General features: G+C 36.5%; 59 protein-coding genes, 1 other RNA gene and 1 riboswitch (2 of these 61 cut by a window edge). Of the genes, 8 read left to right on the top strand and 52 right to left on the bottom strand.

Going from position 1 to position 57,671, the window contains the following annotated elements; genetic code table 11:
- From DVJ99_RS04770 to DVJ99_RS04745, 6 genes are all read right to left on the bottom strand, one after another.
- A protein-coding gene (locus DVJ99_RS04770) for a DegV family protein (RefSeq protein WP_114603356.1) crosses the window boundary here: on the bottom strand, positions 1-549 show its 5' portion. 291 nt of this gene lie to the left of the window's left edge; only the first 549 of its 840 coding nucleotides appear in the window; it begins with the start codon at positions 547-549; its stop codon lies off the left edge, out of view.
- Between the two features lie 12 nt (positions 550-561).
- Positions 562-1,044, bottom strand: coding sequence for a dihydrofolate reductase (locus DVJ99_RS04765; RefSeq protein WP_114603355.1), 483 nt, complete (start codon positions 1,042-1,044; stop codon positions 562-564).
- Positions 1,045-1,077: 33 nt separating this feature from the next.
- Positions 1,078-2,031, bottom strand: coding sequence for a thymidylate synthase (locus DVJ99_RS04760; RefSeq protein ID WP_114603354.1), 954 nt, complete (start codon positions 2,029-2,031; stop codon positions 1,078-1,080).
- 125 nt (positions 2,032-2,156) lie between these two features.
- Positions 2,157-2,591 (bottom strand): bacilliredoxin BrxA, encoded by a 435-nt coding sequence (brxA, locus tag DVJ99_RS04755; protein WP_105992786.1) that lies wholly within the window; start codon positions 2,589-2,591, stop codon positions 2,157-2,159.
- Positions 2,592-2,667: 76 nt separating this feature from the next.
- A complete protein-coding gene (locus DVJ99_RS04750; RefSeq protein WP_114603353.1) occupies positions 2,668-3,783 on the bottom strand; it encodes a conserved virulence factor C family protein in 1,116 nt (371 codons plus the stop codon).
- A gap of 15 nt (positions 3,784-3,798) precedes the next feature.
- A complete protein-coding gene (locus DVJ99_RS04745) occupies positions 3,799-3,993 on the bottom strand; it encodes a zinc-finger domain-containing protein (protein ID WP_105992784.1) in 195 nt (64 codons plus the stop codon).
- 204 nt (positions 3,994-4,197) lie between these two features.
- On the opposite strand from DVJ99_RS04745, the gene DVJ99_RS04740 reads away from it, so the two are divergent.
- Both DVJ99_RS04740 and DVJ99_RS04735 read left to right on the top strand, forming a co-directional pair.
- The gene (locus DVJ99_RS04740; RefSeq protein WP_114603352.1) at positions 4,198-4,905 is read left to right on the top strand and encodes a queuosine precursor transporter; all 708 of its coding nucleotides are present in this window, start codon (positions 4,198-4,200) and stop codon (positions 4,903-4,905) included.
- Positions 4,906-4,950: 45 nt separating this feature from the next.
- Positions 4,951-5,343, top strand: a complete 393-nt coding sequence (locus DVJ99_RS04735; protein ID WP_114603351.1) for a ribonuclease HI family protein — start codon at positions 4,951-4,953, stop codon at positions 5,341-5,343.
- 66 nt (positions 5,344-5,409) lie between these two features.
- Here the strand turns inward: DVJ99_RS04735 and DVJ99_RS04730 are convergent, their stop codons facing one another.
- From DVJ99_RS04730 to DVJ99_RS04695, 8 genes are all read right to left on the bottom strand, one after another.
- The gene (locus DVJ99_RS04730) at positions 5,410-6,297 is read right to left on the bottom strand and encodes a 5'-3' exonuclease (protein ID WP_114603350.1); all 888 of its coding nucleotides are present in this window, start codon (positions 6,295-6,297) and stop codon (positions 5,410-5,412) included.
- Positions 6,298-6,316: 19 nt separating this feature from the next.
- Positions 6,317-9,757, bottom strand: a complete 3,441-nt coding sequence (locus tag DVJ99_RS04725; RefSeq protein ID WP_114603349.1) for a dynamin family protein — start codon at positions 9,755-9,757, stop codon at positions 6,317-6,319.
- A 136-nt stretch (positions 9,758-9,893) separates the two neighbouring features.
- The gene (gene rarD, locus DVJ99_RS04720) at positions 9,894-10,790 is read right to left on the bottom strand and encodes an EamA family transporter RarD (protein WP_114603348.1); all 897 of its coding nucleotides are present in this window, start codon (positions 10,788-10,790) and stop codon (positions 9,894-9,896) included.
- Between the two features lie 23 nt (positions 10,791-10,813).
- Complete coding sequence (locus tag DVJ99_RS04715; RefSeq protein WP_114603347.1) at positions 10,814-11,941, bottom strand: THUMP domain-containing class I SAM-dependent RNA methyltransferase; 1,128 nt, start codon at positions 11,939-11,941, stop codon at positions 10,814-10,816.
- Positions 11,942-12,075: 134 nt separating this feature from the next.
- Positions 12,076-12,457, bottom strand: an RNA gene (gene rnpB / locus DVJ99_RS04710) — RNase P RNA component class B.
- 95 nt (positions 12,458-12,552) lie between these two features.
- Positions 12,553-12,882: a cell division regulator GpsB gene (gene gpsB, locus DVJ99_RS04705; RefSeq protein ID WP_105992777.1), complete on the bottom strand. Its 330-nt coding sequence runs from the start codon at positions 12,880-12,882 to the stop codon at positions 12,553-12,555.
- A gap of 12 nt (positions 12,883-12,894) precedes the next feature.
- Positions 12,895-13,461, bottom strand: coding sequence for an SLOG family protein (locus DVJ99_RS04700; RefSeq protein WP_105992776.1), 567 nt, complete (start codon positions 13,459-13,461; stop codon positions 12,895-12,897).
- The gene (locus tag DVJ99_RS04695; protein WP_114603346.1) at positions 13,454-13,792 is read right to left on the bottom strand and encodes a DUF1798 family protein; all 339 of its coding nucleotides are present in this window, start codon (positions 13,790-13,792) and stop codon (positions 13,454-13,456) included. The genes DVJ99_RS04700 and DVJ99_RS04695 overlap by 8 nt, the downstream gene beginning before the upstream one ends.
- A 285-nt stretch (positions 13,793-14,077) precedes the next feature.
- Here DVJ99_RS04695 and recU point away from each other — a divergent pair, with 285 nt between their 5' ends.
- Positions 14,078-14,704: a Holliday junction resolvase RecU gene (gene recU, locus DVJ99_RS04690; RefSeq protein ID WP_114603345.1), complete on the top strand. Its 627-nt coding sequence runs from the start codon at positions 14,078-14,080 to the stop codon at positions 14,702-14,704.
- Positions 14,701-16,962: a transglycosylase domain-containing protein gene (locus DVJ99_RS04685; protein WP_114603344.1), complete on the top strand. Its 2,262-nt coding sequence runs from the start codon at positions 14,701-14,703 to the stop codon at positions 16,960-16,962. Before recU ends, DVJ99_RS04685 begins: the two co-directional genes overlap by 4 nt.
- Before the next feature lie 115 nt (positions 16,963-17,077).
- On the opposite strand, the gene DVJ99_RS04680 is transcribed toward DVJ99_RS04685, so the two are convergent.
- The 25 genes from DVJ99_RS04680 to cmk form a co-directional block, all read right to left on the bottom strand.
- Positions 17,078-17,410: a YpoC family protein gene (locus DVJ99_RS04680; protein WP_114603343.1), complete on the bottom strand. Its 333-nt coding sequence runs from the start codon at positions 17,408-17,410 to the stop codon at positions 17,078-17,080.
- A gap of 11 nt (positions 17,411-17,421) precedes the next feature.
- Entirely contained in the window at positions 17,422-18,090 is a 669-nt protein-coding gene (gene nth / locus DVJ99_RS04675) for an endonuclease III (protein WP_105992771.1), read from the bottom strand.
- Positions 18,090-18,767 (bottom strand): DnaD domain-containing protein, encoded by a 678-nt coding sequence (locus tag DVJ99_RS04670; protein WP_114603342.1) that lies wholly within the window; start codon positions 18,765-18,767, stop codon positions 18,090-18,092. The genes nth and DVJ99_RS04670 overlap by 1 nt, the downstream gene beginning before the upstream one ends.
- Before the next feature lie 101 nt (positions 18,768-18,868).
- Complete coding sequence (gene asnS / locus DVJ99_RS04665; RefSeq protein ID WP_105992769.1) at positions 18,869-20,161, bottom strand: asparagine--tRNA ligase; 1,293 nt, start codon at positions 20,159-20,161, stop codon at positions 18,869-18,871.
- 132 nt (positions 20,162-20,293) lie between these two features.
- Entirely contained in the window at positions 20,294-22,984 is a 2,691-nt protein-coding gene (locus tag DVJ99_RS04660) for a helicase C-terminal domain-containing protein (RefSeq protein WP_114603341.1), read from the bottom strand.
- Positions 22,985-22,999: 15 nt separating this feature from the next.
- Positions 23,000-23,971 carry a biotin--[acetyl-CoA-carboxylase] ligase gene (locus DVJ99_RS04655; protein WP_114603340.1) on the bottom strand — a complete coding sequence of 324 codons (972 nt, stop codon included), beginning with the start codon at positions 23,969-23,971 and terminating at the stop codon, positions 23,000-23,002.
- A complete protein-coding gene (locus tag DVJ99_RS04650) occupies positions 23,964-25,163 on the bottom strand; it encodes a CCA tRNA nucleotidyltransferase (RefSeq protein WP_114603339.1) in 1,200 nt (399 codons plus the stop codon). Before DVJ99_RS04650 ends, DVJ99_RS04655 begins: the two co-directional genes overlap by 8 nt.
- Positions 25,156-26,286 carry an N-acetyl-alpha-D-glucosaminyl L-malate synthase BshA gene (bshA, locus tag DVJ99_RS04645; protein ID WP_114603338.1) on the bottom strand — a complete coding sequence of 377 codons (1,131 nt, stop codon included), beginning with the start codon at positions 26,284-26,286 and terminating at the stop codon, positions 25,156-25,158. Before bshA ends, DVJ99_RS04650 begins: the two co-directional genes overlap by 8 nt.
- A 36-nt stretch (positions 26,287-26,322) precedes the next feature.
- A complete protein-coding gene (locus DVJ99_RS04640) occupies positions 26,323-26,640 on the bottom strand; it encodes a nucleotide pyrophosphohydrolase (RefSeq protein WP_114603337.1) in 318 nt (105 codons plus the stop codon).
- 129 nt (positions 26,641-26,769) lie between these two features.
- Positions 26,770-27,450: a zinc metallopeptidase gene (locus DVJ99_RS04635; protein ID WP_114603494.1), complete on the bottom strand. Its 681-nt coding sequence runs from the start codon at positions 27,448-27,450 to the stop codon at positions 26,770-26,772.
- A 41-nt stretch (positions 27,451-27,491) separates the two neighbouring features.
- Positions 27,492-28,106 (bottom strand): DUF1405 domain-containing protein, encoded by a 615-nt coding sequence (locus DVJ99_RS04630; RefSeq protein WP_114603336.1) that lies wholly within the window; start codon positions 28,104-28,106, stop codon positions 27,492-27,494.
- A 5-nt stretch (positions 28,107-28,111) separates the two neighbouring features.
- Positions 28,112-28,669 (bottom strand): YpiB family protein, encoded by a 558-nt coding sequence (locus tag DVJ99_RS04625; RefSeq protein ID WP_114603335.1) that lies wholly within the window; start codon positions 28,667-28,669, stop codon positions 28,112-28,114.
- Between the two features lie 18 nt (positions 28,670-28,687).
- A complete protein-coding gene (locus tag DVJ99_RS04620) occupies positions 28,688-29,935 on the bottom strand; it encodes a tetratricopeptide repeat protein (protein WP_114603334.1) in 1,248 nt (415 codons plus the stop codon).
- 4 nt (positions 29,936-29,939) lie between these two features.
- The gene (aroA, locus tag DVJ99_RS04615) at positions 29,940-31,238 is read right to left on the bottom strand and encodes a 3-phosphoshikimate 1-carboxyvinyltransferase (RefSeq protein WP_114603333.1); all 1,299 of its coding nucleotides are present in this window, start codon (positions 31,236-31,238) and stop codon (positions 29,940-29,942) included.
- Positions 31,239-31,248: 10 nt separating this feature from the next.
- Positions 31,249-32,325 (bottom strand): 3-dehydroquinate synthase, encoded by a 1,077-nt coding sequence (gene aroB / locus DVJ99_RS04610; RefSeq protein WP_114603332.1) that lies wholly within the window; start codon positions 32,323-32,325, stop codon positions 31,249-31,251.
- Positions 32,326-32,342: 17 nt separating this feature from the next.
- Positions 32,343-33,509, bottom strand: a complete 1,167-nt coding sequence (aroC, locus tag DVJ99_RS04605; RefSeq protein WP_114603331.1) for a chorismate synthase — start codon at positions 33,507-33,509, stop codon at positions 32,343-32,345.
- Between the two features lie 208 nt (positions 33,510-33,717).
- The gene (gene ndk, locus DVJ99_RS04600; protein WP_105992757.1) at positions 33,718-34,167 is read right to left on the bottom strand and encodes a nucleoside-diphosphate kinase; all 450 of its coding nucleotides are present in this window, start codon (positions 34,165-34,167) and stop codon (positions 33,718-33,720) included.
- Positions 34,168-34,271: 104 nt separating this feature from the next.
- On the bottom strand, positions 34,272-35,228 hold the full coding sequence (locus DVJ99_RS04595; RefSeq protein WP_114603330.1) for a polyprenyl synthetase family protein: 957 nt from the start codon (positions 35,226-35,228) through the stop codon (positions 34,272-34,274).
- A 1-nt stretch (position 35,229) separates the two neighbouring features.
- Positions 35,230-35,955, bottom strand: coding sequence for a demethylmenaquinone methyltransferase (locus DVJ99_RS04590; protein WP_114603329.1), 726 nt, complete (start codon positions 35,953-35,955; stop codon positions 35,230-35,232).
- A gap of 1 nt (position 35,956) precedes the next feature.
- Positions 35,957-36,529 carry a heptaprenyl pyrophosphate synthase subunit A gene (locus tag DVJ99_RS04585; protein ID WP_114603328.1) on the bottom strand — a complete coding sequence of 191 codons (573 nt, stop codon included), beginning with the start codon at positions 36,527-36,529 and terminating at the stop codon, positions 35,957-35,959.
- A 182-nt stretch (positions 36,530-36,711) separates the two neighbouring features.
- A complete protein-coding gene (locus DVJ99_RS04580) occupies positions 36,712-36,984 on the bottom strand; it encodes an HU family DNA-binding protein (protein ID WP_047131051.1) in 273 nt (90 codons plus the stop codon).
- Between the two features lie 169 nt (positions 36,985-37,153).
- Positions 37,154-38,152 (bottom strand): NAD(P)H-dependent glycerol-3-phosphate dehydrogenase, encoded by a 999-nt coding sequence (locus DVJ99_RS04575; RefSeq protein ID WP_105992753.1) that lies wholly within the window; start codon positions 38,150-38,152, stop codon positions 37,154-37,156.
- Between the two features lie 19 nt (positions 38,153-38,171).
- Positions 38,172-39,482 (bottom strand): ribosome biogenesis GTPase Der, encoded by a 1,311-nt coding sequence (gene der / locus DVJ99_RS04570; protein ID WP_105992752.1) that lies wholly within the window; start codon positions 39,480-39,482, stop codon positions 38,172-38,174.
- A 148-nt stretch (positions 39,483-39,630) separates the two neighbouring features.
- On the bottom strand, positions 39,631-40,830 hold the full coding sequence (rpsA, locus tag DVJ99_RS04565; protein WP_114603327.1) for a 30S ribosomal protein S1: 1,200 nt from the start codon (positions 40,828-40,830) through the stop codon (positions 39,631-39,633).
- Positions 40,831-41,135: 305 nt separating this feature from the next.
- Complete coding sequence (gene cmk / locus DVJ99_RS04560; protein WP_114603326.1) at positions 41,136-41,801, bottom strand: (d)CMP kinase; 666 nt, start codon at positions 41,799-41,801, stop codon at positions 41,136-41,138.
- A gap of 78 nt (positions 41,802-41,879) precedes the next feature.
- On the opposite strand from cmk, the gene DVJ99_RS04555 reads away from it, so the two are divergent.
- Positions 41,880-42,854 carry an asparaginase gene (locus DVJ99_RS04555; RefSeq protein ID WP_114603325.1) on the top strand — a complete coding sequence of 325 codons (975 nt, stop codon included), beginning with the start codon at positions 41,880-41,882 and terminating at the stop codon, positions 42,852-42,854.
- Between the two features lie 78 nt (positions 42,855-42,932).
- On the opposite strand, the gene ypdA is transcribed toward DVJ99_RS04555, so the two are convergent.
- From ypdA to DVJ99_RS04535, 4 genes are all read right to left on the bottom strand, one after another.
- Positions 42,933-43,919, bottom strand: a complete 987-nt coding sequence (ypdA, locus tag DVJ99_RS04550; protein WP_114603324.1) for a bacillithiol disulfide reductase YpdA — start codon at positions 43,917-43,919, stop codon at positions 42,933-42,935.
- A 160-nt stretch (positions 43,920-44,079) separates the two neighbouring features.
- Positions 44,080-45,588 carry a LysM peptidoglycan-binding domain-containing protein gene (locus DVJ99_RS04545; protein WP_481900531.1) on the bottom strand — a complete coding sequence of 503 codons (1,509 nt, stop codon included), beginning with the start codon at positions 45,586-45,588 and terminating at the stop codon, positions 44,080-44,082.
- 276 nt (positions 45,589-45,864) lie between these two features.
- Positions 45,865-47,241 (bottom strand): RecQ family ATP-dependent DNA helicase, encoded by a 1,377-nt coding sequence (locus DVJ99_RS04540; RefSeq protein WP_114603322.1) that lies wholly within the window; start codon positions 47,239-47,241, stop codon positions 45,865-45,867.
- Entirely contained in the window at positions 47,235-48,200 is a 966-nt protein-coding gene (locus tag DVJ99_RS04535) for a helix-turn-helix domain-containing protein (RefSeq protein WP_240430809.1), read from the bottom strand. The genes DVJ99_RS04540 and DVJ99_RS04535 overlap by 7 nt, the downstream gene beginning before the upstream one ends.
- A gap of 95 nt (positions 48,201-48,295) precedes the next feature.
- Here DVJ99_RS04535 and DVJ99_RS04530 point away from each other — a divergent pair, with 95 nt between their 5' ends.
- Positions 48,296-48,544, top strand: coding sequence for a ferredoxin (locus DVJ99_RS04530; protein ID WP_105992744.1), 249 nt, complete (start codon positions 48,296-48,298; stop codon positions 48,542-48,544).
- Positions 48,545-48,672: 128 nt separating this feature from the next.
- Here DVJ99_RS04530 and DVJ99_RS04525 read toward each other — a convergent pair whose 3' ends face one another.
- The 6 genes from DVJ99_RS04525 to DVJ99_RS04500 form a co-directional block, all read right to left on the bottom strand.
- Complete coding sequence (locus DVJ99_RS04525) at positions 48,673-49,221, bottom strand: ECF transporter S component (RefSeq protein WP_114603320.1); 549 nt, start codon at positions 49,219-49,221, stop codon at positions 48,673-48,675.
- Between the two features lie 59 nt (positions 49,222-49,280).
- A riboswitch (FMN riboswitch) is annotated at positions 49,281-49,417 on the bottom strand.
- 120 nt (positions 49,418-49,537) lie between these two features.
- Complete coding sequence (locus DVJ99_RS04520) at positions 49,538-51,292, bottom strand: ATP-binding protein (protein WP_114603319.1); 1,755 nt, start codon at positions 51,290-51,292, stop codon at positions 49,538-49,540.
- A complete protein-coding gene (locus DVJ99_RS04515) occupies positions 51,276-51,998 on the bottom strand; it encodes a response regulator (RefSeq protein WP_114603318.1) in 723 nt (240 codons plus the stop codon). Before DVJ99_RS04515 ends, DVJ99_RS04520 begins: the two co-directional genes overlap by 17 nt.
- A gap of 339 nt (positions 51,999-52,337) precedes the next feature.
- A complete protein-coding gene (locus tag DVJ99_RS04510) occupies positions 52,338-53,072 on the bottom strand; it encodes a pseudouridine synthase (RefSeq protein ID WP_114603317.1) in 735 nt (244 codons plus the stop codon).
- Complete coding sequence (scpB, locus tag DVJ99_RS04505; protein WP_105992739.1) at positions 53,065-53,613, bottom strand: SMC-Scp complex subunit ScpB; 549 nt, start codon at positions 53,611-53,613, stop codon at positions 53,065-53,067. The genes DVJ99_RS04510 and scpB overlap by 8 nt, the downstream gene beginning before the upstream one ends.
- Entirely contained in the window at positions 53,603-54,334 is a 732-nt protein-coding gene (locus tag DVJ99_RS04500; protein ID WP_114603316.1) for a segregation and condensation protein A, read from the bottom strand. The genes scpB and DVJ99_RS04500 overlap by 11 nt, the downstream gene beginning before the upstream one ends.
- Positions 54,335-54,436: 102 nt before the next feature.
- On the opposite strand from DVJ99_RS04500, the gene DVJ99_RS04495 reads away from it, so the two are divergent.
- Positions 54,437-54,949 (top strand): DUF309 domain-containing protein, encoded by a 513-nt coding sequence (locus DVJ99_RS04495; protein ID WP_114603315.1) that lies wholly within the window; start codon positions 54,437-54,439, stop codon positions 54,947-54,949.
- A 25-nt stretch (positions 54,950-54,974) separates the two neighbouring features.
- Here the strand turns inward: DVJ99_RS04495 and xerD are convergent, their stop codons facing one another.
- The 3 genes from xerD to DVJ99_RS04480 all read right to left on the bottom strand — a co-directional run bounded on the left by xerD (position 54,975) and on the right by DVJ99_RS04480 (position 56,998).
- On the bottom strand, positions 54,975-55,874 hold the full coding sequence (gene xerD / locus DVJ99_RS04490; protein ID WP_114603314.1) for a site-specific tyrosine recombinase XerD: 900 nt from the start codon (positions 55,872-55,874) through the stop codon (positions 54,975-54,977).
- 23 nt (positions 55,875-55,897) lie between these two features.
- Positions 55,898-56,350 (bottom strand): ferric iron uptake transcriptional regulator, encoded by a 453-nt coding sequence (fur, locus tag DVJ99_RS04485; protein WP_105992735.1) that lies wholly within the window; start codon positions 56,348-56,350, stop codon positions 55,898-55,900.
- A 105-nt stretch (positions 56,351-56,455) separates the two neighbouring features.
- Positions 56,456-56,998, bottom strand: coding sequence for an NUDIX hydrolase (locus DVJ99_RS04480; RefSeq protein ID WP_114603313.1), 543 nt, complete (start codon positions 56,996-56,998; stop codon positions 56,456-56,458).
- An 85-nt stretch (positions 56,999-57,083) separates the two neighbouring features.
- On the opposite strand from DVJ99_RS04480, the gene DVJ99_RS04475 reads away from it, so the two are divergent.
- Positions 57,084-57,671 carry the 5' portion of an aldo/keto reductase gene (locus DVJ99_RS04475; protein WP_114603312.1) on the top strand. Its footprint extends 321 nt past the window's final position, so only the first 588 of its 909 coding nucleotides appear in the window; its start codon is at positions 57,084-57,086; its stop codon lies beyond the right edge, outside the window.

Raw genomic sequence — 57,671 nt, 5'->3', positions numbered from 1 at the left:
TAAACGCATCATATTCCCAATCATACCTTTTGCTTTACCGATACGCCCGCCTTTGATTAATTGATTTAATTGTCCAATCACGACAAAGAGTTTAATGTTGCTTTGCAAATGGTGAAGTTTATCTAATATTTCTTCTGTTGATAACCCTTCATTATTCCATTCGACAATATGCTCCAGCTGAAAGCCTAAACCGAAAGAAATAGATTTAGAGTCGATAACAGTTACTTTAGAATCTGTCATTTGGCTGGCTTGATAAGCAGTTTGGAATGTTCCGCTGAGGCCTGAAGTCATATGGATACTAATAATTTCAGAGCCGTCTTTGCCCAGTTCATCGTACATCTCGATGAACTTGCCGATTGGAGGCTGGCTTGTTTTGATATCAGCATCTTCTTCAATCAGTTCGATGACTCTTTCAGAAGAAATGTCTTGCTGATCTACATATGAGACACCATCGATAGTCAGGTTTAAAGGAATTACATGTATATCGTTTGCTTCTAAATAAGATTGAGGCAAATCTGATGTTGAGTCTGTTACAATTTTTTTACGCATGCCGATAACCTCCTATTGCTTTTTGCGAACTAAATGCAGAAATGTATGCGGAATCGTATTTTTCTCATCTAGTTCTCCTTTAACTGCAGATTCTACTTCCCAATCTTCGAATGTATAAGGCGGGAAGAATGTATCTCCTTGGTATTTGTCCTCGATTACCGTGATATACATATCGTCTACTTTATCGATAAACTCTTCAAATAAAGTTTGACCGCCGAATACAAAGACATGTCCCGGCAAATCGAAAATATCATCAAAATGATGAATCACATCTACACCTTCAGGATTAAAAGATTTGTTGCTTGTCAGCACTACGTTGCGTCTGTTTGGAAGCGGTTTGCCGATAGATTCATATGTTTTGCGTCCCATTACTAACGTATTGCCTGTACTTAATTTTTTTACGTGCTTTAAATCATTAGGCAAATGCCAAGGTAATTGGTTGTCTTTGCCGATAACTCTATTTTGATCATGTGCAACAAGAATAGATAATGTCATGTAATTATCCCCTTTCAAATCGTCTTTTTATATTTAAACTGCAATCGGCGCTTTAATGCCAGGGTGAGATTGGTAATCGATAATTTCCAAGTCCTCATATTCAATATCGAATAGAGAACGGTCTGAATTAATCTTAAGTTTAGGCGGTGCATAACTATCTCGGCTCAATTGTTTTTGAATTGCATCAATGTGATTTGAATAAATATGTGCATCACCAAATGTATGCACAAACTCTCCCACTTCAAGTCCGCATTCTTTAGCTATCAAATGTGTTAGTAAACTGTAGCTTGCGATATTAAAAGGTACACCTAAGAATATGTCTGCGCTGCGTTGGTACAATTGACAGCTTAGTTTGCCGTCTTGTACATAGAATTGGAACATTGTATGACAAGGCGGTAAAGCCATTGTATCGATTTCAGATGGATTCCAAGCAGATACAATGTGGCGTCTTGATGTAGGATTGTTTTTAATCTGTTCTATTACTGTCGCTAATTGGTCATAATGCTTGCCGTCAGCACCTACCCAATCTCGCCATTGTTTACCATATACATTCCCTAAATCACCGTGTTTTTTCGCAAATGCATCATCATTTAAAATACGTGATTTGAATTTTTCCATTTCTTCTTGGTACAACGCATTGAATTCTGGATCTTGCAAGGCGCGATGACCGAAGTTCGTCATATCTGGACCTTGATAGTCTTCTGATGCAACATATTTTTCAAATGCCCATTCATTCCAAATATTATTATTATATTCTAGTAAGTATTTGATATTTGTATCGCCTTTAATAAACCAAATCAGCTCCGTTGCGACTAACTTAAAAGATACTTTTTTAGTCGTAAGCAGCGGAAAGCCTTTACTTAAATCAAAACGCAATTGATGACCGAATTTAGAAATAGTTCCTGTGTGCGTACGATCATCGCGTTCGTTACCGATGGCTAAAATTTCTTCGCATAAATCATGATAAGCTTTATCGAATGGATTCATATACGCGACCTCCTTTTTAATATGTATCACTTTATAAAAAATGGGACAATTGATGAGCATGCATATCCTACCCATCAAAAATTGTCCCGTACCTTCTATTTAATCAATCAAATAGAAATTAATAATTAACAATTCTCATCGAACATGTCTTTAATATCCATACAAATATCTTGGATGTCGCGACCTTCGATATATTCACGCGGCATAAAGTGTTTTAATTCTGTGCCTTTAAATAAAGCATAAGACGGACTTGAAGGTACTTGTTGTATAAATTCTCTCATTTCTTGTGTTGCTTCTTTATCTTGACCAGCAAAAACAGTTACTTTATGGTCTGGTTTCTTATCATTTTGTTCTGCTACTGCTACAGCTGCAGGACGCGCTAAACCAGCTGCGCAACCGCAAGTAGAATTAATCACTACAAATGTAGTTTCATCTGCACCGACATTATTCATATAATTATCTACTGCTTCTGCAGTTTCTAAACTTTCAAAATCATTTTGTGTTAACTCATTACGCATACCTTGTGCGAGTTCTTTCATATATGCTTCATATGGATTCATAATATACACTCCTATATCAATTATAGTTTATTTTACATGAAAAATTCCGAAATGTAATCTATTTCAACTGAATCGATTATTTATTGCGGTTTGCGATTTGTTTCCAAACAGAGCCTAATGCTTCATCGCCTTTTTCAATTCTGGAAATCGCCATTTGAATTTGAAGTTTTACCTCATAAGCATCGTCATCCTCGTGTGCTTTCAATGCAGGAAGCTGTGCTTCTCCGCCTTCATCAAACATAAACATTGCTGCGCGCCAGCGTACAATTTTTTGAGGATCATCTAAAGCTTTTTCCATTTCCGGCAATGCAGCTTTAAAGCCTAAATCGCTTAAACCATCGCCTGCAGTTCGGCGTACACCTGGATTTTTATCTTGTAAACCTTGATACATATAAGGTAACACAGATTCATCTTCCACCATACTTGCAAGTACGATTGCTTCTCTGCGAATAGGTACTTTTGAATGTGCTAATGCTGTTTCTAGTAATGGATAGTCTTCTTTTGTCGGTGTTGGGAAGGATTTCAGCATTCTCAGTTGTGCTTTCCAATCTTCCGCTTGATTAAATTCATCCACAGTAACGTGCTGATATTTAGTTTCAGGCACTACAATATCTGTTTCCAGTGCTTCTTGTTTCATAGCGTCCAATTTATCTTGAGGATACATTGCGATGATTTCTTCTTCGACAGCTTCCATTACATCAGCTACATCGCCGTAACGTGTGCCTAAGTCTTCCCATTTGCGCATAAAGACCACATTGTCATCGTCTTTTTGTGCAGCAAGCATGGTATCCACAAAGTTTGCCGGCAATTGTTTGCGTTGTTCGTCGTCAGTTGTTGTCAGTTTGATTTGATAAGGAATACCTTTGAATTTTAAGACCTCAGCTTTAACTTCACCGAAATGTTCGTCTGGTTTTGGTTCATCTGCCGATGCAGTATCCTCATCGCCTAGTGCAGCGGTAATATTCGGCAATACCGTTTCCCAATCTGCTTTAGGCTGTTTGTCGATGGCCAGGAAATCAATCACGTAAAAAATGGATTTGACACCTTCTACCTCTAATAAACGATTGATAAAATCAGGTTGCCCTTCTTTTACTTTTGTATATGTGGAGGATTGATTGTCCTCTCTTTGTTTACTAAGTACTACCTTCATGGTATTCGGACTTGGTGTGGGTTCGACACGAACGATTTCCATCAAAATAACCTCCAATTATTGTAATTCGTTACCAAACTGCTTGATTTGTTTCCCTACTGAACATTCACCGATACAAAAATGATGGGCATATGTTTTGCCCTTAGTTTTACGATTATATTGTTTGAGCTCGCAATTTTTGCAGTAAGTGTTCAGCAAATCATCAATTGAATCAAGCGCTCGTTTTTCTGATTTTGAAAAAATAATCGTCACTCCCTTTTCAAATTAATACCACCCTAAATGGTTTTAAGGACGATTAATTTAGCATCATTATATCATGCGAGCGGTATGAGTTCATCTCTCCGATTTCGATTGTAATTCAATCGCCATTGCATTTAAGAGATAAATTATATAGAATATATTAGTTGAGTTGCGGTTTCTAAACACCCGCTTTAACAAAATTTAGGAGGTTTAATCATGTTTTACAACGAAATATTAGGTGTTATTGCCTTTTTAGTAACATTCACTTTAATGGTTGCGATGTACCGTCTGTTCGGCAAACAAGGTTTGATTGCTTGGGTCGCTATCGGGACAGTTATCGCAAATATTCAAGTAATCAAAACGGTAGATATCTTCACGATTTCTGCGACATTAGGTAATGTGATGTTCGCATCGATTTATCTTGCTACGGATATTTTGAATGATATCTACGGACGCAAAGTAGCTAAGCGTGCAGTATGGATGGGCTTTTCATCTTCGCTGGTTATGATTATCTTGATGCAGTTGTCGCTGCACTTTGTTCCGGCACCTGAAGATATGGCGCAAAAAGCCTTGAGTACGATTTTTAATATTGTGCCGAGAATCGCTTTAGGTTCGATTATCGCATATATTATAGGTCAGCACTTTGATGTCTTTATCTTCAATGCGATTAAAAAAGTATTTCATTCAGATCGCACATTTGCACTGAGAGCTTACGGCAGTACAATTTTAAGCTCAATTATCGATACAGCATTATTTGTAAGTATCGCATTTATCGGTCTTTTACCTGGCGGTGCAGTATTTGAAATCTTTATTACGACTTATTTCTTGAAACTGCTTGCGACATTATTTAATGTACCATTTGGCTATTGGGCCAAATCCATGTATCGTAAAGGTAAGATACAATCAAAAGATGAAGGCTACTAAGTATTTATATACATTTAAATTATTGAGATAAGGATGGAAATGCGTATGGCTAAAATTTATTTTGATGCGGCAGTGAAAGGCAATCCTGGACCAGCATCTATTGCAGTTGTCATTATCGAAGAAAATGAACGTCAAATCTTTACGCATGATATCGCACCTACTGATAATCATTCAGCAGAATGGCAAGCGTTTAATTATGCATTAGACTGTGCTTTGAAAATGAATGTCTCGACGGCATTGATTTCAACAGACTCTAAATTAATTACAGATAGTTTAGATAAGGGCTTTGCGAAAAATGCGAAGTTTAAAGGTTATTTGGTAGAAGCAGCTCAAAAGATGAAGGATTTTGATTTATGTCTGATCGACTGGATTCCTAGAGCTCAAAATAAAGAAGCTAATCATCATGCGCAGCAAGCTTTATATCAACAATTAAAATAGCAGATATAATAAGAAAGACGGGAATGAACTTTGACTATAATAGTCGCGGTGCATTCCCGTCTTTTTTTAAAATGGCATAAACTCTCGTTCGATAAATTTTTTAGATACTCTTAAGTCGTGCTCATCCAATACATTAAAGACATCGATAAAATCTAAGTCATAATGCATTTGTTTAAAGAGTGACGGAACATCCAGCGGTACACTGGTATGAATTTGTGCAAGTTGTTTAGAAAGTTTTAAATCATCTAATTGACTCACGATTTTCTTTTGCTGTGCTGGAGTCAGTTCATTAATATGCTCAATGACATTTTCTACAGATTGATATTTCAAAATCAATTTATGCGCAGTCTTTTCTCCAATACCTTTGACCCCAGGATAGCCGTCTGCGCTGTCACCCATAAATGCTTTGATGTCGATGAGTTGAAGCGGATCTAATTGATATTCTTCTTGATAGCGTTTCAAATCATATCGATTATAAATGTTAAAGCCTTTTTTCGTTAACCATACTTCAACATTAGCATTAATACATTGCAGGATATCTTTATCACCTGTCACGATATAAATTTCATTGTCGTGTGACAATTCATGACTTAAAGTGCCGATGACATCATCAGCTTCATAATTTTTTGCTCCAATGTTTAAGAATCCCAACGCATTTGAAACATCTTTAACAAGATCAAATTGCGGTATCAATTCATCTGGCGGTGCTGGACGATGTTTTTTATATTCAGTAAACATTTCATTTCTGAAAGTATGCTGCCCCATATCCCAGCAAACTGCAATGTGCGAAGGATTAATTGTGTCGATTGCCGAGAAGATGTGGCGCACGAATCCTTGGACACCATTTGTAGGCACACCGTTAGAATCTCTCATAAATTGATGATGAATGCTTGTAGCGTAGAAATGGCGGAATAATAACGCCATTCCATCTACGAGCAATACTTTGTTTGTCATACTACTTCCTCTTTCTGCATTAAATAATTTGTTTTAACTGTTCATTTGCTTGATTGATTTGAGAAATCAAGCTGCTGTCGATTTTAACTTCAAGCAATGTTTGTGCTTGTTGATGAATTTCGTTTGAAATCTCATCCAATTGCTTATCGGCAGTTTTGCCCATTTCAGACACTTGCTGTTCTAACTCTTGGCGCAATCTGCTGATATTGCTTTGTAATAAATCCACAGTCTCGTAAGTAATTTGTTCTTGCAATTCTTTTTGTGATTTTAATTGCAAAAGGCGTTTTTTCGTTAACTTCTTAGGCAGATTATCATACATTTCCGTGAAATCAATATGCATTGTAGTAATCGCATCTTTATCCATTTCGATACTGAAATGCGGATGCAATAAAATATGCAATTGATTTAACTGTTTGACGATTGGCGCAAACTGATCTTCCAACTGCTTATTGAAGAACTTTTTAATCCGTTCAGCGATCAATGTTTGTTCCATATATAATCTGCCATGTACTTGTTCTAAATAAGTTTGTACAGCATCGCGTTTTTCTTGATCGAAGTCTTTGTTTTTAGTCATTTGTGCATTAAACACTGTACGTACTTCATCGAAGAGTTGAATTTTCAAACGCTCATTCAAGTGGTAGACTTGGTCTTCTACTTCGTTATAAACATGTTGTTTCGTTGTTTTAAGCGTTGTACTTGGAATTGCCCCTTTTTGTTCGATTTTGCGAATTTCTTGCTGGCGCGCTTCCATTTCTGCTCTGTTGTTTTGATAGTCTTCAGACATTTGCGTAAAGGATGCACTGATTTGTTCTAATTGTGCTTTCATTTGCTGCTGCAGTACTACTTTTGATTCGACTTCCGCAAAATAATCTAAGCTTTCTTTAAGTTGATTTAACCCTTCATCGCCTTCTTTTAAAGCACGGCGGCTAGAAACAGAATAAAGCTTAGCAGGCATGTTGACTTGATTTAATGCATCCGCAACATAGTCTTCTACAGCTTCTAAGTCTTCTGTTGATTCAGCTAAATCAACCGCATTGATAATCATCTTGAATGTTTGATTTTCATTTAATTGGTTCATTTCCTTCATGTATTCGATAAAGGCTTTATCATTATCTGTAAATGAATGGTTAAAGTAGCTTACATATAAAATCAAATCAGATGATGTTAAAATCTTTTCAGTCTCATTAGAGTGGCGCTGGTTGTTGGAATATAACCCTAAAGAGTCTACGATGATTTTGTTTTTCAGCCAATCTATAGGCAAGTTCAGATGTACCGTTTCTACAAAGGCCGCATATTCATCTTGTGCACTCCATTTTTTCACTTCATCTTGATCAATCGCATGTTTATATCCGTCTTTAATCATATCTTGATATAAATCAAGCTGACCTTTTACTGCGTTCACAAATGCAAGTTGTTCTTTCTTCAATGCATTTTTCAATGCAGTGGTATCTGTTGCTTTGAAATCATCCAGACTGTCAAAATGGAACTTTTGCGATTCTACAAGCTGATTCAATTCAGCTAAAAGCTGAGGTGCTTGTTTTAAAGTAATGGCACTGGAATCTCCATAAGAGAGTTCAGTCGTTGCGGCAGTTGTCGGATTAGGCGAACTTACTAAATAATTGTCGCCGAGCAGCGCATTAATCAAGCTGCTTTTACCAGCACTGAAAGTACCAAAGACACCGATTTTAACAATCTGCTGATCCATACGATCAATGGCTGATTTTAAGTCTTCTTTCGTTTGATTGAACAACGGTACAGGTTCAATAATGTCTATACCTTGTTTAATCGTCGCAACATCGATATCAGAAGTCAGTTCTGAAGTTTGATGCACTTTTTGCGTTTGTTTTTCAGGCTGTTCTAATTCAGCTTTGCTGTAAGTCACTTCAGTGCGGTCAATCAGTTTATCTAAAGAGTCGTCTAAGTGAATGTAATAGTGCTGATAGTTTCTAGTCACGAGCGACTCTCGTAATTTACGCAGTTCGATATATTTTTCATAATCATTTTGATCAGTTTCTTCTTCATCATCGATGTGCTGCGTTTCTGCGTTTTCGATTGCACGTTTTAACAAAGGTTCTGATTCTTTTTTGATGAATCGGTGAATTGCTTTTACAACGTCATCGCAGAAGTTTAATACATAAGCATTGGAGATGCTCATTTGCTCTTGGTATAAATCAGTCACTAAAGCAGCAGGTATTTGATAATGCTGATTCAAAATAGCTTGGTTGACGTCTGTTTGATTGATAAAACGAGTCAAGAAAGACATGTCTTCGCGCATCGGCTGGCGTATCTGCTGGTTGACAATATCTTGCAGCGCATCCATCACATTTTGAAGGCGCTCTTCCCTTGCCTCTTCAGTTTTCTTTTTCTTATTAAATAATCCGCCCACTTTAAATGTTTTAACTTGGCTTTCTAAGTAGAGGCGTATTTTTTCACGCATTTCATGCGGCATTAAATAAGCATTTTCTAAAATGGTTTTACGCTGATAATCTAAATAATTATAAAGTTTATCAGGGTCATTTAAAAGTTGTGCCTCTTCACTTACAGATTGGTTTTGCTGGAAGTTTAAATATGCTTGATCAAATTGTTCTGCATCTATATCAAGGTTTGCTAGAATATCTTGCATTTCTGATTGGATATAAGACTTTTGGTCTTCCGTAATATATTGCGTAATCCGCTCAATATAATCCTCCATAGATTCACGATTGTTATCTTGCTCGATTAAGAAATCAGAAAGTGCATCAATTTGATTTTCTGGATGTTCATATTTAGATACATAGAAAGTTTTCAGTAATTCTAAATCCCATTCTGAAACGGCATTTTCAATGTTTTGTTTAAATGTTTCAAATGATAACTCTTCATCGTTATGTTTATCAATTTGGTTAATCACAAATACAACTGGAATACCTGCATGGTTCAAGCGTTTCATGAATTGGAAATTCATTGCTGATTGAACGTGGTTGTAGTCTACTGTATAAAAGACAATGTTGCTGGTAAACATAAATTGTTCAGTAGATGCTTGGTGCAATGCAACATTGGAATCCACACCAGGTGTATCTTGCAGAGTAAATCCTTTTTTAAACTTATCGGACTCAAAACGAATTTCAACAGACTCTACATCCCCATTTTGTCTGTTTAACTTTTTTACTTCTTCATAATTATCTAATCGTGTATATTTTTGACCTTCTAGATTAGCTATAATCTCATTTTTGTCCGCAACACTTACGATTGCGGTATTACTTGTTGTCGGCACTGGTGAACTCGGCAAAATTTCTTGTTCTAATAATAAATTGATCAGTGTCGATTTGCCTGCTGAGAAGTGACCGACGAAAGTTAATGTATATTGATCTAAGTAGACTTTTTTAATCACTTGATTAATGACATGAACCAAATCTTGGTGATTAGATTTTTCTACTTCTTTTTTTAATTTATATAAAATATCTAATTGGTTGCTGCTCGTCATAGACTATGTACCCCTTTATAAATAACGTTGACTTAATTGTATACTAAATAGCGGTTACTCTAAAGGATTAAAATTGATGGGAGGATATAAAAAATGCATCAAACTCATACTTAAACAAGTTTGATGCATAATTGATTTATAGTCCTGGATTGTTTGCACGTTTGATTTGTATGTAGCGAGAAATGCTATATACAATAATACCTGCCCAAATAAAGATAAATGTAACGAACTGATTAGTATCAAATGGTTCGTTATACACAAAGACACCTAAAATAAAGATTAATGTCGGACCTACATATTGAATGAATCCCATGAGTGATAAAGGAATTCTGCGTGCCCCTGCTGAGAATGAAATTAACGGAATGGCTGTAATAGCCCCTGAGAATAACAGCCAAAATGTCGGCATGTTGATGCCGATTGTTGTTTGGTGTGTCAACCATAAGTATCCGATGTATATGAATGCTGCCGGTGTTGTGACGATACATTCAAATGTAATACTGCTTAAAGCATCGATAGGTACGATTTTCTTTAATAGTCCGTAAAAACCGAATGACAATGCAAGAATGATAGAAACGATTGGGAATTCTCCAATCTTAACCGTCATATAAATCACACCAATCAGCGCAAGCAAGATTGCGACCCATTCCATTTTGTTGAACTTCTCTTTTAAGAAAATCATTGCGAGCACAATACTCACAAGCGGATTGATATAATAACCTAGACTAGTTTGCAGCACATGGTGGTTATTTACGGCCCAGATAAAGGTACCCCAGTTCAGTGTAATAATATAACCTGCCGCAATGAGTGCCCATAATTGTTTTGTTGTTAATGATTTGATGCTGCTGATAAACTGATCTTTCTTACCAATCGCAACGATTAAGACAACCATGAATATCATGGAAAGCACGATTCGATAAGCCAGTACCTCAAAAGGACTGATATCACCAAGCATCGACCAATAAATAGGTAATGTTCCCCAAAGTATATACGCTATAAGGGAATACAATATCCCGCGTTTGAATTCATTGTTCAATGATATTCACCCCTATTCAATTTTTATTTCTTTTTCTTAGCCCAATATTGATAATACGTACATTCTATATAACCATTAAAAAGCTTTCTGCGTTTCGTAGCTTTTTGTTGTGTTAAGTATTCGAATTCTTTGTTGCTTGTTAAAATGTATTCCGATAAATTCGGATGCTGACGCATCAATTTACCAAGATAACGATACATTTCCTCTACTTCTTCTCTATCACCGATACGTTCACCGTATGGCGGGTTGCCGATTAAAGCAATCGGGTCTTCAGTATGGATATCTAATGTATTAACATCTTTGACACCAAATTGAATGACTTCGCTTAAACCTACCTCTTCTGCATTGCGTTTTGCGATATCAACCATATCTGAATCGATATCATAAGCATATACTTCAACAGCTTTGTCATAGTCTGCTTGCTGATCAGCTTCATCACGCAATTGGTCATATAAGTTATCCGGCATAATGTCCCATTGTTCTGATACAAATGAACGGTTAAAGCCTGGCGCAATATTTTGAGCGATTAAGCATGCTTCTATCGCAATTGTTCCTGAACCGCAGAAAGGATCAATCAATGGAGTGCTGCCGTTCCAGTTCGCTAAACGAATTAACGCCGCTGCTAAAGTTTCTTTAATCGGTGCTTCACCTTGTGCCATTCTGTATCCGCGCTTATTCAAACCTGATCCTGAAGTGTCGATAGTTAAAAGCACTTCATCTTTATGGATGGCTACTTCAAGCGGATATTTGCTGCCGGTTTCTTCTAACCAGCCTTTATGCGCATATGCGTCTTTCAAGCGTTCTACAATAGCTTTTTTAACAATGGCCTGCACATCAGGCACACTGTGCAATGTGGATTTGACACTGCGGCCTTGTACAGGGAAATTCCCATCTTCTGTAATGATTGTTTCCCAAGGGAGTGCCTTTGTTTGTTCGAATAGTTCTTCGAAGGTTGTCGCTTTAAAACGTCCCATTACTAAACGGACTCTGTCAGAGGTACGGAGCCACAAATTGCTTTTAGCGATGGCAGTTTCATCGCCTTCAAAGAAAATTCTTCCGTTTTCTACTTGTGTCTCATATCCGAGTTCGTTGACTTCTTTGGCAACGACAGCTTCGAGGCCCATTGGACAAACGGCTAATAATTGATACATATGTGTTGACCTTCCTTCTATTGGTTTTGTGTACTACATTATTGTAGCAAATTTTGAAGCGGTTATATATGTGAGAAAATACAATACAAATTAAAAAAGCTCTCCAACCTGGAGAGCTAGCCTAGTGATGATATTTCTATAAGCCATGTTCTGTACCTTGGTACTCATAACGTGCACTAGTAGGCACTGGTACGCAGGTGGTAACCATCTGTCTGAAATAAAGCTTTTCGTTAGTTTATTTCCTCATTTATACGTTGAATTCCGCTAAATAAGTGCTCCTACCAAATTTGGATTGCTCACTCGAGGGGTTTACCGCGTTCCACCTTTTACATTTCTGTAAAAGCTCCGTCACTGTGGCACTTTCAAGCTACTCTAGTCATATCTTAGCGACTTAGACTATTTCACTGCCGTCTTATAGCCTTGACTTATTGTTTCATCAAGCACGAACACTACAATCATCTCAGATTGTGCGAGCATGGACTTTCCTCTATATTGCTATAGCGATTACCCGAAATATCACTTCTTAAAATTATAGCATGGTTCTTTATCAATGGTAAAGCTAATCTGTAAAATAGAAATTATTCAGATTTCAGAAGCTTTGATCCAATAAGTTACTTGCCGAATACAGCTTTTTCTAAATTAGAAATACGTTTTAAAATATCTACATTGCTTGTATTCGCATTTGAAGAAAAGTTTTTGTTTTCTTGCGGTCTAGAAGTTGCGACACGTAAACGCAATTCTTCAAGTTCTTTTTTCAACTTATGGTTTTCTTCATTTAATTTAATGACTTCATTGTTCATGTCGGCCATTTTTTGATAGTCTGCGATGATGTCATCTAAAAATGCATCTACTTCTTCCCTTCTATATCCACGTGCAAGGGTTTTTTCGAAATCTTTTTCATAAATATCTTTTGCTGATAGTTTTAAAGATACATCTGCCATTTTTTCTCCACCTCATTCGAAACTTTCTTCTTCAGACCACTGTATATCACTGATGAATGTATTGATTTCATCAAACGTTACAACATCATAAGTATAGTTTGTTTGTTCTGCAAAATCAACTAGCATACGTTTAAAGAACTTCGGGCTTGCTTCTTGCTCTTCATCGTAGATGAGAATTGTGATATCTGTGTGGTCAAGCATAAAACGATCAGTTTGTTTAAATTGAAACGGACCTTCATAAGGTGCATGATGTACAGTCTCATGAAAATCACTATTTTCAATGATTTGTTGATACTTTAATTGGTTTTGTTCATTCCATCGCTCAGTATGATTTTGAAACGGTGCAATGACGCCTAACTTTAAATCTGGGTATTCGGATTTTAATTCAATGACAACTTCGGCTGTCCAAAATTCAATACCCAATTGCCCTTGTATTAATACCCATTCCAAACCTTCTTCAATCAGAGATTCCAATTTATTTCTTAAGAATAATTTGAGATATTTTACCTCTGGTGCATCATCTTTGAAAATGTTCAGTTCATAGGATTTGTATCCCGTCACATAAGCAGTTTTAACCATAGTACTTTTCACAATCCTTAATATAGTTCAAGTCATAATTTACACTTTTCAACTTCTCCATAAACATCTTTCTGCTTGTTTTAGAATAATGACATTCTACTGAAAGCTTTTCAATGTTTTCCTTCAACATTTCATATTTCAGTTTATTCATATAAGGAAGCGCCACAATGTGTTCAGCTTGGCCGTCCAATTGAAAGAGTATTTCATCTATATGTGATACAAATGGAACAACATCTTCTTTAAATGCATAACACTTGCCGTTTTTGGCTGTTTGATATCTTTGCTCCATTTCTTGGGTGAGCTTTATCAATTTTTCAATATTTATATCCATTCCAAACCACCCTTTCAATTATAAAATAGCACAGATTATGATGTTCGTCATTTTGAAAATACCTGAAATATCCGCACTGCAAGGGAGTTTCGGATTGTTTATTGCCGCAAATAACGTTAAAATAAGTGACATATACACAAAGGGTAATATCTATCATTCTGTTAAGTATATTCTTAAGACAATTAAATGTCATAAAGAATATAAATAAGCGCGCAGAGTTTGCATATACCTGTAATTTGTGTATAATAGTTACGGTTTTATAAACCAGTTGGTGTGGTGAAATAAATGAATTATCCAAATGGTAAACCATTTAATAGAAATAAGACTAAAGTTGGACGCACAAACATGCCGCAGTCAAGTAAAATCAAGTATGGCGGACGTGGAATGACTTTAGAAAAGGAAATTGAATTATCAAACGATTACTACCTTTCTACAGGTAAAGCAGTAATACACAAAAAACCGACACCCGTTCAAATCGTCAATGTTTCTTACCCTAGACGCAGCAAAGCTGTGATAAAAGAAGCATATTTCCGCACCCCATCTACAACTGATTATAACGGTATTTATAATGGCCGTTATATTGATTTTGAAGCGAAAGAAACACAAAGTACCACATCTTTTCCATTAAAGAATATACATGAGCATCAAGTAGATCATATGAAGGCAGTATATGAGCAAAAAGGTATTGTTTTTCTCATTATACGTTTTAAAAAGCTTGATGAAGTCTATATATTGCCTTATAGTGCTTTTAAAGTATTTTGGAAAAGACATGTGAACAACATCAGAAAATCGATTACAGTTGAAGAAATAAGAAAAAATGGTTACCATATTCCTTATCAGTATCAACCACGTTTGAATTATCTCAAAGCCGTTGATAAGTTGATATTAGATGAAAGTGAGGACCGCGTATGACGGAAAGAAAAAGGACTTCTCATTCTAATAATGGAAAGTCCGGTAAAAAACAGAATAAAAGTATTAAAAGGACAATTATTAAGATTATCGGCTTCGCAGTAATTGCATTTATTGTCTTAGCATTAGTTGGTGTTTTATTATTTGCCTATTATGCTTGGAAAGCACCGGCTTTTTCTGATGCAAAATTGAAAGATCCGATTCCAGCTAAAATATATGATAAAGATGGAAAGCTGGTTAAAACGCTTGATAATGGTCAAAGACGTGCGCATGTTGATTTGAAGGATGTTCCTCAAAACATGAAAGATGCCGTTTTAGCTACCGAAGATAACCGTTTCTACAAGCATGGCGCTTTAGACTATAAACGTTTATTCGGTGCTGTTGGTAAAAATATTACCGGCGGTTTCGGTTCGCAAGGTGCATCAACTTTAACACAACAAGTTGTTAAACGTTCGTTCTTGACTGACCAAAAGTCAATTGGTCGTAAAGCGCAAGAAGCTTACTTATCTTACCGTTTAGAGCAGGAATACAGCAAAGATGAGATTTTCCAAATTTATTTAAACAAAATTTACTACTCTGATGGTGTTTACGGGGTTAAAGCTGCAGCTAAATACTACTTCAACAAAGACTTGAAGGACTTGAATTTAGCTGAAGAAGCGTACTTAGCAGGATTACCTCAAGTACCTAACTTATACAATGTGTATGACAACCCTAAAAGAGCAGAGGATCGTAAAGACACTGTATTATACTTAATGAATTATCATAAGCGTATCAGTGATAAACAAATGAAAGAAGCTCAGAATACGCCGATTGAAAAGAATCTTGTAAAACGCAGTGCGGATGATCGAGCAATTAAACCAGATACTAAAGATCCAGAGTACAACTCATATATCAACTTTATTAAATCTGAATTAATGGCACATCCGGAATTCAAAGATAAAAATCTTGCGGATTTATTAAACAGCGGTATCAAGATTTATACAAACATGGATTCTAGTGTTCAAAAAGCATTGCAAAACCGTATCGACAATGGTAATTATTACAAAAATGATGACCAGCAAGTCGGTTCAACAATTGTTGATAGTAAGAGCGGTGCACTCGTTGCGATTTCAGGCGGCAGACACTTCAAAGACGTTGTCGACCGCAACCAAGCAACAGATGCCCACCCTACTGGTTCTTCATTGAAACCATTCCTAGCTTACGGTCCGGCAATTGAAAATATGCAATGGGCAACGAACCATGAACTTCAAGATGAAGCAGCATACATGGTAGACGGTACAACATTCAGAAACTATGATACGAAGAGTCATGGTAATGTATCGCTTTATGATGCGTTAAGACAAAGTTTCAACATTCCAGCATTGAAAGCTTGGCAGCAAACAAAACAAAATGCCGGCCAAGATGCACCTAAGAAATTTGCGAAACAAGTCGGATTAGAATACCAAGGTGAAATCGGCCCATCAGAAGTTCTAGGTGGTTCATCATCTGAATTCTCACCTACCGATTTAGCTTCAGCATTTGCTGCTTTAGCAAACGGCGGTGAATATAACCAAGCACACGGTATTTCTAAAGTTGTCGACCAAGAAGGCGATACTACAGAGTTCGACCATAAACACCACAGAGCTATGCATGATTACACTGCATACATGCTTTCAGAAGTGTTGAAAGGTACATTCGAAGCATGGGGTTCTGCTTATGGACATGGCGTTTCAGGTGTTAACTTAGCTGCCAAAACTGGTACAGGTACTTACGGCGGAGAAACTTACCAACAATACAACCTTCCTGATAACGCAGCGAAAGATGTTTGGATTAACGGTTTCACTCCAAGATACTCTATGTCAGTTTGGATGGGCTTCAGCAAAGTAAAACAATATGGTGAAAACTCATTCGTTGGACACAATGAACAAGAATATCCGCAATTCTTGCTTGAAGATGTAATGTCAGATATTAGTCCTCGTGACGGTCAAGACTTTACTAGACCTGATTCAGTTGCAGGCTCAAGCAAATCTGATTTATCTGTTGTCAACCACCCTGATGGCAATACAACTAGCCGTAAAGTCAACGGCAATGGTTCTACTCAAGGCGGAAGCAGCAGTAACAGCAGCAGCCAACAACAAGGCAGCAACAGTTCAAATCAAAATTTAGGCAATAACAACAGCCAACAACAAGGCAATAGCAATCAACAAAATAACAATCAAAATGGAAATGCATTATCAAGATTCTTTAATCTCAATGCCATTTTCAATGATAAAGTTTCATAAATGAAATAAAGGTGCAGCAGCTCAAGATTTTGAGCGCTGCACCTTTTTCTATACCAAGAAAGCCTCTAACGATACTAATAAGGTTGGAGGCTTTAATATTATCATTAATTCAATTCTATCGTTTTTGATGAGATTGTCTTGCTTTATATGCCGCATTCATTTTAATCAGTTCGCTGACTAATGTTTTCATTTGGCGATAACCCATAAAATGATGTTTGCGTTGATGGATATAATCGAAGCGTTCTTTAAAATTGATAGGCACAACAGCATAATTATCGAGCTGATCAAATGCGATAGTATCTATATTGTTGATGTCGCAAAAGTAACGTTCGATTAATGCTAAATATTGATCAAGCAGTGCTTTGCCTTCATCAGAAGTGAGCTGCTTATTTTTTGCTAGGGCATCAATTTTTACTTCTAATGCTTCGAAATCAGCTTTTGTTATCACAATATCACTCCCTATGCTTTTGCTTCTTTTCTTAATTTTTCGCGGTAACGCTTTTGTCCTTCTCTGCAATCATCAAATAATGGACAGACATCACATTTAGGTGCTCTTGCCAGGCAATGATAGCGGCCAAAGAAAATCAGCTGATGATGGCTTTTATTCCAACGGTCTTTAGGAATGACTGAACAAAGTCTCTCCTCTACTTCTTTAACACTGTCTTTCCAGCGGCAAATTCCTAATCTTTTTGAGACACGTTCAACATGCGTATCGACTGCAAGTGCAGGTACACCGAATGCCACGCTCAAAACAACATTAGCAGTTTTTCTGCCTACCCCTGCCAAACTTTCTAAATCAGCACGGTTATTTGGAATCTGGCCATCAAATTTATCTAATAACGATTGGCTGAGCTTTTTGATATTCTTTGCTTTATTTCTATAAAGACCGATAGAACGGATATCTTGTTCTAGTTCTTCTAAACTGACATCCAGATAATCTTGCGGAGTTTTATATTTTTGGAATAAGTGTTTTGTGACTTTGTTGACTAAGACGTCTGTACACTGTGCAGACAGCAGTACAGCAATTGTAAGCTCAAAGGCATTATCATGTTTCAATTCGATTTCCGCATCTGGAAACATGTCATCAATCACATCTATCATAGCCAATGCTTTTTTCTTGCTTAACATTATGAATCCTCCTGATCTAACCAATCGAATTTAGGTATCTTCTTAACAGTATGTTTCATTTGAGGGGTATGATATTGACTGCTGATCTTTTTAGAATCTTCCACGGTTTTGACATTGTTTTTCTTCCAATTTAATAAAATACGATCAATGTATTTGAAACTCATTTTTTCTTGGCTTAAAGCTTCATTCACTGCAGCTTGAATCACAGATATTTCATGATGATCGACATCTATCCATTGATTCAATGTATCGATTTCTATTGGAGAGAGCGGACGTCCGAATGCATTTTCAATCATATTGAATAATGTTTTGAAAGCTTCTTGGTCAGTCAGTTCTTCTTTTTTCGCTTCTTGCGATTTCATTACATCGCTGAATGCTTGATAAAATCCATCTAAATTCATAAATTCCGCAAAACGGCCCTCTTCATCTTTTTGAACAGTTAAATCTAACATATTCAATTGAATCAAACGCTGGATAACTGCAGTTACTTCGCGTTCTTTGAGTGTCGTGCCTTTACTTAAGTATTCAATAGACGGTTGTTTATTTGAATGTTCATATTCATAAATCAGTTTGATTAAGATGACAAGGTCGCTTTCAGACAGACCCATCTCAGTATAATGATCCAGCAGTTCCCTTCTTATAACGACTGGGCGTTTGCGCAGTAATTCTATATTCAAAGTGAACACCCCTTCTTTTTGTGCGTACCTATTGAAAGGGCCCAGTCATACTGTATGCATATGACTGGACCTCATTTATTGTTTATTGAAATGCATAAGTCTTATGGATATAAACGGTTAAGCAAACGTGGGAATGGTGCTGTTTCTCTGACGTGTTCTACACCAGAAATCCAAGCCACTGTTCTTTCTAAGCCTAAACCGAATCCGCTGTGCGGTACAGAGCCATAACGACGCAAGTCTAAATAATAGTTGTAGCTTTCTCTATCTAAACCATGTTCATCAATGCGTGATTCTAATAACTCTAAATCATTAATACGTTCAGATCCGCCGATGATTTCGCCGTAACCTTCAGGCGCAATTAAGTCTGCGCATAATACTGTATCTTCGTTTTCTGGGTTCGGCTGCATATAGAATGGTTTGATTTTTGTTGGATAATTTGTGATAAATACTGGTAAATCATAATGGTTGGCGATTGCTGTTTCGTGCGGTGCACCGAAATCTTCGCCCCATTCGATATCATCGAAACCTTGTTCTTTTAGATATTCAATCGCATCATCGTATGAAATTCTTGGGAATGGTGCTTTAACTTTTTCAAGTTTTGAAGTATCTCTGCCTAAAGTTTTTAGTTCGATTTCGCAATTTTTAAGTACAGATTGAACAACGTGTGTTACGTATTGTTCTTGTACTTCTAAGCTGTCCGCATGGTTATAGAACGCCATTTCGCCTTCAATCATCCAGAACTCGATTAAATGACGGCGTGTTTTAGATTTCTCTGCACGGAATGTTGGACCGAATGAGAAAACTTTGCCGTAAGCCATAGCCGCAGCTTCTAAGTATAATTGACCACTTTGTGATAAGAATGCATCTTCATCAAAGTATTTAGTATGGAAAAGCTCGCTTGTGCCTTCCGGTGCACTTGCTGTTAAGATCGGAGGATCGATTTTAACGAATCCGCTATCATGGAAGAATTCATATGTTGAACGGATAATTTCATTACGGATTTGCATCACCGCATGCTGCTTTTTAGAACGCAGCCATAAATGACGATGATCCATTAAGAATTCAGTACCGTGATTTTTAGGTGTAATCGGATAATCATGTGCTTCTTGAATTACATCAATAGATTGCACTTGCATTTCATAACCTAAATCTGAACGGTTATCTTCAGTAATTGTTCCAGTAATATATAAAGATGATTCTTGATTAAGGTTTTTAGCTGTAGCGAATGTATCTTCATCAACTTCTGATTTCACTACAACACCTTGCATAAATCCTGTTCCGTCACGTAATTGCAAGAATGCAATTTTACCGCTAGAACGTTTGTTTTGAAGCCAAGCGCCGATAGTGACTTCTTGACCAATGTAGTTCTTTGCTTCTTTAATTGTAGTCTTCATTATTCAAACTCCTATACTTCTTTTTGACATTTATTAGCGCATTCATCATTACTCATATGCATGAGTTGATTGTTTACTTTTAACCCGTTTACATTTTATCAAATAAATGGGGTTTGTTCTAGTTGATACGCCCTATTCTGTCTTTAATCTTCTTAAAATTTTATTGAACTTCTGCAAGTTGCCGATTTGCTGATTAAATGCTTTTAACGTCTGCATAAAGAAATGCTGGTAATTGCTTTTGACTAAGCGGTCATCAAAAGACACAATAATACCTCTGTCGTTCTCATTGCGAATGAGACGTCCGAGACCTTGTCTGAACCTGATAACAGCATCAGGCAATACATAATCTTTAAACGTAGAAACAAATTCAGAATCCATTAACCAATATTTAGTATTGTTTTGATTCATGAACGGCAACTTAGCAATCATAACACATTTGATGCCTTCGCCTTGGAAGTCGAATCCTTCAAAGAAGGTACCAGTACCAAGCAGAATGGCTTTATCAAAACTATTGAATTGCTGGGCAATCTTATAATTTTGGCTGTTATTCTGCTGAGATAAAATGATGTAATCTTCAAAATCAGGCAGATCGTTTAATAATTCTTGGACATGATACATCATTTTATAACTGGTAAATAAGACCAGGCATTTCGATTGTGTGGTATTGACGTATTCCGTAATATAGCTGACAATCGCATGTTCGTATTTTTCAACATCGCGATAATGATACGGTTCAACATCATTAGGTATAAAGATAGTTGCTTTGTTATTATTTTCTACTACTTCATCAATGATATACGTATTAAACGCCGCATCTTGATTGAACCATTTCTTATAGGCTTCAAAAGAACCATTGAACGTTAAAGTTCCTGAAATAAAGGTTAAGGCATTGAATTTATCTAAAATTTGATGCGAGAGAATGTCTTTCACTTTATAGTCTTTCACATAAATTGTGATGGTCGATTTTTGCTCTAAATTTTTTATAGATAAGAAACAAGTATGATCTTCCTTCAGACTTTGTTCAATTGCACGGAAATGGTCATTGATATAAAGCAGATGCTTTCGAATTGATTTAATCGTTTTATGGCTCATACCGTTGAAATATTCTAAAGTTAAATTTAATTTATGAATAATCTGATGGATATCCTTAAGAATCGGGCCTTTATCAAATTGATTCACAAAATGAATTTTATGGTTATCATCATCATGGATGGTAGAATCATGAATAATATCAAAAATTGTCGTGAATAACGTTTCATTCAATTCATGAATATCATTCATAGCTGATTTCAAGCCGAAAACATCAATCGGCGGTATATCCAATTTTTCTAAAATACGCTTTTGTTCAAGGTTGTCTACCGCTTTTAACAGTTTCTCATTTTCTGTTTTACCGATTAAACCTAGCTGATATTTGATATCTGAATAGCTCAATTCATTTGTAACTTGATCTAAGGCATAGTCTGGCAGACGGTGTGCTTCATCGATAATACAATCCTCAAACAGCTGATAAATACTATTTTCTTGAGAGGCATGAATGAGATGCGCATGGTTAGTAATACCGATTTGTATATTTTGAGCATTGCGCTTCAAGAAATTATAGTAATGAATATCATGACGAACCGGAACATAAGTCTCTGCTTTTTGTTCTAAATACATTTTTTGTCCGCCTTTTAAATTCAGCTCTTGGATATCTCCTGTTTCGGTTTGAGTAATCCAAATCAGCAGCTGCATTTTAAGTAGTGTTACGTCATAATTTTGCGTATCATCTTTTAAGATTTGACTGATGAGTCCAAGAGAAATGTAATCTCTCTTGCTTTTAATAATTGCCGCATTGATACGATAACCCAAGACTTTCTCAAGTGTAGGGATTTCATGTTCTAATAATTGATTTTGAAGCAGTTTTGTATTTGTTGAAATCATGACATGCTGCTTGGTTTCAATGTTGTACATTAAAGCCGCAATTAAATAAGCAATGGATTTCCCTGAACCGAGCGGTGCTTCAATTAATGCTTTTTCATTATGCATCAACTGTTCTAATATAATTTCAGTCAGATAGAGCTGCTGCGGTCGATAAGTGAAACCTAATGCATCAATGACTTGTTTATAAAAGTCTTTTGTTGATCCTTCAAAATCTATTTGCGGTGCTTTGAAATCAACCTGCTTTCTGTAAATAATCTGCTCGAACTGCGCAAACTCTTTATCTAGTCCTTCGTCTTTTCGGTTGCGTACCATTTCGAAAATGACATCATGCAGTTGATATTTTAAGTCTTTGCTTAAGTAATACAATTGTTTCAATGTATCTGTCGGAAGACTGTAAAGCACATTGAAAGCTTTAATCATCAATTTAGCAGTAGTTGCGGCATCTTCATCGGCACGGTGTGCATTATTTAAAGGTATACCATGATTTTCAGCAAGTTCGCTTAATTGGTAGCTTTTATCTGTCGGAAAAGCCACTTTGAATAATTCGACAGTATCAATGGCTTTTCTAGGGTGATAAGTGATATTGCATTTTCTGAATGCATTTTTTAAAAAGTTCAAATCAAAGGCTACGTTGTGTGCGACAAAGACACAGTCTTTCAAAACATCATAGATTTCATCTGCTATTTCATGAAAATATGGTGCTTGTGTAAGCATGGTATCTTCAATAGAAGTCAGTGCCTGTATGAAAGGCGGAATTTCTATGTCTGTTTTAATTAAAGAGTGGTAGGAACCTACAATCTCAAAATTTCTTACAAATGTAATTCCGATTTGAATGATTTCATCATAATCCTTTTGGTTGCCGGTTGTTTCTAAATCTACCACTGCATAATTGGTTTGACTCACTTTATCGCCTCCTTCCTATAAATCAATATCAGCACTCATTAAGCGGTGTGGTTTGCCCTCTTCATCAACGACTTGCAAAAAGCCGTCTTTATCAATATCCAATGCTTGACCAGTAAATACTGTGTCGTTCTCTGTGAACTTCAACGTGCGATGCCAAATATTTGAATGTGTTCTGTATTCTTCTCTGATGTCTTCAAACGGCACTGTCAGAAATTGTATATAGCGTTTTTTCATATTGCCCAGCAATACGTCTAAAAACTGATAACGATCGATTTTTTGATCCGCATGGTTCAATATACTTGTCGCGCGATGTGCAATTTCTTTTGGAAACTCATCTGCTTTTTGGTTCATATTAATACCTATTCCACAAATAACAGCTTCAATACCATCACTATTCGCAGACATTTCTGTTAAGAAACCGCAGACCTTTTTACTGCCGATATAAATGTCGTTAGGCCATTTGATTTCAACTTTGTCGTTTGAAAAAGGTTGAATACTTTCTCTTATTGCTAAGGCCATAAACAAATTAAAAGTCGTAATTAAAGAGAAAGGTACATTCGGACGAAAGACCGCACTCATCCATAGCCCTTTTCCTTTTTCTGAATCCCAGAAGCGGTTAAAACGGCCGCGCCCTTTAGTTTGTTCATTGCTTAACACAATAATTGAATCTTGATTGCCGACAAGTTCTTGTTTTGCTGCGAGTTGTGTTGAATCGATGGTATCGAAAACCAATGTTTTCTTAAAAAAGCCTTGTTCATCAACAATTTGTTCTACAATACCAGGATACCAAGTGTCTGCCAGTTGTTCTAACTGATGACCTCTATGGTTGACTGAATTGATGACGCAGCCTTCTGCTTTAAGTTGATCAATGATTTTTTTGACTGCAGTTCGAGAAATCTGCAGCTGCTCTGCGATCATTTGACCAGAAATATATTCAGGCTGATGATCATATAAAATTTTTACAACATCTTGACTGTATTTAGACATTTGTTTTCACCCATTTTATGATTTCGCTTTGTTCATTGGACAGTTCATTATTAATAATGGCACATTCTATCGCTCTGAGTGCTTCTTTTAACCATGGACCGCCTTTACGATTTAATGTTTCTAAAATAATTTTACCATTGATTGCTATATCGCTTCTTTGATAAATCGGAAGATTTTCGTAGATTGCCTCTATCGTTTTTTGATTAAATATCAGCGGATGGCTTAATGGAATATCATTCTTCTCTAACGTAGCTTGCATGGTTAGTATATAAGATAAAACAGACAAACCATAATCATACACAAGTACACGTAATTGTTTTTTGCCATTAAGTGTACCTAATTGTTCAAAGAGTTGAACATAACGTTGAATTTGTTTCTTGCGGTCGTTGCTGATTTTTAGCTTTGCGAGTGCACCGTTTACTTCTGGCTGTTTGAATAATAAGATTGCTATCAACAATTCCAATGTTAACGGTTCATCAATTTCGACTTGTGTCATATCATAGTCTTTGAAAAACGGTACATATTTGAAGAAGTCTAATGCCAGCAGCATTGGATATACTTCAGCCGCATCTTTACCTTCTAATAACTTAACAAGCTCGACGATGATACGTTCAATTGATAGATAACGTGTATCCGGCATTTTATTTTTCATTGCTTCATACGTATGTGCTTCAATTTCAAAGCCTAATTGGGATTTGAATCGCAATCCGCGCAAGATACGCAGTGCATCTTCATTAAAGCGTTCATTTGCTTCGCCAACCGTGACAATACGCTGTTTTTGAATATCATCATAGCCGCCGAAATAATCTCTGATAGTAAAATCAGTATCCATCGCAATCGCATTCATCGTAAAGTCTCTGCGTTCTACATCTTTATATAAATCGCGGACAAAGAAGACTTCGTCTGGGCGTCGATGGTCTTTATATTCGCCTTCAGCTCGATAAGTTGTTACTTCATAATTTTCATGGTTGAATACCACATTAATTGTACCGTGTTCTTTGCCAATCGGTATCGTATGTTCAAAAATAGTTTCGATTTCATCTGGATCCGCACTCGTAGTGATATCGATATCATGAATAGGACGGCCCATCAAATAATCTCTGACTGAACCTCCGATATAATAGGCTTCATAACCGTGACGCTTTATTTGATTTAAAATAGGCGCTGCTTTTAAAAATAAATCTTTATTCATGTTTTCCCTCTAACATCTGCTTATAGTAGTATTCATATTGATCTGCGATATGTTCTGAATTGAAACGCTCTGCGATATCTTCTAGCATCTGTGTACGCAAGCGTTGATATAATGCATCATTTGTAAGCAACTCAATCGCATATTCGCTAGCCTTGTCGCTATCTCCGATATCGACAATAAAGCCTGTTTCTTCGTGTTTAATCACTTCTTTTATACCGCCTGCTGTTGAACCGATAGGCACAACGCCGGTTTTCATTGCTTCAAGCAAAGTCAAACCGAAACTTTCTTTTTCGCTGAGCAGCAGCACCAAGTCTGACATTTGATAGAACTGATTGACAAATTCCTGTTTGCCTAAGAACAATACATCAGCTTCAATGTCTAGCTTTCTCACAAGACGTTTCATTTCCATCAATTCAGGCCCGTCGCCTAACAATAATAGTTTCGATGGTATTTGATCATGGACCTTTTTAAATGTTTCAACGATGGTATCTATACGTTTTACTTGTCTGAAGTTAGAAACGTGAATCAGTACTTTCTCATCAGGACTGATACCGTAAACTTCTCTTAAAGCATCGTTGCGCTGAGTCGGAAAATCTATTTCTCTGACAAAGTTATAAATGGGTACGATTTCTTTATTCGTACCGATGATTTCTTGTGTTTGCTTTGCGAGTGATTGACTGACACTTGTCACAACATCACTATTTTCAATACCGAATTTAATCGCATCCTTAAGCGAATGGTCATACCCTAATACTGTAATATCAGTACCATGCAATGTCGTCATAATTTTAACGTCTTTGCCAGACATTTGACGGCCTAAAATACCGCAAATCGCATGCGGTACTGCATAATGCATATGCAAAATGTCTAAGTCATATTCTTTAATGACAGAAGCAATTTTAGTGCTTAAACTGATATCATACGGCGGGTATTGAAAGACAGCATATTGATTAACTTCTACTTGGTGGAAAGTAATGTTTGGAAGCGGCTTTCTGATACGAAATGGCAAGTTTGAAGTGATAAAGTGGACATCGTGTCCCCTTTCAGCAAGGAGTATCCCAAGTTCAGTCGCAATAACGCCCGAACCTCCCATAGAAGGATAACATGTAATTCCTATCTTCATTTCAAACCGACTCTCCTTTATCTCTCTATTTTGTTTTTATTTACGTTCAAATCGATCTTTATCTCGATGATTAAATTTATCCATTGTTTCATTAAAACTTTCTGTCATATCGATATCTAATGAATTTGCGATACACAATAAAACAAAAAGGTTATCGCCGAGTTCTGCTTTAATTGTATTTTCGGCTTCTGTTGATTTCTTTTTCTTTTCTCCATACACATGATTGATTTCTCGTGCAAGTTCGCCTACTTCTTCAGTAAGGCGTGCTAAATTCGCAAGCGGCGAGAAATAACCGACTTTGAATTGTCCTATGTATGCGTCTACTTCTTTTTGCATTTCTAACATTGTTTTCATGCGTTTTCATCTCCTTACATCTTATCTCTTAGTATATCTTATATTTTTTTATTATGCATTTTAAGTGCAATCGGCAAAATGAAAAAGCCTTGCTGAAATCAGCAAGGCCTCAAACTGTATAAGTGCTTATTAATCACTAGAGCGTGCAATTAAGATGAATCTTAATAGTTCGGCAACTGCAACTGCTGTAGAAGCTACATAAGTCATTGCGGCTGCACTTAACACTTTTCGTGCGTGTTTATATTCTTTGTCGTTAACGATATTCAAATCTTTAATGTTATTCATTGCTCTCTTACTTGCGTCAAACTCTACCGGCAAGGTTATGATTGAGAATAAGACTGCGAATGCCATTAAGAAAATACCGATCCATAATGCAGTTGAACCGATTGCCATCTGCATAGATGTCAATACGATACCTGCCATAATTAAAATATAAGACAAGCTGCTGCCGATATTTGCTAATGGGAATAAAGCATGTCTGAATCTTAAATAGAAATAACCTTGAGCATCTTGAATCGCATGTCCTACTTCGTGTGCTGCGATGGCTGTACCAGCAACACTTGGACGATTGTAGTTCGCAGCAGATAAACGAATTACTTTTTTAGATGGGTCGTAGTGGTCTGATAAGAAACCTTCGCCTTCTAAAACTTCAACGTCATTTATACCATTGGCATGTAATATTTCTTCAGCCACTTCTCGTCCTGTTTTACCGCTTGTTGATCGAACTTGTGAATACTTTTCATAAGTTGATTTGACTTTGTGTTGTGCCCAAAGCGGTAAAATCATTAATATCGCAAAATAAATTATCATACTTACTAAAGACAAAATTCTCACTCCTTTATAACATTATTTTACTGAGAACGTAAACTTTGGTCAAACAATTTGTGCTGTATTAACGACTTTAAATAAAAGTATAAAATTAAGCTTAATATACTTAACAAGAACGCAATATATGCTACTAGTTCTATGTGCGAAGCAATGAATGGATAGTACGGAAACTGCATAAAGACATAGTCGATCAAGTCATTATGGAAAATCCAAACCATTGAAACCACACCACCTAGCAAAGTAACTTTAAACCTAGGGTAAAATAACAATGCTTGCAATGCCATAATACCATGAGAAAGCAGCAGCATCATCCCGCTGATTGTGACTTCATTATATTGATAAAATAATATCAAATTCATAATGACAGCCCAGACTCCGTATTTAATAAGTGTTGTAAAGGCAAGCGCTTCAATGATTGCATTATTTTTATTAAAGAGCATTAACACTAATGCAAAACATAAAAAGAGTGAAGCCGTGGGACTGTCAGGTACAAATATTAAGAATTGCCAAGGTGTCTCACTAAGCTGGCTGCCATACCATATGTATCCGTAAATGGTACCTAAAGCATTACATACCAAAGCTAATAAAAGAAATGGGCGTGAATAAACAGCCCATTTCCACCACTGTAAAAGACTCATCAGATTCATTCCTTCGTTGGAAAATTATAGGACTTTGTTTTAATCGTATTTAATAAGTGAGATAGTCTGTAAAAGTATTCTGAGTCATTGATCTGCAGACTCAAATCAATCGTATTTTGTAAATGATTAATCAACGACAGTTCTGCTTGCGGAGTCATTGTCACTGCATACAAGTCGCTTAAATGTGATGTATAATCTGGTGATGAAAGCAGTTGAGAAAGCAGGACTTCGTCAATTCTGGCATCTCTTTTAGGTAAATGAATCTTTATATCAAAAGACGGCCGTTCATAGGCAATCACATGGAAAATTTCGTTGGTATTATACAAACGTTTGTGGTTTTGCGTAAATTGAATTCCGATTTCATCGCTTTCTGTCACTGCGATTTCTAAAGTTGCATGACTAGTGATAGGTGTATCTACAAAATAAATACTTTCAAGGCGCTGAATATCAGACTTGATTAAGTTCAGCACCCAAACACTGATTCTTGATTTAAACGCATAGTTGAATAACAAGTAATCTATTAAATTATTCTTTTTCAGATTCAAACTTTCAAAGTCTATCATGTACTTTTCACCAACGTATTAAAAAGATTGTAAACGTTCAGCTTCTTGCTGCCACTCATCATTATTAGGATCTAATTCCATTAATTTCGGCAGCAATGCTTTAGCTTGTTCAACTTGTCCAGTTTCGATGAGGAAGAAATAATAGTCTCCTAAGAAATCTGGATTATTTTCAAATGTCGGATAAGCTAAGTCAAAGAAATGCTGTGCTTCTTTGTCGCGTTCTTCCTCACCCATGGCATAAGCTAAGTTCCACATAAATCTTGGGTCTAAGTCATCTTCATTTGCATATTTTAATAAACCGATAATAGATTCAGCATCATCTTTTGTACGGTATAAACTGCTGAGTTCAATCAGCGGTTCTTGGTAAGAATTATCAATTTCAAGGGCTTTCAGCATTAATTGTACCCCTTGTTCTTGATCACCTTGATCAATTTCGATTTTACCTGTAGACAGCATCAGTTCTTTGTAGAATTCGTTCAATCTTAAACCTTCATGCCCTACTTCAATCGCTGATTTATAATCTCTTTGCTGCAAGTAGAGCTGCTGCAAGTAGAAATAGCCTTGAATATAATCTGGATCTTTATCCATCAACACACGCATGATTTTAACAGCTTCTTGAATCAAATCATTTTTTTCATAAGCAAGTGCTTTTTTCATGTAATCTTCTGGTGTCATATCTTGTTCATGAATTTCATCGAACAATTGAATGGCATCATCATAGTTGCCGCTTTGCAATGCACTGTCTGCTAAACGAGCATACAAATTAACACCGTTAACCATGTACTCTCCTGTTTCAAGTACTGTTTCATACTCTGCAGAAGCACGTAAATATTGACCGTCAAAATACATAAGTTCAGCCAATGCGAAGTGCAGCACTGGGTCGTTAGGTTCTAATTCGATTGCTTCTTGTACTTTATCGATTGCGACTTCTAGCATATTAATTTGCTGATATAAATCTGCTTCTAACATTAAGCGTTCTGTTGTTAAGTCTGCTTGGTTTAAATGTTCTAAAGCTTCATCTGTTTTATCTTCAGAGATGAGCCCTTCTATAAAGTAAATCAACAGTTCCGGTTCGTTAGGAAATTTATGATACAACGCTCTGAATACTTCTAAGCCTTGCGGCGTCAATCCGTAATTATACAGTGTTTCTCCAAGCATGAACAAAGTATCATCGTCAGCAGAGGTAATTGCATTTTCTACTCTGCTGTCTAAGTTATCTATCTTTTGTAGATGAATATCATCAATTAATTTCTGTGTGTCTTCCATAATATTATCCTTTCTGAGCAATTGATTTTAACAATGGCAAGAATTCTGGGAATGAGGTATTGACTGCATCGAAGTTATGAATTGAAATCGTGTCATCACTCAACAATGAAGCTATGGCTAATGTCATACCGATACGATGGTCTGTATAAGAACTGACTTCTGCAGGTCGTTCAAATGTTGACGGATGAATGACAAAACCATCATTTGTCGGATGTACTTCAAAGCCGAGCAAGCCTAGTTCATTAGATGTTGTCTCAATACGGTCAGTCTCTTTGTATTTTAACTCTTCTGCATCTTTAATTACGCTTGAACCCTGTGCTTGTGTACACAACAATGCAATGATAGGTATTTCATCAATCGCACGTGTTACTAACGCATCAGCCATATTTAACGGCTTCAGATCAGGTGTATAGCGTACACGCAGCGATGCAGTCGGTTCAGCACCATTCTTTTCGTTAAAGATTTCAATATTTGCGTCCATTGCTTTCACGACATCTATGATACCAGAACGTGTCTCATTCATACCTACATTATGAATTGTAACATCACTATCAGGTGTAATTAAGGCCGCAACGATAAAGAACGCTGCAGATGAAATATCACCTGGAACTTGGAAATCTGCTGGTTGAATGTCTTGAATTGCATTCGGAACTGTTTCAATGCGCATACCTTCTGTTTTAATAGGAATATGGTAATGTTCAAACATAGTTTCCGTATGATTGCGTGTCATTCCGATTTCTTCAATCACAGATGGTTCATCAGAGAATAAGCTGGCAAATAAAATCGCACTTTTCACTTGTGCACTGGCAACCGGCATTTTATATTGTATACCTTTAATTTGCCCTTTTTTAATAATTAAAGGTGTGTAATTGCCTTCTACACCGTGTATATCAGCACCCATTTCAGTCAATGGATCAATTACTCGGTTCATAGGACGGTTGCCGATAGAAGCATCGCCTGAAAGTACACTTTCGATGCCTAATCCGGAAAGCAACCCGGCAAGCAGACGTGTTGTAGTACCTGAGTTGCCTGTATAAAGTGCTTGGTGCGGTGTAGTAAAGTTTTGATAGCCGGGAGATTCCACAATGACTTGATCATCGCTGATTTCAAATCGAACGCCTAATAAGCGGAAGATGTGAATGGTGCGGAGACAGTCTTCAGCGAGAAGCGGTTTATATATTGTTGATTTGCCTTCTGCTAAAGCACTCAGCATAATCGCACGATGAGTCATGGATTTGTCGCCCGGCACTTCGATTTCACCGCGCAAAGGCCCTTGTACATTAATTAATTCGGTTTTACTCATTTATCTTCACTCACTTTAATATGTTTTGTAATTGTGTAAAGGCTTCAGCAAGCACATCGTTATCAACATGTTGTACGACCGGATTGCCGATAGAAGACAATAACACCATTTGAATGCCGTTTTTATCATTCTTTTTATCTTTTAACATTAATTCTAATAAAGGCTCAAAGTCAGCGTTTAGTACGACTTCCAATGGATAATCCAGTTGTTTGAAATAATCTTTAAAGTGTTGGATATCGTAATTTGTATGGAGCAAGAGGTTTGAAACAATGAATTGATATAAAATACCTATCATCACTGCATGACCATGTGCTATTTTCTCATGATACTCAATCGCATGTCCAAACGTATGGCCGAGATTTAAGAATTTGCGTTTGCCTTGTTCATGCTCATCAGCCACAACAATATTTAATTTAGTTTCAATTCCTTTAAGCAAAAAGTCATCTAAGTGATGCAATGCTTCTAAGCTTGATCGGTCAGGAAAATTCAATTCGATATCATTCAGCGCTGCTTGTCCGTTTAATAATGCATGTTTATAAACTTCTGCATAGCCGCTGGTGATTTCGGTATAAGGCAAAGAAGTGAGAAAGTCTAAATCATAGATAACTGCTGAAGGGCGATAAAAAGCCCCTACTAGATTTTTACCTTGCGGTGTATTAATCCCTACTTTGCCTCCTACACTTGAGTCATGCGCTAAAATTGTCGTTGGGACTTGAATAAAATCAACGCCGCGCAATAATGTCGCAGCCACAAACCCTGAAAAGTCTCCTGTTACACCGCCGCCGATTGCGACGATACAAGTGTTGCGCGTAATTCCTTTTTCTAATAACTGTTCTAAAACGCTTTGGTAGACTTCAAAGGATTTAGATTGTTCACTGCCTTCAATACGAATAACATGTGTAATTTGTTCAGGCATAATAGATGAAAGTGCCTGATTTAATTTATTCGGATGCGCGTGTTCTACGTTCTTATCGATAATAAATACAACATCGCGATAATTTGTTAGAAATTGATTTAATTCTGTTAATGCATTGTGTTGGATAATAATCGGATAATTATCCTCTTTATAAGTTGTCATTAGTTGCATACGTATCACCTTAGATTTTAAAATTCAATGTTGCGTTGTCTGCGTTCTGCGACTTGTTCTTTGAGCTGTTCCATGTAATTGGATTGGAATTCTTCCAGCAATGCTTTAGTCAATTCAAATGCGACTGCATGTTCGCATACAATACTTGCTGCAGGTACGGCACAGCTGTCTGAACGTTCTATTGTTGCTTTGAAAGGTTCTTTCGTCTCAATATCTACTGATGCGAGCGGTTTATATAAAGTAGGAATAGGTTTCATAACACCATTCACTACAATCGGCATACCATTACTCATACCGCCTTCTAATCCGCCTAGATGATTGGATGCACGTGTATAGCCGTTCGTTTCATCATAGAGAATAGGATCTTGGATTTGGCTGCCTGGTTTTTCAGCTGCTTTGAAACCTTCACCGAAACTTACGCCTTTAAATGCGTTGATGCCGACTACACCTTGTGCGACTCTGCCATCGAGTTTTCGATCATAATGGACATAACTGCCGACACCTACAGGCATATTATCCACAATTACTTGAACGACACCGCCTAGCGAATCTCCATCTTTTTTAGCTTGATCGATTAAATCTCTGATTGCTTGTGCTTTTTCTTCATTAATAACACGAACATCATTATTGTCTTCATGTGATTTAATCGTTTCTAAATCGTATGCTTCATCATCTTTGATACCGCCGATTTCAACAACACGGCTGAAGATATCGATATCTAATTGTTTTAGCAAGATTTTGCATAGTGCACCTACAGCAACGCGGGCAGCTGTTTCTCTGGCAGATGAACGTTCTAATACATTTCTTAAATCACGATGATTGTATTTAATTCCGCCTACAAGATCAGCATGTCCGGGACGTGGTTTAGAGATGGTGCGTTTCATCTGTTCTTGTTCTTCTTCAGAAATAGGAGCAACACCCATAATATTTCTCCAGTGTGTAAAATCATCATTTGTTACCACAATCGTAATCGGACTGCCTAATGTATAACCATTTCTTACACCAGAAACAATTTCAACAGCGTCTTTTTCAATTTTCATGCGGCGTCCGCGGCCATATCCGCCTTGACGCTTAAACATTTCAACATTAATGTCTTCAGCTGTAACAGCTAAATTTGCCGGAACACCTTCTACAATAACAGTCAGTTGCGGCCCATGGGATTCTCCAGAGGTTAAAAATCTCATTATGCAATCACTCCATTTCATATTGTTACTCTTAAGTATACCTATTATCATAGCACACGTGAAATAAGGACAGAAACAATTAAAACGTATAATTGTTAAAATTTTCAGAAATTAATGGAACGCAAAAACAAACCAGACTGAAATTGCGCGTTTCAATCTGGCCTGCTTTGGATAAAATGAATTTTTCAAATGTATACTTTATATAAATTTATTCGTATAACCATTCTTCATTGTTGGCTGTATAAACACTTAATTCGTTAGGTTCGAACCATAAGCTGATTTCTCTTTTAGCTGATTCAACTGAATCTGAACCGTGGATAACGTTACGGCCTACAGTTAAACCTAAATCGCCTCTGATTGTACCAGGTGCTGCTTCAGTTGGATTTGTTTTACCAATCATATTTCTTGTAACTTCTACTACATTTTCACCTTCTACTACCATCGCAAAGACAGGTGCTGAAGTGATAAATGATACAAGACCTTCGTAGAATGGTTTACCAGCATGTTCACCATAATGTGTTTCTGCTAATTCTTTGGAAACAGTCATGAATTTACCGCCAACTAGTTTTAATCCTTTTTTCTCTAAACGTGTGATGATTTCACCAACGATATTACGTTGAACACCATCAGGTTTAATCATTAGAAAAGTTCTTTCCATTTCGCAAATCCTCCTGAATTATATGTGTATTTGGTTGAATGTAATTAAATACATTATCAGTTTAACAGTTTGTTTAAGCGCTTTCAATATTTTGGAATTGTTTTTTATATATTTCTGGATTCCATTCTTTTAATCAACTTTTTAAACCATGTTGTTGCGCCGTTTACTTCAAGTTCATCTAATAAACGAATTGCTTTTTGAAGGTACTGCCTGCTGATTTGTTTCGCAGCATCTATATTGGATGACTGTCTGATATAATCAACGCAGTAAACAAAATCCTCTTTAGGGCTATTTGGGTTAAGTGCGTCAACTTTTGCTTTGAATTCCGGATTTTCTCTCATCTCAAGCAACACCGGCAAAGTAATGTGGCCGTTCATTAAATCACTGCCTACAGGTTTGCCTAATTGCTTTTCAGTACTCGTAAAATCAAGAATATCATCGACAATTTGGAAACTCATCCCAATATAGTGGCCGATGCGCTTAAGTTTATTAGCTGTTTTAAGATCAGCATGTGCAGACAAGGCACCTAGCTCTGTTGCGAGTTGGATTAATAAGGCTGTTTTACGATTAATACGTCTTAAATAATTAGTGATGGTTTGCTCTGTGTTAAATTGGTCTTGGAATTGGAATAATTCTCCGCGGCATACATCCACAATCGCATGGGATAAAATCATATGTATTCTTTTATCTTCAATTGATGAAATATTATTTAAGGCTAAGGCAAGCAAATAGTTGCCGGTTAAAATTGCAGTATCTTGGTCCCATTTTTTACTGATAGTTAAACGCCCTCTGCGTTTATCGCTTCTATCAATCACATCATCGTGGACTAATGTCGCCATATGAATTAATTCTAAAGAAACAGCAATTTTATAAGTGTCTTCATTCCTAGGAGAAATACCGTATTCACTGCTCAAAATGACAAAAGACGGGCGCACACGCTTGCCGCCTGATGACAATAAATGGTGTGACGCCTCTTCTAATACAGCATTATCACTTTTAATAGTCTGTTTAAGTGCTTTTTCAATTTTTTTGATTTCTTTATTAATGTTCAACTTCTCCACATTAATCACCTTTTGCTGTTTCTTTTTCCTTATACCCTAAGTGCATTGCAGCTACGCCGCCTGTAAAACTTTTCACTTCAATATCTCTGAAGCCTGCTAATTGGAACAATGCTTTTAGTTCATCGCGATCAGGGAAGTTAAAAGCAGATTGCTGCAGCCATTCGTATTCTTCTTTTGATTTAGCGAAAAATTTACCGAATACAGGCATAACAAATTTAAAGTAAAGCTGGTAGAGTTGTTTAAACACAGGAATAGTCGGTTGGCTCGTTTCAAGACATACCACCATACCGCCTGGTTTAAGTACGCGATTCATTTCTTTCAAAGCAATGACATAATCCGGAATATTGCGCAATCCGAAACCGATTGTGACATAATCGAATTCATTGTCGTCAAATGGCAATTCCATAGCATCACCTTGAACGAGTTGAATATTCGCCATATTTTTAGTTTTTTCTTCTCCGACTTTCAGCATGTTTTCACTGAAATCAAGTCCGATAACTTCACCAGTAGGTCCGACAGCTTTACTTAGTGCAATTGTCCAATCTGCCGTACCGCAGCATACGTCTAATGCTTTGCTTCCTGGTTTAACGTTCATAGATTTCATAACACGTTTACGCCATACTTTGTGTTGTTCAAAGCTGATAATATTGTTCAATCTATCATACTTCGTTGAAATGTTTTGAAAGACTTTATGTACTTTTTCTTTATCTGCTTTATTTTTAGCCATATTAATTACCTCTACTTTGCTTTATATTACTATTCAGCGCTTTAAAAACAGCCTCAAGTTCTTTTTCGCTATAATCTTTCAAATAAGCAGGATGATGCTCTGAAGCATATTGAATTAATGATTCAGCGATTCCGCCTAATTCAGCACGTGGATGGAAGTGTTGAATAGTAATCATAGGAAAAATGGTTTCAATATATAATATTGCATCTTCCATTGCATCAACATCGAGTGCTCTATAATGCAATGAAGTTTTATATTCATTTACTTTAATGATTGCGTCGCTCATTGCTTCTAAATATTGTGAATCATTTATAGCAGCCGTTAAAGTATAAAAATGCGCACTGATTAAGTCCCCTATCAAAATCGCATGCTTTGACAGACTGCTTCCTGTAATTGAATCCAGATGACTCATAGATGTATCGATTGCGAGGCATGCTAATTTTGCTTCTGGCAAAATATCTTGATCATCAAGTACATGAGCCAATTGATGGTTATACTGAATTGGTTCATGACTATGTATACCATTAAGTTTGCGATCTATTTGGTTTTTTAATGTACTTAATGTTGAATCCATGTCTGCACCTCACGTTATTAATCAATAATCATCTTAACATTATATATACAAAAATAAAATCACTTTATTTCAACTGCTTGCTAGATTCACCAATTTTATTGATAAAAGCAATTAAAATTATAATTTTACAACATAAAAAGAAAAGCCCTGAAAAAGGGCTTTTCTGTTAAGTATTGAATTCATTATTTAACTGCATCTTTTAAAGCTTTACCAGCTTTGAATGCTGGAACTTTGCTTGCTGGGATGTCGATTTCTTTACCAGTTTGCGGGTTGCGACCTTTACGGGCAGCACGTTCGCGAACTTCAAAGTTACCGAAACCGATCAATTGTACTTTTTCACCTTTAGATAGTGAGTTTTGAATTGATTCGAATACAGCATCAACTGCTAAGCCAGCTTCTTTTTTAGTTAATTCTGCTTGTTCTGCAACAGCGTTAATTAAGTCTGTTTTGTTCATTATGAGTCACCTCCCAAGGGTTTGCTAATGATAACTTAATATCATTATGCTATGACTTTAACACAACGACTCTTACTATCGCAATTATTTATGAGCATAAAACCGCGATTTATAAGGTTTTTTAGCTAACAGGGTGTAAATATACTATAATAGTAAATTAATTTAATCTCTATTCAGATTTTTTGTCTCTGTCCATTAATAATTTAAGGCTTTTTTCTAATGGAACATTTTCAAATAATACACCGTACAACGCTGATGTGATAGGCATATCAATGTTTTTCTTCTTAGCTAAATGGTAAACAGATTCAGTTGTATAGAAACCTTCCGCAACCATATTCATTTCTGAAAGAGCTTCATCTACTGTTTTGCCTTTGCCGATTTTATAACCGAGTGTATAGTTTCTAGAATGTGTTGACGTACACGTAACAATTAAATCACCGATTCCGCCTAGACCTAAGAAAGTCATAGGGTCAGCTCCTAGCGCTTCGCCTAAACGGCTGATCTCAGCGAGTCCGCGAGTCATCAATGCGGCTTTCGCGTTGTCTCCAAAGCCCATACCGGCAACAATACCGCTTGCTACTGCGATAATATTCTTCAATGCACCGCCAAGTTCAACGCCCACTAAATCATCATTCGTATAGACACGTAAATATTCATTCATAAATAAATCTTGAATGCGTTTGCTGACATTCGGGTCTTTTGACGATGCAGCAACTGTTGTAGGCTGTTGAATTACGACTTCCTCAGCATGGCTCGGGCCTGATAATACACCGATACCGCCATTATGCTCAGGTGATAATGAATCTTCTATCAATTCTGATACACGTTCGAATGTTGAATTTTCAATACCTTTCGCAACATGTATAAATGTTTTCTTGCCTGTTAATTTCTCATCGATTTGCTTAACCACTTCTCTGACTGCTTTTGTAGGCAACGCAATCAGATACGTATCTGAAAACTGAACGGCTTCGTCCATGTCTGATGTTGCTTTAATTGCAGCGTTCAATTTTGCTTCGTTCAAATAACGTGAATTTGTGTGATAAGTATTGATCTCTTCAATGCTTTGTTTATTTTTTCCCCACATTAAGACATCATGACCGTTTTGCGCGAGAACATTCGCTAATGCTGTACCAAAACTGCCCATACCAAAAACGGCAACCTTACTCATTTCATTCATCCTTTCAATTCTAATTTCTCTTTCTTGGAATTATTTTAATCGGAGTACCTTCGAATCCGAATGCATCTCTGATTTGGTTTTCTAAATAACGTTTATAAGAGAAGTGCATCAACTCTTCATCATTAACAAATACAACAAATGTCGGCGGCTCGATCGCAACTTGTGTTGCATAGAATACTTTTAATCTGCGCCCTTTGTCTGTAGGTGTCGGGTTCATTGAAATTGCGTCTGTAATGACTTCGTTCAATGTTGAACTTTGTACACGTTTCTTATGGTTTTGGCTGGCTTCATTGATTAATGGGAACAATGTGCGCAAGCGTTGTTTCTCTTTGGCAGAAACGAAAGCAATCGGTGCATAATCTAAGAATTGGAAGTTTTTGCGAACTTCGTCTTGGAATTTTTTCATAGTTTTGCTGTCTTTTTCTAATGTATCCCATTTGTTGACAACAATAACGATGGCTTTCCCTTCTTCGTGAGCATAGCCTGCCACACGCTTATCTTGCTCGATGATGCCTTCTTCAGCATCTAATACTACAAGTACTACATTTGAGCGTTCAATCGCCTTTAAAGCACGTAAAACAGAGTATTTCTCTGTTGATTCATACACTTTCCCTTTTTTACGCATACCAGCTGTATCAATCAATACATAATCTTGATCTTCATATGAATATTCAGTGTCAATCGCATCACGTGTCGTGCCTGCAATATTAGAAACAATGACACGGTCTTCTCCTAATATGGCATTAACGAGACTGGATTTTCCGACATTAGGACGTCCGATTAAAGATAAACGGATTGTATCTTCGTCGTATGGGTCTTCCCCTTCTTCTTTAAAGTGTTTTGCGACTTCGTCTAATAAATCCCCTAAACCAAGTCCGTGAGAACCAGAAATCGGGAAAGGTTCTCCAAACCCTAGTGCATAAAAGTCGTAGATATCTGCTCTCATTTCAGGATTATCTACTTTGTTGACTGCTAATACTACTGGTTTATTTGTTTTATACAGCATTTGTGCTATCATTTCATCCGTTTGCGTTAAACCTTCCCTTTGGTTCACCATGAAAATGATAACGTCAGCTTCATCAATTGCGACTTCAGCTTGTGCTCTGATTTGTGTTTGGAATGGTGCGTCAGATAATTCAATACCACCAGTATCGATGATGTTGAAGTCATGCGTTAACCATTCGCCGCTTGAATAAATGCGGTCTCTTGTTACGCCGGGTGTATCTTCAACGATTGATACACGTTCGCCGACGATTCTATTGAATATTGTAGATTTACCGACGTTCGGTCGACCTACAATCGCAATAACAGGTTTAGTCATAAGCTAACTTCCTCTCTTTAATATATCTAATTAATTTTATCACATGGCCGATTTAAAGCAAAAGATATTTAGAAATAAAAAAGCCAAGGCAGCAATACGTGAGCATATTATCACCTACTGCAGCCTTGGCTGGCTTAAACATTACTTATTAAAATTTAAGATTTTTTAATTTGTCGCCGAACATTTCACCTAATGTTGGGTTATCGTTGTCTTCATCATCATTATGATTTGAAGTCGTATTTTCAACATTTTCTTCTGTTTCGTTATCGTCGATTTGCAGTACTTCCTCTTCTGGAACAGCTGCTTTGATTGAAAGTGAGATTCTTTCGTTTTCTTCATCGACGCTCAATACTTTAACTGTAACCGTTTGGTTAGGTTCAAGTACTTCGCTAGGTGTTGCAATGTGTTTGCGACTGATTTCTGAAATGTGAACAAGTCCTTGTACGCCAGCAGCGATTTCAACGAATGCACCAAAGTCAGTTAATCTTACTACACGGCCTTCAATTACTGAATCCGCATGGATTTCGCCTTTAATGCTTTCGAATGGACTTGGTAACGTATCTTTAATAGAAAGTGAGATTCTTTCTGAATCTTGTTCTACAGATTTAACTTTAACGTTAACTTTTTGTCCAACAGATACTACGTCTTCAGGTTTATCAACGTGTTCGTGTGAAAGTTCAGAAACGTGAACTAATCCATCAACACCGCCGATATCTACGAAAGCACCGAAGTTAGTTAAACGTGCAATTGTACCTTCAATTACATCGCCTTCATTAAGTGAAGCAAGCAATTCTGCTTTTTTAGCTTCATTACGTTCTTGTTCTACTGCTTTTCGGCTAAGGATGACGCGGTTATTTTCAGGATCAAGTTCTTCAACACGCAGTTCAAGTACTTGTCCATCAAAACTTGAAAAGTCTTCAATGAAATCAGTAGAAATTAACGAAGCTGGAACAAACCCTCTTTGTCCTACATCTACAACTAAGCCGCCTTTAACGACTTCAGTTACTTTAGCTTCAATAATTTCATTATTTTCTTGTTTCTCTCTTAAATATTCATAAGACTTCTCTTGCTCTAATTGACGAATTGAAAGGATATAAGCACCTGTTTCATTTTCTTCGTCATTTTCTACCTTAGTCACATAAGCTTCTACAGCATCTCCCTCTTTAACAACCTCGCTTGGGCTGTCAATATGATGCGTAGATAATTGACTAATCGGTACAATACCGCTAAATTTGCCACCGTCGACATCAACAATCACTTGTTTATCTTCGACTTTTTGGACTTGTCCAGAGATTTTATCTCCTTCTTTAATTTCATTAATCATTGATTCATTGAATTCTTCAGTCATCTTGTATGCCTCCTTGTACACTACATAATTATAACATCTTACAAACTGACAGAATTGTCAAGAAATTCACCTCTATTAACTAAATGGGTAATTTCTCATTCCCCTGCAGTTAATGAAACATTATCGCTTATGTACAAATGTACATATTTATTCTCATTATGATATATACCACAAAAATTCATTTATTATTCACAGCATGACACAATAGTTTTATTCTGTTTCAACTGTCATTGTTTAATAATGAATTCTTATAATTGAGTTAATATAATTTACAAACGAATAACAAAGCACTTAGATAGAGATGATTATTTATTTTTGACATCTTCAATCAATTGATTGATTACATCAGCAACTTCTTCGATAGATTTTCCGGTTGTGTTTACAGTAATAGCATCTTCTGCTTTGCGCAATGGTGAGATTTCACGTGCCATATCGTAATCGTCGCGTGCTTTTATTTCTTTTTTAAGTTGATCTAATGAGGAAGGAATTCCGCTTTCTTCATTTTCTTTTTGTCTGCGTTCAGCACGCTCATCTACAGAAGCAATCATATAGACTTTTAAATCAGCATCCGGCAAGACAACTGTACCAATATCGCGTCCATCCATAACAATGCCTTTTTCCGCAGCTAATTGTTGTTGGACTTCTACAGCAAATGTTCTTACAGGTTCTTTAGATGCCACATAAGATACATTTTGTGTAACATCATTTGAACGTAAATAGTCTGTGATATCATTATCATTTAATAATACACGTTGACCTTTGTCATCGTCATAAACCAATTTTAAAGTTATATCTTCAATAAGAGATTGAAAGTCCTCTGGTTTACCCTCTTGTAAATATTTATAGGTAATTGCACGATACATAGCACCTGTATCTACATAAATCATAGAATGGCTTTCAGCTACCTTTCGTGCAATCGTACTCTTGCCAGCAGCTGCTGGACCATCAATAGCTATATTTATTAAACTCATATTTAGAAAACCTTCCCTTGTCGTTTTTTCACTTTTATTTTATCATAAAAACGTATTATAGAGATAGGAGCGATGACATTGAAAAAGATTCTGGTTATGCATACCGGTGGTACCATCAGTATGTCTGAAGACGAAAGCAACAAAGTAGTAACAAATGAACAAAATCCGATTTCCAAACATCATGACGTAATTTCACGTTATGCCGATGTAACGGAAATTAATCCGATTAACTTGCCTTCACCGCATGTAACGATAGCGGATGTGGTGAAATTAAGAGATATTATTGAAGAAGCAAGCCGCAACAATGAGTATGATGGTTTTGTTATTACGCATGGTACAGATACGTTAGAAGAAACTGCGTATTTATTAGATCTCGTTACACAAACAAATAAACCTATCGCAATTACAGGTGCGATGCGCTCCTCTAATGAAATTGGATCTGACGGTTTATATAATTTTATTTCTGCACTGCGTACAGCAGCTTCAGATGATTCAGCAGACAAAGGTGTCATGGTTGTATTTAATGATGAAATCCATACAGCGCGCAACGTGACTAAGACACACACTTCCAATACCAATACGTTCCAAAGTCCGAACCATGGTCCATTAGGTGTCTTAACGAAAACAAGTGTTCAATTCCATCATAAGCCGTACCATCATCAAATCTTAGAAAAAGTTAATCCGAAATTGAATGTTCCTATCATTAAGGCATATATGGATATGCCAAGCGACATTTTCTATTTTTACAGCGAAAAAAATGTTGATGGTATTGTCGTAGAAGCTTTAGGCCAAGGCAACTTGCCGCCTACTACATTAGATGGTTTAATGGCTTGCTTAGATAAAGGTATACCAGTGATCTTAGTATCAAGATCTTTCAATGGTATCGTAGGTCCTATTTATGCATATGATGGCGGAGGTTATGATTTAGCACAACGCGGCGTCATTTTTTCTAACGGCTTGAACGGACAAAAAGCACGTTTGAAATTGTTAGTTGCGATGAGTAATGACTTTGATAAAGAAGCATTGAAAACTTATTTTGATGCACAAGTTTAAAATAATAAAAACAATTATAATGAAACCGAGATGCGTAAAATCACATCTCGGTTTTTATAGTTGAATGATAATTATATTTTAAGATTCTAAAGGTGTTTGTTTTTTAGCAATGATGTTTTGTGCAATAATACCGCCGTGGAACTTGCCGTTTTCAATGAAAATTGTATTGGCATCGTTACCCGCCGCAATTACTCCTGCGATATAACAATTTTCGACATTTGTTTCGTATGTTTCTTTATCATAAACAGGTGCTGTACCAAATTCATTGGTATTAATATCAATACCGATCGTTTGCAAGAAATCATAGTCCGGATGATAACCAATCATCGCAAAGACGTAATCATTAGGAAGTGTATATGTTTCGCCTTCTTTTTCGAACGTTACGCTATCTTCATCGATTTTAGTGACATTTGCATTGAAGTGCATATCGATTTTTTCATGACGTACTAATGATTCAAAGTTCGGCAAAATCCAAGGTTTGATTGCGCCTGAATAATCTGCACCGCGATAAAGCACTGTTACATGAGCGCCAGCTTTTTCTAATTCTAGTGCAGCGTCCACAGCTGAGTTTTTGCCTCCGATAATTACTACGTTTTGATCGAAATATGGATGTGCTTCCTTAAAGTAATGGAATACTTTAGGTAATTTCGCACCTTCAACTTCCAATTCGTTATGTTGACCGTAATAGCCTGTTGCTACTGTTAAGAAACGGCATTGATACGTATCTTTAGTTGTAGTAATTAAAAAGCGTTTACCCATTTTTTTAACCTTGAGGACCTCTTCAAATGCGTGCACATCAAGCTGATGGTATTTCACAACTTCTCTGTAATAAACCAATGCTTGATTTCTTCTTGGTTTGTACTCTTCTACAATAAAAGGTACATCTCCGATACTTAATTTATCACTAGAAGAGAAAAAGGTTTGATGCGTAGGATAATTGTAAATTGATTCAACTACGTTGCCTTTTTCAATAACCAATGTTTCAATCCCTTTTTTCTTTTGTTCAATTGCTGCACTTAAACCGCACGGCCCGCCGCCAATGATTATACTTTCTACAGTTTGCATAGTTTTGTCCTCCTTTTTCACACCTCTAATATTATATCAGTCATACAGAATATTAAAAGGAATTAAGCTGTTTTCCTTATATTCAATGAATAAAGTGTTTTATAAAGCGGCATAGAAAAACCTCACCGCAAACAAAATTTCTGCAGTGAGGTCATATTTGTTATTGAGGAATCACAAGTTGTTGTCCATTAGAGATATTGTTGCTGTTTAAGCCATTAGCACGTTTGATTTTTTCAACATTTTCTGGTGTACCTTCACCGTAATAGCGAATCGCAATTCGGTATAAGTTTTCTTTACCATATACGGTATGTGTTTGACCGCCTTGGTTTTGCTGCTGTTGTTGTGCTTGTTGATTTTGTGCTTGGCCGTTTTGGTTATATTGATTGTTTTGATCATATTGACCTTGTCCAGCATTTTGTTGGTTTTGTGCATCATAGGCACTTTGGTCTTGTGCATCAGAACCATCTGAATCTGACGTTGCACTATCATCTGAACTATTTGCTTTGTCTTCCTCTTTTTTGTTTTTATCTTTGTCTGCTGCTGCTTTATCTTTATCGCTGTCTTTTGCTTTGTCTTTATCTTTGTTTGATTGTTGTGCTACTTTTTGATCATCTTGAGCTTTGTCGCTGCCTTGATTAGTCAGTGCCATACCGCCGAAGATAGCAATTGCGGCTAATAGCAAGAGACCTAACAACAATGGCAGTAATTTCTTCATGCCACCGCCCTTTTTCTTAGGCTGTTCATTGTGACCGTTATTTGCGCCGTTGCCGTTGCCAGTACCGCCGCCATTACCTGAACCAGCTTGCGCTGATTTGCTTGCTGCGGCACCTCCGGCTGCACCAGCAGCACCAGCCACCGCTGCTTTCTTGCCAGTATTGCCTTTATTATCTTTTTGATCTTTGTGCTTTTCAGATTCTTTTTTATCAGAGTGTTTTTGAGCAGCCTTACCTGCTGCAGCACCGCCAACAACACCAGCAGCCCCAGCAGCTGCCGCTTTTTTACCAGAATTATCTTTCTTATCATGGTCTTTAGCATCAGAGCGTTCAGCATCTTGGCGTTCTTTTCTGTCGTTTTCTTTTTTATCAGAATGGCTTTGAGCAGCTTTACCAGCAGCTGCACCGCCCGCAACACCAGCAGCCCCAGCAGCCGCCGCTTTTTTACCGGAATTGTCTTGAGATGGTTTATCTTTTTGAGGTTCTTGGTGTTGATGTTCCTCATTTTTTACCGGTTCGTCAGCTTTTGTTTCTTTCTTATCGTGGTTTTGCTGTAATTTCTTACCGATTATACCGCCGCCGACACTGCCAGCCGCCGCACCGCCTGCTTTTTTCTTATTGTTTTTATTAGTTTTTACTGTTTCGGACACATGACCTTGCCCATTTTGTTTAGAATCAGCTTGTGCTTTTTCCTCTTCTTTATGTAGGTCTTTGTTTGTATCCTGACGTTCTTCACGTTGATGCGTTGCTGTTGAACGACGTCTTTGACGTCTTCTGTGTGCATTTCTTGGCGGGAAATGTTGTTCCTGCTTTTCTTTTAAGTTTTCTTCTTGATGATTTGCTTCTTCGTCAATTGACTTGTCTAAATGATCAGAGTTTTTATGTGATGGTTTAGGATCAATTGATTGACGGTTGCGCTCAAAATCATCTTTAAAATTGTTATTTGACAACGCCATCATCCTTTCTTTATTAAAAAAATATTAATTTTACATATGTAGTATTCATACCCCAAATAAGAAGGGCAAAAAACACACCTTACAACCTAATTATAACTTGCAATACATACTTAGCAAAGCAATTTATACTTGTATGAGACACTGATATACATAAGAAAATATAAATATAATGCTTAGAATGTAGGTTTGCGAGATAATTGTCAAACAATACCCTAAATCAAGGTAGAACCTACTATTTCTTCACACTAACATGTAAATGAAATTTAAAGTTTAAATTTATATGAAGATTTGATTGAGTTTTTCTAAATAATCCATTTTTCTCGCGACTTTCTTTTTATTCGGAACATGGATGGATTCAACTGTTTGATCATTATCGCAGCAATGTTCAATTTCAGATACGGATTCCCCGAAATAAGACATAAGGTAATTACGTCGGCATGTCTTTAAGTTTTTATACCCCATCATCTTAAGCAATCCCTCTTGTTTGCGATTTGCGGACACTTTGAAAATTGCTTGTATTTCTTCTTGGTTATAGCGAGAAGCTAAAATTTTAATGATTTGCTGCTTTTCAGGCGGTAACTCAACACCTGCAAACATTGCAGCAACATCGTCATCTGTAATTACATCCGCAAACAATATCGTTTCTAACAAGAAATAATCATCAGGCTGATACAGACTGATAGCTTGGCTGAGTTGTCCATCACGACCTGCCCTGCCGATTTCTTGAATGTAACTTGAAGGACTGACAGGCAGATGATAATGAATGATAGTGCGAATATCTGGTTTATTTATCCCCATACCGAATGCGCTTGTCGCTACAATAATCGGAATTTTATTTTGTATGAATTGCTGCTGGACAGTTTGACGTTCTTGATATGATAAATCGCCATGATAGATACCCGTTAAATAGCCTTCATCGTAAATCATCTGTGCAAGTTCTCGGCATTTTTTCTTAGAAGATACGTAAATAATAGTCGGACCGGTTGTTTGTATTGCGGCTTTCAGCCATTCATTTTTTTGTGCATCATTATCAAAATTGATATGCGACAACATAATATTGTCTCTGCTCATCTTTGTTTTTACGACATCAAACTCAGATTGCACAATGGATTCAATATCTTCTTTTAAATGCAAAGGTGCAGTTGCTGTCAGTGCTAAGACTGTTGCTTTCTTGAAACGTTTTGTAATTTCACCAATCAATGCATAATGCGGTCTGAAATCATAACCCCACTCAGTAATACAATGTGCTTCATCTAAAACAATCATACCTAGATTGATGGAAGTAATCCATTTGATATTATCTTGATGGAGTATAAATTCGGGACTCAAAAAGATGAACTTAGAATGCTTCAAACGCTTTAAGTTTTTCTGCTTTTCTTCAAAACTCATCCCTGAATGGATATAACTGACTGAACGCTCTCCATTTTTTCTCATCTGCATGACTTGATCATCCATAAGAGAGATTAAAGGTGAAATAATTAAAGTCGGTTGTTGCTTAATATACGTCGGCAATTGGTAGCATAAACTTTTACCGCTGCCTGTAGGCAAAATACCTAACGTATTTTTATGGTCCAGTACATTTTGAATAATTGCTTGTTGTCCTTCTTTAAAAGCATCAAATCCGAACCATTGTTTCAAGGCTTTATTTAACACGTCTTTTCCCTCCTGGCGATTAAGACTATCGCTAATTTGATTTCAAAATAACTCATTTTCGGAAACTCAGCTTTAAACGTACGCAAGCGTTCATCGCTATGTTGTTTAAAGAAAGATTGGAAAGCTTGAAATTGATCCTCTTCTAAGTAAGCAGCGTAATCCGATAAATAACCTTTGATATAAAGTTCTAATATGTGGTCTTCTATCGTATTGACTTTTACTCCTTCTTTTTGTGCAATCTTATCAAAGGTCAATCCGGATTGTACAAGTTTAAAGGTATCTTTTGTATTTAATGAGAGTGAAGGCAGTATAATCATTTGAGACAATAACGGAAAAGTCGATGTATCTTCTAACAAATGCATCATTTCTACGAGGTCATTCATTTTGATGATTGCTAAGTCAGACATATTAATGTCTTCGATTAAACTGACTTGCTGATTGGTGTACATTATTTCGTCATAGCCTTGCAAGAAATAATGCAGTACAGATTGTGTTTGTGTTTGATTAAGCAGATCAAACAGCAGGTATACTTCATTTTTGAATTGATCATCCAATGTTTGGTGCTGAATTTTATAAAATAATGATTTTGCTAGATCTTGAACTTTACTGACTTGAGAAACGGGTATAAATTCAAGTGTGTGATGATGTTTGAATGAAATGGTTTGAATCAGTAATTGCAGCACTTGGAAAGTATTTTGAATACTATCAAACGTATAGCGTGTAGATATTTTCAAAGGAATTTTGGTATCAGATGTATCTATTTCATCAAAGATTCGTTCGAATGATGTATATTTTAAATCTGGCTGACTATGATATAATGATAAAAGTTGTTGGCTACACGCATCAAAATATGTTTGATGTGTTTTAGCACCAATGAGTATATTGTAGATACTTTTATGTGTTTTATAATGGAATGTATGATTTTTTATGTATTGAATTATTTCTTTCAAATCAATCATCACCTATGACCTATAGTATTGAAAAAAGATAAACTGGTGTTAAAATATAAATTACCCTATCAGTGTAGCATTTTTAAAGAAGGAGGCGAAGTAAATTGGCTAAATATACGATTGTAGATATGGATACATGTATTGCGTGCGGCGCATGCGGTGCAGCGGCACCTGATATTTACGACTATGATGACGAAGGTATTGCATATGTCATCTTAGACGATAATGAAGGAACTACACCGGTTCCTGAAGAACTTTATGAGGATTTAGAAGACGCAGACGAAGGTTGCCCTACAGACTCTATTAAAATTGCAGATGAACCATTTGATGGTGATGCTTTAAAATTCGAATAAATTTTCAATCGTTTTACCAGTTTGGTAATCTTCGCTAAAAATAGATTGAAAGTTGAAGACTTGTTAAGTGTTCAACATTATGAAAATACCCCCGGGGAAAATGTTTCCCGGGGGCTTTAATATATCAATTAATATCTTAAGGCATTTTTTAATCGTTTGAACAACAGCAGGAATATCACTGATACCGCAATACCCTTGATGATGTTAAATGGAATAATACCTGAAACGATGATGATTTTTAAGTTCTTTACAACATCGCCTAAATTCATAATCATTCCGTATAACGGTAATAAAACAAAATAATTTAAAATACTTAATACAATCGTCATTGCGACAATACCAGCACAAAGTCCGATGATAATACTGTATCGGCTTTTCACTGCTTTGCTTACATAATACGCAACGAGTAATAAACTCACTGCCGCCGCAAAGTTTGCAACAGGACCTATCGGATCGCCCATATTGAATAAGAAGTTCAATAAGTTCTTGATAAGTTCTACAATAATTCCGGCTACCGGACCGAAAATAAATGTTGCTAATAATGCAGGTACATCACTAAAATCTAATGTGAGGTATGGAGGCAGAAACGGTAATGGAAATTTGATAAACATCAAAATAAAAGCAACTGCACTCAACATACTGATAACGATGAAACGTTTGTTCTTTTGTTGATTCATAAGGACTCCTTCCATTCATCTACGTGAATAGGAGGATTTTATTGCACAACAAATAAACCCTCCATCTTCTCCCATCCAGACTATACTGTCGGCTCTAGAATCTCACTAGATCAGCCATATTTATCACAGAGATAAATACAGGTCGCAGGCTTTATTTACTGCCGGTTGGGACTTTCACCCGACCCCGAAGATGAATTTCATTTATATTTTATTTTTCCTATTTATTGTATCCGATTTATCTCATGATTTCAATCTGATTGCTTAACTAAGGATAAGCAAACAAAAACCTTGGAGGAATCTCCAAGGTTTAAGCTGTCTATTGTGTTTTAGGCGGTTTCGGCAATTTGATGATAAATGTAGTACCTTTGCCCAATTCGCTTGTAAGACTGATGGTACCATCTTGTGCTTCCACAATCATGCGGCTGATGAATAAGCCTAAGCCTGTTCCCTCTTTACCGCGTTTTCTTGATACATCTACTTTATAAAAGCGATCAAAGACTAATTCAACATGCTCTGGCGCAATACCGCTGCCGGTATCTTCAATATACAAGATATCATAGTCTTCATCTTCGTCTGTAGTGATGGTAATAGAATCTCCTGGTGCTGTATAACGTGTCGCATTGTCTACAAGGTTAGTCAGTACTTGTTCCATACGATCTTCGTCATAATACCATAACTGATGATTGGTATTTGGTGCCAATTCAATTGCAATGTCTAATTCTTCAGCTTGCTGACGGTATTTTAAATGCATGCGTTCTAATAATTGGCTGATCGGTTGAACTTCCTTATGCACAGACAATCCTTCAGCATCCATTCTGGCAACATTTAACAATTCGTTGACTAATCTGTTTAAACGCTGTGTTTCATCTAACACAATCGAAAGTGATTCTTTGATTTCTTCAGGTTCAGAAACGACGCCATCGACAATCGATTCTGTATAGCCTTGCAATAACGCAATCGGTGTTCTTAATTCATGGGATACTGTCGCAATAAAGTCTTTTTTCATTTGGTCGAGCTGATGTTCATTGGTCATGTCTCGAATGATTGCGACAATACCGCTGCTTCCGTTAGGCTGGAACTGATCAATATAACTCATTATGACCACGTAATAACGGTTATTCACTTCATACTCTCTGAATTGGTTTTCTTTTTCTTCAAAGGTTTGATTGATTTGATCGATGAAGGCAGCTTTGTTTTCTCCTTCTAGATCTTTTTCCATCTGCTCAGCTAACTGGTTGGATAGAATAATTTTTCTATCTTCATTAATTGCAAGTACACCTTCGACCATAGAATTGATGAGACTTTCTCTTATATTTTTCGAAGCTGAAATTTCGTTGATATGACGTTGAATTTCACTGCTCATCAAGTTGAATGAATGGGCAAGTTCGCCGATTTCATCTTTCGTATTAATTGTATTGACTAATGAATAGTTGCCTTGTGATACGCCAGTGGCTTGTGTTCTGAGCTGACGCAGCGGCTTAGTAATACGAGATGATAAAAAGAATGCGAATACCGTTGTGATGATTAAGAAAATTACAGCTGTTACTAAAATAATAATCGTAATCACATTGTTGGTATCATCAATGCTTTTTAGATCTTGGTAGATAAACACACCGCCGCTTTGATTGTTTTCATCAATTTTCGCAGGGTACCCCACTAAAACGTAAGTATGTTTTTTGCCGTTAACTTTTAGTTCTATATGTTTTGAAGCTTTTTTATGTTCGCTGAATACATGATTCAAACCACTGTCTTTTTTAATAACATCCATCATTTTATCTTTAAGTTTAGAATGCGAATTATAATATTCATCATGTTTATTTTTCATGATAATCAACCCGCTCGGGCCTTCTATCAGTGTTTTGCTATGTTTGATTGCGAGTGATTTATTATCAGATTCTTCTAATAAATTACTGATACGATGCGCATCATTTACTAAAGATTGTTCAGTATCTTGCGTATAATATTGCTGAATAAATGTTATTAAAGCAGCACTGAGTAAAATTAAAACTGTCGTTACTATTAAGATAATAGTTAACCACAGTTTAATTACGACATTATTGAGTCGTTTCATCGTCGGTATTAACCTCGAATTTATAACCTACGCCCCATACAGTTTGTATCATATGCGCAGCATCTGATGAGACACGGTTTAATTTTTCTCTGAGGCGTTTGACGTGAGTATCTACAGTACGCAAGTCCCCATAGAACTCGTAATGCCAGACGTCTTTTAATAATTGTTCGCGATCGAATACTTTATTCGGTGTTTTAGCTAAGAAAATCAAGAGTTCGTATTCTTTTGGTGTCAAGTTGACTTGTGTTCCGTCTGCAAGGACACGGTGTGCATCATTATCAATCACCAAATGTTTAAACTCTATTAAATCTCTTGCATGCGGTTCGTTTTGATCTGATGTTGCTGTCAATGTACGTCTTAAAAGTGCTTTAACTCTCAAAACAACTTCTCTTGGAGAGAATGGTTTAACGATATAATCATCTGCACCAGACTCGAAACCTTCAACACGGTTCGTTTCTTCGCCTTTTGCAGTCAGCATAATGATTGGCGTTTCTTTGTACTCTCTTAAGCGGTTCGCAACTTCAATTCCATCGATTTCGGGAAGCATCAAGTCTAACAAGATACAAGCATAATCATTATTCAAGGCTAAGTCCAAAGCCTCTTTGCCGTCTCGAGCTTCTTCGATATTAAAAGATTCTCGTTCTAAATACAATTTTAACAGTCTTCGAATTCTTTCTTCGTCATCAACGACAAGAATTTTTGTCATAGATATTGTACCTCCCATAAAAAAATCCAATTAAAATGAGTTATACAAGCAAATCAATACTAAAGCACAAGTTATAAAACAAACGGAAATTCTGTCTGGTTAATTCCAACTGCCTTACAGTGCGCTTACTCCTATTTGATTTACTGGATATACTCCATTCATCATCGTCTTATAGTTTTGTTTTAAATAAAGAAACACTATTAATAGATGATTTTTTTCACTTCAAGGCATATTATAACATAAGCATATATCAACAAGTTAATTGTAACCTTGGGAATAAAAATAGATTAACATAATACGTGCATAATTTCACAAACTTTTTTGATTTATGCTTGTATTCTAGCCATTTGCGGCTAAATTACGTAATTTTTTCACTTCATGCGGCGTAAGTACTCTGCCTTCTCCAGCATTCAAGCCTTTCAATGTTAATCCGCCAAGTTCGATTCTCGTTAATTTCGTTACTTCATAGCCGAAATGTTCAAACATACGGCGGACTTGTCGGTTACGGCCTTCTGAAATTGTAATCTCAACCAATGTAGTATTCTTTTCTTTGTTTTGGTTCTTGATTTTTACTTCTGCCGGATGTGTTTTGCCGTCTTCTAATTGGATACCTTTTTCTAATTGTTTCACTTCATCGCGCATTAAATAGCCTTTTAATTTAGCGACATATTTCTTTTTGATTTTGTAGCGCGGATGTGTCATCAAGTTTGTAAATTCTCCGTCATTCGTCAGTATCAGCAAACCTGAAGTATCATAGTCCAATCGCCCTACCGGATAGATACGCGTTTCTAAATCTTCGAAGTAATCCGTGACTACCTTTCTTCCGCGATCATCTGAAACGCTTGTGATTACTTGTGCAGGTTTATAGAATAAAATATAAAGTTTATCTTCTTGTTCTAATTTAACCCCTTCTACTTCTACACTGTCTGAAGGTTTGACTTTGGTACCTAATTCCGTCACAGTTTCTCCGTTGACTTGCACCTTTCCTTCAACGATTAATGTCTCTGCTTTTCTTCTAGACGTATAGCCGCTATTTGCAATACGCTTTTGTAATCTCTCTAATTCGTTACTCATTATTATCTCCTTTTTGGTTAATTAAATTATTGAAGAATGATTCGATTTCTTCCTCTTCTTCTTCTGTCGTAGGTAATTCATCGATATTTTTCATGCCGAATACATTTAAAAATAACGGTGTAGTATAAAGCTGCTGGCTTCTTGAACTCTCTTCGTCTTTCGCTTCTACTAAGCCTCGTGCAATAAGTGTTTTTGCAGCGCCGTCAGAGTTGATACCTCTGATGATTTCAATGTCGTTTCGCGTTACAGGCTGGTTATAAGCGATAATAGATAAAACTTCCATAGCTGCTTGAGACAACTTCATTTTCGACTGCTGTTTTACTAACTGTTCAATATAGCTTGAAATTTCTTGTTTGGTTGTCAGAACATAAGTAGACCCATATTGATGAATCATCAGCCCTGGTGATTCATAGGAAGCCACTAGCGTTTCTAATGTTTCTTCTGAGACGTCCAGGATTTCTTGTAATTGTTTTGATTCCAGGCCTTCATCACCTGCAGTATACAATAATCCTTCCAATATTCCGTTTTGCTTAAGCGCCATAATTTACACCTCGCGTAATATTAATATCTGAGAAATCCTTTTCTTGTTTGATTTGAATGATACCTGATTTAGACAATTCTAAAATGGCGAGGAAATGCGTGACCACATGCTCTGTTGTTTCATTGAATGTAAACAAACTGAAAAAGTTGAAAGAAGCGGCATGTGATAATTTTTCAGATACTTGCATCGTTGCTTGTTCAATCGTAAAATTTTCCTTTTGGATAGTGACTTGTCTAGGTGTATTGAAAGAAGCTCTTGTTTTAATGCGTTGATAAGCCATAATCAGTTCTGTTAAATCAATAGTATTGTTTTCATCCCATAATTCTGTTGATTCTAAATGGCTTAAATCTGTAGGATGCTTACTATAATATTGCTCGCGCTGTGTTTTCATTTCATTCAGAAATGTTGTGTATTCTTTATAGTTTTGGTATTCAATCAGACGCCCTACTAATTCTTCACGCGGGTCATCTATTGCTTCGTCAGATAAATCCGGTTGTTGCGGCAGCAGCATTTTGCTTTTGATCATTAACAGCTCAGATGCGACAACAAGATACTCGCTCGCAATATTGATTTCTAACTCTTTCATTGCATGAATATAATTCATGTATTGTTCTGTTAATGATTTCATCGGAATATCATAAATATCGATTTCATATTTATGAATTAAGTGCAGCAGCAAATCAAGCGGCCCGTTAAAAGCATCTAATTTAACTTCGTACATTCAGCAGTATCTCCTTTAATTGCAAGTCGCGTATGTCATTCAGTACAATATTATACATGATTCATTTCAATAATTAAACGAGAAACAAGGAGCGCAAAAAAGATGAAACATGCACTCATCGACTTTTATTATCAATTTCATACTAAGCAGCACTATTTTCTATGCCACGATATTTTAGAAGAAGCATGGAAAGCACAAAACCATTATTCAAAAACAGATGCTGTGGTGAGCTTGATTTTATGTGCAACAGGTTGCTACCACTATAGACGTGCAAATTATAAAGGCGCACATACACTCTTTCAACGCGCATATCGTGTTGCGTATTTAAATCGTTATGTATTATCAGACCTCGGTTTAAAGGGCAGTGATTATATGCGTTTGCTAAAAGATTATGCACAAGCAGCACAACGGCAATTACCGTTTGAACCTATGGAACTGCCTGTGCTTCATGCATTCACAGAAGCAATCCAAGCAGTCTATCCAGATTATACTATGATGAAGCAAGTGAGTACGCTGCCTTATATATGCGATCATCACTTATTGCGCGACAGACATGAAGTTGAAAATGCGCGATTAGAAGCTTTGAAACTAAAACAGCTGAAAGACAAAAAATAAGCATGAACCAAAATCTGTTTTCGGTTCATGCACGCGGATGAAATTCATTATACATTTTTCTGATTTGCGATTTAGAAACATGTGTATACAATTGCGTAGTAGAAATGTCAGAATGTCCTAACATCTCTTGTACTGCTCTTAAATCCGCGCCGTTTTCTAGCAAATGCGTCGCGAATGAATGACGCAATGAGTGCGGTGTTAACTTTTTAGTGATATTAGCTTGCACACCATATTGCTTAATCAGTTTCCATATACCTTGTCTCGAAAGCGGTTTGCCGTGCATATTTAAAAAGAGTATATCCGTTACTGTTTGTTTTAATAACTGAGGCCGAACCGTTTCGATATATGTTTTTAAATAATCTATCACTGTTTCTCCTAATGGTATAATGCGTTCTTTGCTGCCTTTACCAAAGACTCTGACGAAGCCCATGATTAAATTGACATCCTCGACTCTGACATGGATTAATTCAGTGACACGCATACCTGTCGCATACAGCAATTCAAGTATGGTTCTGTCCCGATAACCGTTGTTTTTGCTTAAGTTCGGTGTTTCAAGCAATGCAAGGACATCATCCACATCTAATACATCCGGCAAGCGGCGTTCATATTTAGGAGTTTCAATCAAGACAGTAGGATCTTTTGCTGCATAACGTTCCCTTAAAGCAAATTGATGGAAACTGCGTACAGTAGAGATGAAACGGGCAATCGATTTTGCTGAATGTCCATCATCATGCAAGTAGCCTAAACACTGTTGAATGGTTTCCCTATCAATAAAGTCGATATTGCTGACTTTTTTCAACTCCAGGTAAGTTTTATATTTGTTTAAGTCGCGGCGATAGGCACCTATCGTATTTGCGCTTAAACCTTTCTCAATTTGGATGAACTTTAAATATTCTTCAATGATATTATCAAAATTCGTTTCCAATACAGTCCACCTTCTATCTTAACCTAGCTATTTTTCTTCTTTTGCTGGCATTCTCGGCAAATGCCATGGAATGTAAGACGATGATCCAAAATTTTAAATTGGAATTCAGATTCAACACGCTCTTCGACTTTCGGTAATAAATCTTCAACGATTTCCTCTACCTTACCGCATTCCATACAAACAAGATGATGGTGAAAGTGTTTTTCTCCCTCTTTTTTCAAATCAAAGCGTGAAACACCATCACCGAAATTAATCTTATCAACAATTTTCAGTTCAGCTAAAAGTTCTAAAGTTCTGTAAACCGTTGCTAATCCGATTTCAGGTGCTTTATCTTTTACTTTCAAATATACATCTTCAGCACTTAAATGATCTTCCTCATTTTCAATCAGAACTCTTAATGTTGCTTCACGTTGCGGAGTTAATTTATAAGATGATTTTTGTAACTGCTGCTTCACGCGTTTTAAACGTTCTTCCACGGAAGCCTCACTCCTCTACTAATAATTATAATCATTTTAAAGTAAAACAATGACTTAACTATAAATTACCAGTAATTGAGTGAAAATGCAACACATTCTCATTTGTTATTTAGAATGATTATAAACTGATAATAAGTGCTGCAATGCAATTAAAGTTTTGGCATCTTCTATTTGTTGATTTTGTACTAAATCCTTGATTTCATCTATTGTCAGCTCCACTTGTTCAACAAATTCATCCGGGTCTAAATGGACCTTTCCTTTTGATAAATTGTCAGTGAAGTAGATTGCGATTTTCTCATTTGCAAACCCAGGAGAAGTATAAATGTCCGCAATTTGTTTCAAGTCATGAGCGATATATCCAGTTTCTTCTTCTAATTCTCGATAAGCCGCTGATTTCGGTTCTTCTCCCTCTTCTAGTTTGCCGGCAGGGATTTCTAATAATACCTTTTCAATCGGTTTGCGGAATTGTTTTACCAAGACCACTTTATTTTCAGGTGTCAAAGCACAAACTGCTACAGCACCTGTGTGATTGACAATTTCACGTTTTGAAGTCTCCCCATTAGGTAATAGTACTTCATCTACATCAACATCAATAATTTTGCCTTTGTAGATAGATTGTTTGTGTAAAGTCTTTTCTGTAAAATCCATTTTAATCACGTTCCTTTTAACTATAGTGAAAGACTGATAAACTAGCAGTGTTAGACAATTAAAGTGTATCGAAAGGAGTCGCAACATGCAAAAGAATGTTTTGAAAAGCGGTTTAGAGATTTCTGAATTAGGTCTGGGATGTATGAGTCTTGGTACTGAGAAGAAACACGCACAAGAAATTATAGAACGTGCTATTGATTTAGGGATTACTTATTTTGATACAGCGGATATGTATGACAAAGGTATCAATGAGAAATTGGTCGGAGAAATTTTGAAACCGTATCAAAACTCCGAAGATATCGTGATCGGTACAAAAGTGGGCAACCACTTAAAAGATGATGGTACAACATTTTGGGATCCATCGAAAAAGCATATTAAAGAAAGCGTGAAAAGTTCTCTTAAAAACTTAGGTGTGGATCAAATTGATTTATATCAATTACATGGCGGAACAATCGATGATCCGTTAGATGAAACAATCAGCGCTTTTGATGAATTGAAACAAGAAGGTATTATTCGTGCCTATGGTATTTCATCCATTCGCCCTAATGTCATCAATTATTATTTAGAACACAGTCAAATCGAAACATGGATGGCACAATTCAACTTAATTGATAACCGTCCAGAAGATTTGATACAAAAAGCCCATCAAAAAGGTGTTAAATTATTAGCGCGC

It is taken from the genome of Staphylococcus sp. EZ-P03 (assembly GCF_003344575.1).
In the GTDB taxonomy this organism is placed as follows: domain Bacteria; phylum Bacillota; class Bacilli; order Staphylococcales; family Staphylococcaceae; genus Staphylococcus; species Staphylococcus simulans_B.
This window is presented reverse-complemented; position numbering and strand designations above follow the sequence as displayed.

Excerpts from the sequence above, each read along its gene's own strand:
- DVJ99_RS04735 (WP_114603351.1), top strand. The coding sequence starts at position 4,951 with ATGGCTAAAATTTATTTTGATGCGGCAGTGAAAGGCAATCCTGGACCA.
- ndk (WP_105992757.1), bottom strand. The coding sequence starts at position 34,167 with ATGGAAAGAACTTTTCTAATGATTAAACCTGATGGTGTTCAACGTAAT.
- DVJ99_RS04575 (WP_105992753.1), bottom strand. The coding sequence starts at position 38,152 with ATGAGTAAGGTTGCCGTTTTTGGTATGGGCAGTTTTGGTACAGCATTA.
- DVJ99_RS04765 (WP_114603355.1), bottom strand. The coding sequence starts at position 1,044 with ATGACATTATCTATTCTTGTTGCACATGATCAAAATAGAGTTATCGGC.
- DVJ99_RS04545 (WP_481900531.1), bottom strand. The coding sequence starts at position 45,588 with ATGGCGTTGTCAAATAACAATTTTAAAGATGATTTTGAGCGCAACCGT.
- DVJ99_RS04590 (WP_114603329.1), bottom strand. The coding sequence starts at position 35,955 with ATGGCTAAAAATAAAGCAGATAAAGAAAAAGTACATAAAGTCTTTCAA.
- ypdA (WP_114603324.1), bottom strand. The coding sequence starts at position 43,919 with ATGCAAACTGTAGAAAGTATAATCATTGGCGGCGGGCCGTGCGGTTTA.
- DVJ99_RS04750 (WP_114603353.1), bottom strand. The coding sequence starts at position 3,783 with ATGGAAATCGTTCGTGTCGAACCCACACCAAGTCCGAATACCATGAAG.
- DVJ99_RS04715 (WP_114603347.1), bottom strand. The coding sequence starts at position 11,941 with ATGTATCAATTATTAGCCGTTTGTCCAATGGGCCTCGAAGCTGTCGTT.
- DVJ99_RS04740 (WP_114603352.1), top strand. The coding sequence starts at position 4,198 with ATGTTTTACAACGAAATATTAGGTGTTATTGCCTTTTTAGTAACATTC.
- DVJ99_RS04580 (WP_047131051.1), bottom strand. The coding sequence starts at position 36,984 with ATGAACAAAACAGACTTAATTAACGCTGTTGCAGAACAAGCAGAATTA.
- DVJ99_RS04520 (WP_114603319.1), bottom strand. The coding sequence starts at position 51,292 with ATGAAACGACTCAATAATGTCGTAATTAAACTGTGGTTAACTATTATC.
- bshA (WP_114603338.1), bottom strand. The coding sequence starts at position 26,286 with ATGAAGATAGGAATTACATGTTATCCTTCTATGGGAGGTTCGGGCGTT.
- rpsA (WP_114603327.1), bottom strand. The coding sequence starts at position 40,830 with ATGACTGAAGAATTCAATGAATCAATGATTAATGAAATTAAAGAAGGA.
- DVJ99_RS04685 (WP_114603344.1), top strand. The coding sequence starts at position 14,701 with ATGACGGAAAGAAAAAGGACTTCTCATTCTAATAATGGAAAGTCCGGT.
- DVJ99_RS04725 (WP_114603349.1), bottom strand. The coding sequence starts at position 9,757 with ATGACGAGCAGCAACCAATTAGATATTTTATATAAATTAAAAAAAGAA.
- aroA (WP_114603333.1), bottom strand. The coding sequence starts at position 31,238 with ATGAGTAAAACCGAATTAATTAATGTACAAGGGCCTTTGCGCGGTGAA.
- DVJ99_RS04535 (WP_240430809.1), bottom strand. The coding sequence starts at position 48,200 with ATGATTGATTTGAAAGAAATAATTCAATACATAAAAAATCATACATTC.
- DVJ99_RS04495 (WP_114603315.1), top strand. The coding sequence starts at position 54,437 with ATGAAACATGCACTCATCGACTTTTATTATCAATTTCATACTAAGCAG.
- DVJ99_RS04655 (WP_114603340.1), bottom strand. The coding sequence starts at position 23,971 with ATGTCTAAATACAGTCAAGATGTTGTAAAAATTTTATATGATCATCAG.
- DVJ99_RS04480 (WP_114603313.1), bottom strand. The coding sequence starts at position 56,998 with ATGGATTTTACAGAAAAGACTTTACACAAACAATCTATCTACAAAGGC.
- DVJ99_RS04625 (WP_114603335.1), bottom strand. The coding sequence starts at position 28,669 with ATGATAGACTTTGAAAGTTTGAATCTGAAAAAGAATAATTTAATAGAT.
- aroC (WP_114603331.1), bottom strand. The coding sequence starts at position 33,509 with ATGAGATTTTTAACCTCTGGAGAATCCCATGGGCCGCAACTGACTGTT.
- DVJ99_RS04635 (WP_114603494.1), bottom strand. The coding sequence starts at position 27,450 with ATGATAATTTATTTTGCGATATTAATGATTTTACCGCTTTGGGCACAA.
- gpsB (WP_105992777.1), bottom strand. The coding sequence starts at position 12,882 with ATGGCAGATGTATCTTTAAAACTATCAGCAAAAGATATTTATGAAAAA.
- DVJ99_RS04500 (WP_114603316.1), bottom strand. The coding sequence starts at position 54,334 with ATGTACGAAGTTAAATTAGATGCTTTTAACGGGCCGCTTGATTTGCTG.
- asnS (WP_105992769.1), bottom strand. The coding sequence starts at position 20,161 with ATGAAGACTACAATTAAAGAAGCAAAGAACTACATTGGTCAAGAAGTC.
- cmk (WP_114603326.1), bottom strand. The coding sequence starts at position 41,801 with ATGAGTTTAATAAATATAGCTATTGATGGTCCAGCAGCTGCTGGCAAG.
- DVJ99_RS04695 (WP_114603346.1), bottom strand. The coding sequence starts at position 13,792 with ATGGATATAAATATTGAAAAATTGATAAAGCTCACCCAAGAAATGGAG.
- DVJ99_RS04585 (WP_114603328.1), bottom strand. The coding sequence starts at position 36,529 with ATGGATTCAACATTAAGTACATTAAAAAACCAAATAGATCGCAAACTT.
- brxA (WP_105992786.1), bottom strand. The coding sequence starts at position 2,591 with ATGAATCCATATGAAGCATATATGAAAGAACTCGCACAAGGTATGCGT.
- aroB (WP_114603332.1), bottom strand. The coding sequence starts at position 32,325 with ATGCAACTAATGACAACTTATAAAGAGGATAATTATCCGATTATTATC.
- scpB (WP_105992739.1), bottom strand. The coding sequence starts at position 53,613 with ATGGCGCTTAAGCAAAACGGAATATTGGAAGGATTATTGTATACTGCA.
- DVJ99_RS04515 (WP_114603318.1), bottom strand. The coding sequence starts at position 51,998 with ATGACAAAAATTCTTGTCGTTGATGACGAAGAAAGAATTCGAAGACTG.
- der (WP_105992752.1), bottom strand. The coding sequence starts at position 39,482 with ATGACTAAACCTGTTATTGCGATTGTAGGTCGACCGAACGTCGGTAAA.
- DVJ99_RS04525 (WP_114603320.1), bottom strand. The coding sequence starts at position 49,221 with ATGAATCAACAAAAGAACAAACGTTTCATCGTTATCAGTATGTTGAGT.
- DVJ99_RS04760 (WP_114603354.1), bottom strand. The coding sequence starts at position 2,031 with ATGAATCCATTCGATAAAGCTTATCATGATTTATGCGAAGAAATTTTA.
- recU (WP_114603345.1), top strand. The coding sequence starts at position 14,078 with ATGAATTATCCAAATGGTAAACCATTTAATAGAAATAAGACTAAAGTT.
- DVJ99_RS04640 (WP_114603337.1), bottom strand. The coding sequence starts at position 26,640 with ATGAAAACAATGTTAGAAATGCAAAAAGAAGTAGACGCATACATAGGA.
- DVJ99_RS04730 (WP_114603350.1), bottom strand. The coding sequence starts at position 6,297 with ATGACAAACAAAGTATTGCTCGTAGATGGAATGGCGTTATTATTCCGC.
- DVJ99_RS04630 (WP_114603336.1), bottom strand. The coding sequence starts at position 28,106 with ATGAGTCTTTTACAGTGGTGGAAATGGGCTGTTTATTCACGCCCATTT.
- nth (WP_105992771.1), bottom strand. The coding sequence starts at position 18,090 with ATGTTAAGCAAGAAAAAAGCATTGGCTATGATAGATGTGATTGATGAC.
- DVJ99_RS04510 (WP_114603317.1), bottom strand. The coding sequence starts at position 53,072 with ATGAGTAACGAATTAGAGAGATTACAAAAGCGTATTGCAAATAGCGGC.
- DVJ99_RS04650 (WP_114603339.1), bottom strand. The coding sequence starts at position 25,163 with ATGAATAAAGATTTATTTTTAAAAGCAGCGCCTATTTTAAATCAAATA.
- DVJ99_RS04620 (WP_114603334.1), bottom strand. The coding sequence starts at position 29,935 with ATGGAAGACACACAGAAATTAATTGATGATATTCATCTACAAAAGATA.
- DVJ99_RS04700 (WP_105992776.1), bottom strand. The coding sequence starts at position 13,461 with ATGGTTAAAACTGCTTATGTGACGGGATACAAATCCTATGAACTGAAC.